We start from the raw sequence: 55,793 nt of genomic DNA on the forward strand, positions 1-55,793 counted from the left end.
TTAAAAGAGGCGGGCGGGAGCGTCGTCAACGTCGCCAGCGTGGCGGGTGTCGTCGGCCTCCCGAAACAGCACCCGTACGTCGCCTCGAAACACGGCCTCGTCGGGCTGACGAAGAGCGCGGCGATCGACTGGGCGCCGGACGTGCGGGTGAACGCGGTCGCGCCGGGCTACGTCGCCACCGACCTGACGGAGCCCCTCCAGGAGAACGAGCGGCTCAGGGAGTCGATCCTCGACCGGACGCCGCTCGACCGGTTCGCCGACCCGATGGAGATCGCGGGCCCCGCGGTCTTTCTCGCCAGCGACGCGGCGAGTTTCGTCACCGGGGAGACGCTGGCGGCCGACGGCGGCTGGACGGCGCGGTAGTCACAGCCGGTCGGTCTCGCCCCCGACGTACGCGAGCGTCCGCGCCGCGAGCGCGGGCACCTGCGTCCGCATCTTCGGGTACAGCGGGTCGTCGCTGTCGTCGTTCAGGTACCGCGCGAGGAACATCTCCCCTAAGGCGGCCATCTTGTAGGCCGCGAGGACCCGGTAGAAGCGCTCGTGGGCGAACTCGCGTCCCGTCGCCGCCTCGTAGCGGTCGACGAGCGCCGCGCGGGTCGGATACCCCTCCCGCGCGGTGAACGTCGACATCAGCTCGGGCATGGCCGGGTCCGGGTCGCCCCCGTCGTACCAGAACAGCAGCAGCCACCCGAGGTCGGCGAGCGGGTCCCCGAGCGTCGACAGCTCCCAGTCGAAGACGGCGACGACCTCCGGGGGCGTCCCGGGACCGTACATGACGTTGTCGAGCTTGAAGTCGCCGTGGACGAGCGTCTCGGCGTGGTCGTCGGGGACGTTGTCGGCGAGCCACTCCCCGACGGCGATCAGGTCGGGGATGTCCCTGACCGCCGTCGTCGTCTCGAACGCCCAGTCGAGTTGTGCCGTCCAGCGCTCGACCTGTCTGGCCGTGTACCCGTCCGGTCGGCCGAACTCGCCGAGCCCGACCGCCTCGTAGTCGACCGCGTGGATCGCCGCCAGCGTGTCGACGAGCTCGGTTCCGATCCGGTCGCGGGCGACCGGATTCTGGAAGCGCTCCGGCTCCGCCTCCCGAAGCACGTCGCCGTCGGCGCGCTCCATGAGGTAGAAGTCGCTTCCGAGGACCGCGTGGTCGTCGCAGGCGCGGAGCGTTCGCGGGAGGGGAACGTCGGTGTCGCCGAGCGCGTCGACGACGCGGTGCTCCCGGAGCACGTCGTGAGCCGTGTCGGCCGTCTCGCCGGGGGGCGGTCGCCGAACCACCAGCTCGCGGTCGCCCCACGTGACGAACAGCGTCTCGTTGGAGTGGCCTTCGGCGTGCCGCTCGACGGCGAACGTCTCCGCCGGCCCGAACTCGTCGGTCAGGTAGTCCGCGAGCGCGTCGTCGTCGACCAGCCGATCGAGGTAATCGGGGTCGCTCACCCTCGATCAGCCTCCGGTCGACTCGGTCCAGATCGATTCGTCTCCGGTCGACTCGGTCCAGATCGATTCGTCTCCGATCGACCCCTTCCAGATCGATTCGTCTCCGATCGACCCCTTCCAGATCGATCCGTTTCAGACCGCTCCGGTACCGGTCGATCGATTCCCGAACGGAGTTCACCGTCTACGGCATCTTTGACTAACATTGTAAATCTATTCTTGATACGTGGGTGGTTGGACTGGGAATTAATAGCCTTTTGGGCGCGGCTGGCCGGAACTTCTATTTACATTGCTAAGCAATCGTGGCCATGGAGTACGACGACATCGGACGCGGGCCGGAAATCGCCGAGGCCGTCAGGGAGTTCGTCGACGAGACGGTCCTTCCGGTCGAGCGCGAGTGGCTCGGCCGCGGACCGATCCCGCCGACGGAGATCGAGACGCTTCGCGACGCCGCGCGCGACGAGGGGATCTACGCCCCCCAAGTCGACGAGGAGTACGGCGGGCTCGGACTCGGGTTCCGCGAGATGCTGCCGGTGTTCGAGGAGGCGGGCCGAAGCCTGCTCGGGCCGACCGCACTCCGGTGTGCGGCGCCAGACGAAGGGAACATGCACACCCTCCAGATCGCGGCCACCGACGCCCAGAAGGAGCGGTGGCTCCGCCCGCTGGCGGCCGGCGAGATCGATTCGGGCTTCGCGATGACGGAGCCCATGCAGGGCGGGGGATCGGACCCGAAGATGCTGGCGACGACCGCCGAGAAAGACGGCGGCGAGTGGGTCATCGACGGGCACAAGTGGTGGACGACCGGCGGCGTCAAGGCGGACGTGCTGTTGACGTTCGCGCGCACCGATCGGGAGGCGCACCCGTACGCCGGCTGTTCGGTCATTCTCGTCCCCGCCGACGCCGACGGCGTCGAGGTCGTTCGGAACATCCCGCACCTCGGCGAGGGGCTGGTCGGGACGACGCACGCCGAGATCCGGTTCGACGACGTCCGCGTGCCGGTCGAGAACACGCTCGGCGAGGAGAACGAGGGGTTCACGCTCGTCCAGCAGCGACTCGGTCCGGCCCGACTTACGCACTGCATGCGGTACGCCGGGATGGCCGACCGCGCGCTCGACATCGCGACCGCGTACCTCTCCGAGCGGGAGGGGTTCGGCGAGCCGCTCTCGGAGAAGCAGGGGCCGCGCTTCCGGATCGCAGACCGGCGCACCGAGCTCCACGCCGCCCGGACGATGGTCCGGCACGCCGCCGGGCGGATCGCCGACGGGCACGAGGCGCGCATCGAGGTGGCGATGGCGAAGACGTTCGCGGCGAACGTGGCCCAGGAGGCGATCGACGACGCGCTGCAGTTCTGCGGCGGCAACGGGATCGCGTACGACCTGCCGATCGCGCGCTTCCACGAGAACGTCAGGCAGTTCCGGCTGGTCGACGGCGCCGACGAGGTCCACCGCCGGTCGATCGCCCGCGACGCCTTCGCGGACCCGCCGACCGAGGAGCTGGAGCCCGTCACGCGGTTCGGCGAGTTCGACTGAGCCGGGCCGCCCCGCCGGCCACTCCCTCGTTTCGCCCGCCGGTCAGTCCCTCGTTTCGTCCCGCCAGTTACTCCTCCGCGTCGTCCTCCTGAAACACTTCGAACAGCTCGGGATCGGTCCCGAACTTGAGGACGTTCGTCACGACGGAGTTCCGGAGGTTGTTGATGAGCTCGCCGTACTCCTTATAGAACTCGTGGATCCACTTCGACTCCTGTTCGCGGTCCTCGAACATCATGATCGTCTTCCACTGGTAGTCGCCGTCGGAGAGGAAGTACATGAACGTGTGACGGCTCGACCGGACGTGTTCGAGCGCGTCCCGCCAGTTCTCGTCGAACCCCTCGGGGTTGAACTGGAACTCGAACAGCGAGAAGAAGAGGTGCTCCTCGTTCGGGACCAGCGCCTCGCGGAACACGCCGTCCTCGCGCATTCGACGGATCGACTCGTTGACGGTGACGTGGGAGACGTCGATGCCGTGTTCCTCGTCGAGGAGGTCGCGGAGCCTGCGTGACGTGAGCTGGGGGTCGCGCGCGAGCTCTTGCAGGATGATCGCGTCCCGCTCGGAGAGGTTCCAGTCGGAGATGGGTTGCTTCTCGGGCATTCCTCCGGTGGAGGTGGACGCGTCACCGTAATCAGTATTTGGACCGGGCGCCCGCCGTCGGCGGAGAGCGACGGCGCCGGAAACTCAGGGGCCGAGCGCGGCGATGTCGGCGGCGACGGCCGCCCGCGAGTCGGCCGGGTTCGGCTCGTGATCGGCGAGATGCGTCCACTCGCACGCCGGCAGCGTCGACAGGTGGTTCAGAATCGGCGATCGGTATGAGGTCGCGGCGGCGACGCCGTCACCGTCGCCCCAGATGTCGTCGATCACGGTCATCGAATCGATGCGGACCTCCACCGCGACCGGCGCACACCGCGAGACGACCGCGTCGAGCCCGAGATGCAGCGCGGCGTACTCCGCGGTGTTGTTCTCCGCGTGCGACCCGACCGGCCGCCCGAGCCGCGCGAACGGTTCACCGCCCGTCTGGAGCACCGCGCCCGCGCCGGCCGGACCGGGATTCCCGCGGGAGCTCCCGTCGACGTACAGCACGACGTCGGCGTCCCCGTCCTCGGGACCGCGGTCCCGCGCGGGCGGCGGCTCGCCCGCGAGGATCTCCTCGACCGCCGCGCGGATCTCGGCGTCGGTCGTCTCCGGGTCGAACAACCCTCCGAATCCGGCGACGGCCGCGTCGATCGCGTCGATGGCGGGACGGATCTCGTACTCGTGTAACGCGAGCACCTCGTCCACTCGGCCGGCAAGCGGCGAGAGCGTCGCCGTGGGGAAGCGATCCATCTACGTCCTGGCGTCCAGCCGCGGTTCTCGCCGGTCTCTCACGCCCGGTGGTACCGGCAGCATAGACAAAAGTGCGTGGGTCCCGACCGCGCCGCGGCGCTGGTTCACGGCCTGTGACAGCTCGGCGCCCGCTTCGAGCCGCCGAACGAGCCGAGCGTTTTCACCGGCACGGACTCCTCCTCCTTCAGGGCCTTCGCGATCGCGGCGACGATCCCGTCGAGCACCTCCCGCGCGTCACCGAGACGGTCGGTGCCCGCCGTCGGGTACTCGGAACCGGTCGGACGGGTCCCGAGGCGTTCAAAACGAGGTCTCGTCCCACTCGGTGGCGGCGCTCCCTCGGTCGTCGTATCCCTTTCGTCCCACCGCGTCCTCCGGGAGCAGCGAGGTGACGAACTCCGCCAGTTCGTCCTCGGACCGGAAGGGCTCGGGCTCGTCGTCGACTACCGCCAGGATCTCCGGGAGCGGCATCCGCTCCCCGTTCGCGAACTCGACGACGCCCTCGTCACACTCCTCGACGACGGTGGCGAAGGCCACGGGGTACTGGTGGTCACAGACGTCTGTCAGTGCCGTTTCGACATCCATACATTATATTCGTGAAGAATACTAAAAAGGCTGATCCCAAACAGGCTCGGTGGAGAGGGCGTTCGCCGGTCGTCGCGACCGTCGTCGATCGCGGTCCCGTCGGGCCGGGTCGGGACCGCCCCCGCGGCCGGAGGGTATACCTGACCGGGCGTCGCAGTACCTCCCATGTCTCCCGCGTTGCGGTGTTACCGGTGTGGGGAACGATACGAGGACGCCGCCCGCGTCCGCTGCGGGTGCGGGGAGCCGCTCTGGTTTGAGACCGACGCGGCGGCGTTCACCTGGGCGGACCGTCGAGACGCCGACGGCATGTGGCGCTACGAGCCGCTGTTGCCGATCGACCGGCCCGACGGGATCGCTCGCGCCGCGGGCGGCACCCCGCTGGTCAGGAGCGAGCGCCTCGACGCCGCCGCGGGCTGTCGAGTGCACGTCAAAGACGAGGGCGAACACCCGACCGGCGCGTACAAGGACCGAGGCAGCGCCGTGGCCGTCCCGCACGCGATCGCGACGAGCGGCGGCGCCGTCGGCACCGTCTCGTACGGGAACATGGCGATGAGCACCGCCGCGCACGCAGCCAGCCTGGGCCGCGAGTGCGTCGTGCTCGTCCCCGACGAGATACCGACGGTCCGGCTGGCGCTCATCGGCCAGTACGACCCGACGATCGTGCGGGTCGACGGCGACTACGGGGCCCTCTACGGCGACGCGCTCCGCCTGTCCGGGGAGCTCCCGATCTCGCTCCTGGTCAGCGACGCCCCGGCGCGGATCAGCGGGTACAAGACCGCCCTGTTCGAGATCTGCGAGGCGTTCGCGCCGGAGGCGCCCGACGCGCTCGTGTTGCCGACGAGCTCCGGGGGGTTCGCCTCGGGGCTCTGGCGCGGGATCCGCGACCTCGAGGCCGCCGGGCTGCTCGACGATCCCCCCCGCCTCTACCTCGTCCAGACCGTCGCCGGCGACCCGATAACGCGGGCGTTCGACGCGGGCGAGACCGATCCGACGCCGCTCTCGCCCGACGAGACCGGCGAGACGATCGCTCACTCGATCGGGAACCCGGACCCGCCGAGCGGCGGGCGCGCGCTCGCGGCGGTCCGCGACACCGGCGGCGCCGTCCTCTCCGTCGACGACGACGAGATCCGGAGGGCGCAGCGGCGGTTCGCCGTCGACGGCGGCTTCTGCGTCGAGCCGGCCTCTGCGGCGTCGCTCGCGGGCGCCACCCGCCTGTCGGAGCGGGGCGAGCTCGCTCCGGACGACGACGTCGTCCTCCTGCCGACCGGAACGGGGTTCAAAGAGCTGGGCACCGGCGACGCGCCGGTGGCGACCGAGCGAACGAGCCGCACGGCCCTTCCGGAGCGGCTCGCCTCGCTGCTCGACGCTCCCCGACAGCGATGACGACCGACAGCGCCCCACGAGTTCGGGCGGGAGCGACGTCCGAAGCCCGAACTCGTTAGGACCGTCGGAGGAGCCGCGCCGCCGTCGCCGGGGCGTCGGGGTCGAACGGCCCGACCGTGGTGACCGCCGCCGCGCCGGCCGCGTTGCCGATCGCCGCGAGCGCTCCGACGTCCGCGGTGCCGTGGTCGCGTGCCGCGAGGACCGCACCGGCGAACGCGTCGCCCGCGCCGGCGGCGGTCGCGACCGTGACCGCCGGCGGAGAAGCCGTCACGCGCTCGGTCACCTCACCGTCGACCACGGTCATCGCGGTGGTCTCCGCCGCGCCGTCGGTGACGAACGCCGTCGCCGTCGCGTCCGGGGGAAGGAGTTCGAGCAGCCCCGCCGGGGTCGGGTCGACGCCCGCCACCGCGAGGTCCTCGGCCCCCGCGAAAACCAGGTCGCAGTGCGGGAGGACCTCCCCCAGCGCCGAGCGGTACGACTCGGCGCCCGCCCATTGGTTCGGCCGCCCGTTCAGGTCGAACGAGACGCGGACGTCGCTCTCGACGGCCGCCTCGACGAGTCGGTGGACCCCCGTTCGGTTCACTTCGGCCGGGAGCGTCACCCCTTCCACGTGGACTCGCTCGTACGGGGCCACGAACGACGCCGGGTCGTCGGGCGGGGTGAACCCGTAGCAGCTTCCGGCCACCCAGGCCTCCCACCGAACGCCGTCCGCCGTCGGGACGTACATCGTGAGCGGCGACGTCGCGTCGACGCGCGTGACGTGCTCGGTGTCGACCGGCCCCGCGGCCAGGTGGCGCGCGGCCGCCCGCCCGACGGTGTCGTCGCCGACGTTCGTCAGGAGGCCGACGTCGCCGCCCAGCGCGGCCATCCACCGCGCGGCGTTCGTCGCCGTGCCGCCGACGTGCCACTCGAGCCGACTCCCGACCGCGAGCGCGCCGCCGTTCGTCGGATACAGGTCGACCGTCGTGTCGCCCGCGACCAGCGTCTTCCGACCTCCCTGGGTCATCGCCTCAGCCCCCCCGTGACCGACCGTCGCCGCGAGTCGATCGGCGGGGTCGGACGTCCGAGACGGACCGGCGACTCGGCCCGAGTCGACTCCGGTGGGACCTCCTCGACAGCCGGCGCGGACGCGGGACGCGCGGGTGTGCCTTCCCCTCTCATCCGCCCGTCACTCGAACTCCAGCGGGTCGAACGGGGTCGCCCGCTCCCAGTAGCGGTCGAATCGGTCGGTCGCCCACTCCCGGACGGGTGTCGACCCCGTGCTCAACGACGCCCGGAGGACGCCGTGGTCGTCTCGGACCAGCAGGTACACCGTCTCGTCGGCGACGAGCGCGGCGACCGGAATCTCGCCCCGTGCGACCCGGATCGTCGCGTTCGAGTGGCGACTCAGCGCTCGGATCTGGCTCCACAGGTGCGCGTCGGCCGCGAGCGCGTCAAGCGCGCTCCGCGAAAGGACGGCCTCGAAGGCGTAGCCGCCCGCGGTGACTTGGTCGTGTACCGTCGACAGCGTCTGCTCGTTGAGCGTGTGCGAGAACGCCCGCAGGGTGTCGGCCCCCTCGATCGCGTCGCGGACGTGTCGGAGCGGGGCGCTCGGTCGCGTCCGCGTCGGCACCGTCACCGTCGCGTCGGCGAGGTGGCGCAGGTCGAACCCGAACTCCTCGGTCGGCAGGAACGCGACCAAGGGGCGGAGCTTCCCCTCGGTCTCGAGCACCGCGATCAGTTCACCGATCCCGTCGGCCACCAGCTCGCCCGTGGCCGTGGCGGCGTACCGCCGGCCGTCCCGACGCACCCACGATCGATCGGCGAAGTCCTCGAGAATCCTCCCCAGCGTCGCCTGTGACGCCCCCGTCGCGGTCGCGAGCTCCTGCCGCGTGTGCGGTTCGGCCGCCACGAGGCGTAACACCTCGACGCGGTTCTGCGATCGAGCGAGAAACTCGATTTCCTCCAGCGGCGCCTCCATACACGCCCCTGGCGACGCTGCGGGAAACCCGCTTCGCTCGCCGGCGCCCTCCTGTTACCTCGACCAGTGGTCGTCGGCTGCGGCACCGTGAAAGAATTGCACGTCGTTCACGACTGTCGCTTCGAGCGCGTGTTTCTCAGCGTCGAATTTTTCACGACTTTCGTTATACGGCGCCGGTTCGTATCCGACAATATGACCGGAAATGCGAGGCGAATCGCCCACACGCACAGTTCACCGCCGGGGAGGACCGAGTAGCGTGTTCTCACGCCGGACCGCCCTCCTGTTCGCCGTCTCGGCCGTCCTGTTCGGCGGGACGTTCATCGCCGCGAAGGCCGGGCTGGCGTACTTCCCCCCGCTGTTCTTCGTCGCGGTCCGGTTCGACATCGGCGCCGTCGTCCTCGCGGTCTTCGCGGCGACGACGCTCTCCAAGGCGGAGCTCCGGCCCCGCACGGCGGGCGACGCGCTCGGCATCTTCGCCACCGGCGTGCTCGTCGTCGGCCTGACGAACGCGCTGTTGTTCCTCGGCCAGCAGCACGTCACCAGCGGCGTCGCGGCCGTCGTCTTCAGCCTCAACCCGATCCTCACGCCGGTGTTCGCGGCCGTCCTCCTGTCCGACGGTCGGCTGTCGGTCCGCGGCGCGGTCGGGATGGGACTGGGGCTGCTCGGCGTGGTCCTCGTGGCGAACCCCGACCCCTCGGCGCTGTTGGGCGGCGGGCTCGGCGTGCCGCTGCTGTTCGGGGCCGCCGTGACGAGCGCGCTCGGCGCCGTGGTGATCCGCCGCGCCGACGCGACGCTCTCGAGCACGGCCCGCACCGTCTGGGGCGTCCCGCTGGCGGCCCTCCTCTCGCACGCGCTGAGCCTCGGTGCCGGCGAGTCCGTCGCCGGCCTGTCGGCGCCGCCCGTCGCGCTCGCGGCCCTGCTGTACGTGGGCGTGTTCTCCGGTGCGATCGCCTACCTCGCGTACTTCGCGCTCATCGACGAGACCGACGCGACGCGGGCGAACCTGCTGTTCTACTTCGTTCCCGTCGTCTCCGCCGTCGGCGGGTGGGCGCTGCTCGGGGAGACCGTCTCGACGCTGTCGCTGATCGGTTTCGGCGTCATCTTCGCCGGCTTCCTGCTCGTCAGCGGGCTCTCGCCGACCACGCCCGGGGTCCTCCGCCGGGCGATTCCGGACCGGTTCGCCGACGACGGCTCGGTGTGAGCGCGAACGAGAGGTCACCTCTCGCTCGCAGTCCGTTCGCCAAACCGCCTCATCTTTCGCGGACGCTGACTGAGCCTGTCGAAAACATCGCGGGTTCTACGCACCGCATCGGGCGATCCCGGCGAACTGGGGCGTCAGCGACACGACACCTCGGTGCGACGTGTCATCCGCACCGCGTTCACTCCGCGAGGAGCTCGCGGACGGCGATCGCGGCCTCCTCGAAGGCCCGCACGTCCATCTCGTCGGCCGTGAGGAGGACGCCGCCGTCGCCCTCGAGGACGCGGACGACGAACCCGTCGTCGTGGAACCGCACGGTGAAGCGGTACGGGCCGATCGACGTCCGTTCGAGCGACCCCTCGCCGAGCGCGGTCCGGAGGGGCTTCTCGGCGAATCCCGACCGCTCGATCGCGACCAGTCGCGACTTCGCGTCACGGGCGGCCTCGGGAGTGTCGTACAGGTCCCGCCTGACGTACAACACGTCGAACGACGCGGGTGTGAAGTGGAGCACGCTTCGGAGCGTGTCTCCGACTCCCGTCCGCGCCGCGCTGACGATCCCGTCCGCCGTCGCCGGGTCGATACCGGTCCGGTACTGTCTGTCGGCCATACCCGTACTAGGCGCTGTGAGGTCTTGAGGATCGCTCACAGCGCTTATTTCGAGACGCCGGTTCCCGCGTTTCCGCCGCGGGAGCCCCGCCGTGAGAGTCGGTGACGAGGGCGAGCTACGTCCCTTCCGTCGTCGCTCTCGCCGCTGCTCGCGGGCGCTCCCACCGTACGTGTCGCCCCCTCCGGCGGCTTCAGGCGGTCGCGCCGAACGTGTACGCGGGACCGAGTACCTGATTGGTTCGGGGAGACGGCTTTGTGTTTCCCCGCCGTAGCGAGCGGTGCCGGTGGTCGGGAGCGCCACCGGTGTTGTGCGTGCGGAACCCGTTCCGTGAGCTCCCTCCTGTGAGAACGACCCACCCCACGCCATTCGGAGCCCGTGACCGACTACCGTTCGCGGTAGTCGTTTTCGCGGCCGTGCTTTCGCGGCGATCCGATACCGCCGCCCGCTGTCCTCGACGACGAGACGCGTCGGACGGCTTCGCTCTCGACGACGAGACGCGTCAGGCGACTCCGTCCTCGCGGACGACCCACGGCTTCTCGTCGGGGTCGTACTCGCGTATCGCCCCGCTGTGGCTCCGCGTCTCCGGCGCGAGCACGCCGACGTGTTTGAGCTGCTGGACGAAGTTGAAGAGGACGTTGTTGCGTATCACGTCCGTCCAGACCGCTCAGTCCCGGTAGAGCCGCTCCGTCTCGCCGCGCTCGATCAGCTCTCGCGCTCGCGTGGCCCCCCGCGTCGTGCAGAAGGCGCTCAGGAAGACGTTCGGGTACTCGCGGACCAGCCGCTCGACCAGGTCGAGGAAGTGAACGCGCGGCCCCTCCTTGCGGAGCGCGTCGAGCAGCAGGCCGAACTCGGGGTGTCTGGCGAACGCGTTCCGCAGCAACACCGCGAGCGGCGGGTGGACCTCGGCGACCGTGCGACGCGAGACGTCCGCCTTCGTCAGGCGGAGGTCGTCGAGGGTCTCGACCCCGTAGCCGCGGAGCACCGTCGCGGCCAGCTCCCCCTGCGAGGTCAGCTCGCGCGGCGACCCGAGCGCGAGGAGGCCGAGCGTCCGCGCGCTCGCGACGGTCTCGTCGCCGGCGCCGAACCCGTACTCGTCGGCGATGGCGTCGACGAGCTCGTCGCGCGCGAGGGGCCCGTACCGGTCGACGGCGACGACCGGCGCGAGGTAGTTCAGCGGCTGCGCGAGGCTCAGCGTCGTGACGTCGCCGCCGAACTCGCTCCCGCGGAGCCTGACGGACAGCTGCCCTTCGATGTCGGCGACCTCCGCCGTCGATTCGGCGCTCGGCGGGTCGTCCCACGACCGCACCCCGTCTCTCTCGACACCGATGACGCCGACCCCCTTCGACCGGAGCAGGTTCGCGTGGGGCGCGACGGCGTCGCCGTCGCCCGCGAGGTACGAGACGTGCGCGCCCTGCTGATACGTCATCGCCTGTCCGATACCGCGGAGCAGGTTCGTCGACCCCTTCACCTCGATTGCGAACCCGCGGTCCGCGTCGGTGAAGCCGAGCACGTCGGGGTACCGCCCCCGGATCGTGATCTCGTGGCGGCGGCACCGCGAGAGCACGTCCGCGTACGTCTCGCTGTGCGCCTCGGGCACGTGCACCAGCGGCTCGTAGTTCCGCTCGTCGAGCGCGGTCACCACGCGATCGAACACCGCCGCCTCGTTCATAGGCTGTCCTCTCTCCCGCGGCAGATAAGCGGTTCTCTCGGCGAGGCGCTGCGAGCCGATCCGACGAGCGCGCTCGCGTCTCGCTCAGCCCTCGCGGCGGTTGTTTATTAGCATCGGGAGGACTGCCGCCACGATCACCAACACGCTCGAGACGGCGATCGGCGGTGCGCCCGCGTCCGCGACGAACGCGGAGAGCGTCACTCCTCCGATCAAACACGCGATGACGATCTCGTTTTCGCGGGAGACCATGTCGGGTTAGGTTGTCGTATCGACGGGGTATTACTTTCGGAACGCCCGTAGTCGCGCCGCCGAACGAGTGCGACCGCGTCGCAATCGGGGGCACGACGACCGACAGCATCGGACGAACACCCGCCTCCGCCGCGTTCAAATCTTACTTAAATATTTCTGAATAAAGATACTAAATCGGTCGTAACGCATCTCTAATACGTATATTCCGACGTCTCGGAGAGGTGATCGACCGCCGAATTCGTGCACGTGCCCCCACGTGACTCCTCGGTCCGACAGACGTGATGTCACTGCACAATTCTAACAGCGCGCAGAGGCCGATATAAATTGAAGTCTGGAACAAAACTGGCGATATATCGGCATAAAACACGCATTTGTGACTCAGTGGACTCGGGTCCCGCCCTCGCTACCTGCGGGAGGGCGTTACCGCGTCCGTGGCTGTTCCGCACCCGAGCGCGAATCACGACCCAGACTCCCGAAAACGTATATGAAATGGGGGTATTATTTATATATGATAGTAACTGCGTCTGCTTCGCGGGTCACACCGATCCCGCAGCCAACGCGGCCGCGGTGAATCGCCCGCAGCCAACGCGGCCGCGGGGGATCGGGTCGCGACGACGATTGCGGCCGGCGCCCGGGTCAGTTCTTGCCCGTCGACGCGTCCTCCGCCGTGCAGCCGCAGCCCCCCCGACGGATCACTTCGCCAACCGGCGCGTCCGTCCCGCAGTTCGGACAGACGGCCCGCACGTCGACGAGGACGTCGTAGTCGCCCCGGTCGAGCTCGTCGGCGTTCGCGAGCGACGCGATCGCGGACTCGGTGACCGCGGAGAGCCGCCCCTGTAGCTTCTCGATCGTCTCGATCTTCCGTTCGCCGCGGTCCGCCTCGTCGGTCGGGAGGCTCGCCCCGCGGTCCTCGGTGAGATACGTGTGGACCGCTTGGTGCGTGACGAAGTCCGCCGTCAGCTCGTCGACGTCCACGCCCTCGCGTTCGAGCCGGCGTCGCGCCCGGGTCACCTCTGACCCGGTCCCGTCCTCCAGCGCCTCGTACGTGCTCGAGGCCTCGACGTCGAGCGACGAGCCCGCGGTCTCGCGGACCGCCGCCGCCAACACCGCCTCGTTGAACTCGTCGGCGAGGTCCCGCAGGCTCGTGCGCTCGCCCGCCTCGCCGGTCCACGCGGCCTCGAGCGTCGCTCCCATCCCGTCGAGGCCGTACGCCTCGATCACTCGTCCGACCTTCGTGTTCGGTCCGTCCTCGTCGGTCATACTCATCGATAGCGAGGCGACGTTACAAGCGTGTCGGTGGCCCGCCGCGTCTCCGAGCCGCACGGCGGCGTTCGGCGGGTCAGTCGATCCGCTCGACGTACGCGTACTCGTCCGAGAGCGCGGCGGCGTCCTCGGGCAGCAACGCGGCCACCAGGAAGTCGGCGTGGTCGCGGAAGTAGTCGACGACGCGCGCGATGCGGTCCGAGTCGATGGCCTCCAGCGAGTCGAGGACGATGAACGGCACCGTCTCGTGGACGTCGTGGACCAGGTATCCCGCCAGCGCGAACACCAGTCCGGTCACCTCACGCTCGCTCTCGGAGAGGTGGTCGATGGTGTCCTCGTAGACCGCCCCGTCGGAGGACGTGCGGACGATGTGCAGGTCGAACCGCGTCCGCGACACCTTCCGACGCCCCTCGCGTACGTCCGTCTCACGGCGTTCGATCCAGACGCGGTCGAGGTTCTCGTACTCGAGGATATCGAGGACCGTCTCCATGTGCTCGTTGAACTCCTCGACGGCGCTCTCCTCCAACCGATCGACCCGCGTCCGCAGTTCCGTCAACCGGTCAGCGATCTCCTCCCGCTCTGCCTCGAGCTCCTCGCGCCGTTCGAGCGCCGCCTCCCGCTCGTCGATCTCGGCGTCGAGCTCCGCGAGCTCCGATTCGAGCCGGTCGACCCGGAGCTCGATCTCGTTGACCTCGCGGTGGCGCTCCAGCGCCTCGTCGTGGCCGTCCACGTCGATCGACTCGGCCTCGGCCTCCAGTTCCTCGATCGCCGACCGCTTCGCATCGATGTCCGACTCGAGCGCCGCGATCCGCGACTCGGTCGACTCGATCTCGGTCTCGACGGTGTCGAGCCGCTCTTCGGCGCGCTCGACCTCGCGCTGCGCCTCGCGGAGCGCCGACTGCTCGTCGGTGAGCTCCTGGATCTCCGCGCGGAGCTCGCTGCGCTCGTCGAGCCGCTCCGAACGGAGCTCCCGGAGGCGGTCGAGCGTCGTCTCGATCTGCTCGGTCTCGACCGCGGAGCCGCAGGTCCAACACACCGTCCGGTCGTCGCCGGTCAGCATGTCGGTCGGGCTGCCGCCGCCCCGTGACGCGAGGCTCGCCTCGCCCGCGTCGGCGTCGGTCCGCTCCACGTCGATGGCGGGCGCCGCGCCGTTCAGCATGTCCTCGTTGAAGCTGATGACGCTGCCGAGCTCGTTGATCGCCTCGTCGAGCGCGCGCTGGCGACGGCGCAGCTCGTCGATACGGCCGGCGAGCCGGTCGGGGCTCTTCTCGGGCTTCTGGGCCGACTCGACCGTCTCTCGAAGCTCGTCGCGCTCCGACTTGAGCTCCGCCAGCGTCGACCGCTCCGTTTCGAGGTCGAACTCGAGGTCGTCGAGCTCCGAGCGCGCGTCGCGAACGCGCTGGAACGCCTCTTCGAGCTCCCGCTTGCGGGTGCGGCTCTCCTCGACGCCGGCGTCGAGGTCCTCCAGCTCCTCCCGGGCCGCCTCGAGCGCCGCCTCGGCCTCCTCGAGCTCCGTCTGCTTCGTCCGGCGGTCGGCCTCGAGGTCGGGCAGCTCCTGTTCAAGCCCGTTCAGCTCGTCGATCTCGGCCTCGAGGTCGGCCCGCTCCTGCTTGCACTCCCGTATCTCGGCGTCGATCGAGTCGGTGTCGATCGGTCGCATGATGACCTCCTGGAGGTCGTCGCCGCGCGCGACGGCGCGGCGCGCTTCGTTGCTCTCCAGCAGGAAGGCGAACAGGTCCGCGAGCTCCGGGTCGTCGAGATACGGGTCGCCCCCGAACGCGACCGAGTCGCCGCGTCGCGTCAGCGTTCGGGTGTACGTCTCGCCGCCGAGTTCGAGGGTCACCGCGCCCTCGTCGGCGTCGCGCTTGAGCGAGGTCCGCTGGCTCCCGAGCCCGGCCATCAGTGCCCGCAAGAATGAGGTTCGGTTCGTCGCGTTCCGCCCGGCCAACACCGAGACGCCCTCGGGCAGGGCCACGGACGCCTCGTCGATGCCGCCGATGTTCCGGACGTCGACACGCGCGACTGATTGAGAGGTTTGATCCATCGATTTATCCTACAAAATTCATTCATTGTCTTAAATCTATCTCTCACGTGTCGCGCCGTCCATTCGGTCTCCCCGGTGCGCCTCGCCGCGCGCCGACCGTTACGACTCGCGGTCCCCCGTCTCGTGCGGGGTCGGCGCGGCGAACTGTCCGTCGTCGAACCCGATCGGGCTCGGCTCCGCGACGACCCGGAGATCGTCGCGCTCGCGCGCCGCCTCGACGAGCGCGGTGGAGGCGTACAGCCGGTCGAGCCGCATCGTGTCCGTCGCCCGGAGCACGCGGACCGCGTCCGGGTCGACGACGCCGACGGTCGAGAGCGACGCGACGAGGCCGGCGCGGTCCGTCTCGACGACCGGCGGCAGTCGGACCCCTCGCGTCGTGCTCGCGGTGATCGCGTTGATGAGCGTGGTCGAGCTGTCGAGTTCGGCGGCCAGATCCCGGTGGACGAAGTCCGCGGATCCCATCCCCATGGCGTTGCCGTGGGTCGTGTCCGTCAGCCCTCGCACGAAGATCCGCTTGACGTCCGGAAGTTCCGGCTCCGGCTCGTTGATCGCGAACGGGCGGCGACCGATCACGTTCGTGTCCATCCCCTGTCCGCTGACGTCTTTCCCCTGCCGATCGAGGACCAACACGTCGACGTCGTCGAAGGGGATCGTCGGCAGGCGGTCGTAGGCGAGCTCCAGCAGCTCCGCCTCGCGGTCGAGGAAGCCGGACGCGGGGACGCCCTCGATCACGGTCGTGTCGTCGAACTGGTCCTCGACGATCGCGACGCCGCCCGCGACTGGGAGCTCGGCCAGCAGCTTCCCCGCGATCTCCGGGATCATGTTCCGGAAGCTCCAGTCGACCGCCCACTCGTGGGCCGTCTTCGCCCCGCGCTGTTTCCCCATGCCGATGACGAGCATCTTCGAGAGCCCGCTCTCGACGGGACCGTCGTAGTCGGTGTGCGGCTTCACCCGATTGACCGGAACGATCGCGTCGGCGTCGGCGGCGTGGGCGTCCGCGTAGACGGGGACTCCCCGATCCCGGGTCTCGCCAATTTGCACGACCTCCATGCTCGATCGGATCTCGCAGCCGATCGCCTCCGGGGTCACTCCGAGGGATTCGAGCATCTCCCGCTGGCCCTCCGCGGTGGCCCCGCCGTGGCTCCCCATCGCCGGAAACACGAAGGGGTCGTATCCGGCGTCCCGAATCGCACCGACGACGCCGGCCACGATCGCCGGGAGGTTGGCGATACCGCGGCTGCCGGCGCCGACGGCGACCTCGCCGCCGTCGGGCACGCCGTCGAAGTCGAGCGACGCCACAGCCTCCGCGGCCGCGGCCTCGACGTGCTCGCTCGGGATCGGGTCCGTGTCCCAGTTCCGCTCGATGAGTCCCAGCTCCGGGAGCGGCGGGTCGCCGCACGCGTCGACCACCGTCGCCTCGGGCACGACGAGGTCGTCGAGAGTGTCCATACAAACGCGTCCCGCTCGACCGAGATAAACGTGGGGGCCGACGCGGTTCGTCTCAGGATCGAGCCGAGGCTGACGGAGCGTCGAACGCCTGCGTCCGCCTCTGAGTTTCGTTACATCCATACGTCTGTAATGGAGGCTGCTGGAACAGCCGCGACATCCGAAAAATCCGGATCGGCATTTCTCGACGGGATCGCTCGTTCCGTTGCCGATTCGACGAAATTAGCCGTCTGGATACCGTAAGAGGTGTTTCACACGCATATATCGCGGCTCAGATAGACGAACTCACAACGTTCTTTCGGTGACCGAGAGCGCATAAAATATTCTTTAGTATCCGAGTACTCGGGAACTTAAGTAGTCAGGCGCGAACAGACACGCATGGAGAAAGAGCTCAAATCGGTCGCAAAGACGACCGAAACGTCGTTACGGCTGGTCGATACCCTCCGAGGAACAGACGGGATGAGTATCGACGAACTCTCCGAGCATCTCGGATTGGCTCCCAGCACGGTTCACCGGCACCTCGCGACGCTGAAGAAGCACGGGTACGTCGTCCGCGACGGTGACGCGTACGCGCTCGGCCTCCAGTTCCTCACGATCGGCGGTCAGATTCAGCGCCGGGTGACGGCTTACCCCATGATCAAGGAGAAGGTCGACGCCCTCGCCGCCGAGACGGGCGAGCGCGCGCAGTTCATCGTCGAGGAGAACGGCGAGCGGGTGTACCTCTACACCGAGGTCGGTCAGAGCGCCGTCCAGACCGGCGCCCACGTCGGGAAGCGCGGCGCGATCCACACGAGCGCGGCGGGGAAGGCGATCCTCGCGGCCTACGACCGGGACCGGGTCGAGGAGATCCTCGACGCTCGCGGACTCGACGCCGGCCACGACGCCATCACGACCCGCGAGGAGCTGTTCGAGGAGCTGGATCGGATCAGCGACCGCGGCTACGCGTTCAACCGACAGGAGACGACCGCGGGCGTCCACGCGGTCGGCGCGGCCGTGCTCGCCGGCGGCGAGGTGGTCGGCGCGCTCAGCGTCTCCGGGCCCGCCAACCGGATCACCGGCGACCGCTTCACCGAGGCGCTCCCGGAGCGCATCCTCGGCGCGGTCAACGAGCTGGAGCTCCACATCGAACACTCGGTGTGACCCCCGCTGTCGGCCGACCGCGGCGCCGCTCCCGAGAGTTTATTACCGCTCTCGGCGCTGGTTAAAGCGATGAACGCGAACGACCGGGCGCTCGTGCGTTTTACCTCTCTCGCCCACGCGATGTTTCACACGTACGAACTCTCGATACCGCTGTTCGTCGGGCTTTGGATGGTGGAGTTCGACGTCTCCGCGGCCGTCATCGGCACCGTCATCGGCGCCGGCTACGCGTTCATCGGCCTCGGCGCGCCGGTGAGCGGCGTCCTCTCGGACCGGTTCAGCTCGCGGCGCCTGATCCTGGCCTCGATCGGGGGGATGGGGATCGGGTTCGGGATCGTGGCGCTCGCGCGCGGCGTGGTCTCCCTCGGGGCCGCCGTGCTGCTGTGGGGCTGTTTCGCGAGCGTTTACCACCCCGCGGGGCTCTCGCTCATCAGCCGCACCGCGGACGCCCGCGGCACGGTGTTCGCGTACCACGGCGCGGGCGGCAACGTCGGCACGGCCCTCGGTCCGCTTCTCACGGCGCTGCTGCTCATCTTCGTCGACTGGCGGATCGCGGCCGGCGTGCTGTCGGCCGTCGCTCTGCTCGTCGGCGTGGCCGGCACGCGGATCGAGTTCGACCTCGGCGAGGCCGAGGAACCCGGCGAGCGGGGGTCGATCGGCGACGAGCTCCGTCAAACCGCTCGGGACTCTCGTACCCTGTTCGCCACGGCGTTCACGGTCGCGCTCGTCGCGGTGCTGTTGTACGGGACGTACTACCGCGGCCTGCTGACGTTCCTCCCGGACGTCCTCGCCGAGTCCCCGACGCTCCGGCCCTTCGAGCTGCTCGATCAGACCGTCCAGCCGGCGCAGTACGTGTACACCGCTCTCCTGACCGTCGGCATCGGCGGCCAGTACGTGGGCGGACGGTTGACCGACCGCGTCTCCAGCACGACCGCCTTCTTCGGCTTCTTCGCGGTGCTCGCCGGCCTCGCCGCGGCGTTCCCGTTCGTCCGAGGGCTCGGTACCGTCGCGCTCGTCGGGATCTGTCTCCTGCTCGGCTTCTTCGTGTACGGCACGGCGCCGATCTATCAGGTCGTCATCGCCGAGAACGCCGGCGAAGCCGTTCAGGGGCTCTCGTACGGGTTCACCTATCTCGCGATGTTCGGAGTCGGAGCCCTCGGCGCGTCGCTCGCGGGATTCGTGCTCACGAGCTCGACGAGCGCCGTGTTGTTCTTTGTCCTCGCAGGGATCGCCGGACTCGGCGGCGTCGCGGTGTTGCTGTTGACGCGGCTCTAAGGCCCCCGGCTCGGATCCGAGGCTCCGATCCGGGTCGTCGCCCACCCGCACTCTCCCAAGTTTTATGCTGTCGTCGTTGGAGTGATCGGTATGAGCGCAGACGAAAAGCGACAGCGACTCTTAGAGGAGATCGTCGTGGTCGACCTGACGACGTTCGTCACCGGGGGGTTCGCCACGCTGATGTTGGCGAACCAGGGAGCGGAAGTGATCAAGGTCGAGCGTCCGGGCGTCGGCGACGACAGCCGGTACTCGGGGCCGCCGTTCGTCGACGTCGAGGGGTACGAGGGCCCCGGGCGGCCGGCGTCCGAGGAGGGCGAGTCGCCGTACTTCTGGACGGTGAACTACGGGAAACAGAGCGTCGAACTGAACCTGAAGACGGAGGCGGGGCTGGCGGCGCTGTACGACGTCGTCGCCGAGGCGGACGTCGTCGTCGAGAACTTCCGACCGGGCACCGCCGAGCGGCTCGGCGTCGGCTACGAGACGCTCCGAGAGCACAACGACGAGCTGATCTACTGCTCGATCTCGGCGTTCGGCGAGACGGGCCCGTGGAGCGACCGACCGGGGTACGACCTGCTCGTGCAGGGGATGAGCGGCATCATGAGCGTCACGGGCTACCCCGACGCGCCGCCGGCGAAGGTCGGGCTCCCGCAGACGGACCTCATCACCGCGATGTGGTCCGCGTTCGGGATCGTCACGTCGCTGTACAACCGCGAGCGGACCGGCGAGGGCGAGCGCGTCGAGCTCGGCATGCTCGACGCCGCGCTCCCCTGGCTCACGAAGCAGGCCGGCAAGAGCTTCGTCGGCGAGGAGACCTCGCGGATGGGGACGAAAGACCCGGTGCTCGCGCCGTATCAAATGTACCCGACGGCCGACGGTCACCTCAACGTCGCCTGCGGGAACCAGAAGCTCTGGGAGGAGTTCTGCGAGGCGACCGGCCGCGAGGAGCTCTCGACGGACGAGCGCTTCGCCACGAACTCGGCGCGGGTGAACAACATGGACGCGCTCGAGGCGGAGCTCTCTGAGGTCCTGCAAACCAAGACGACCGACGAGTGGGTCGAGCTGCTGGCGGACGAGCGCGGCCTCCCCGTGGGCCCGGTGTTCGACGTCGACGAGGCGCTCGACAACGAGCAGGTGCGCGCCCGCGGCGTCGTCGGCTCGATCGACCACCCCGCCGCGGGGGAGATCCCCGTCATCGAGCACCCGCTCAACTACGAGCGCGCCGACTCGGGGTTCGAGAAGGCCCCGCCGCTGCTGGGTGAGGACACCGTGCGAGTGTTGGAGGCGGTCGGCTACGACGACGCCCGGATCGAGGAGCTGATCGAGGCGGGCGCGATTCCTGAGCCCTGATCAGCGGCTCGTGTCGAGGACGACCTTCCCGAGCGTCCCCGAGGATCGCAGTTCGGCCAACGCCTCTGGCACCGAGTCCAGCCCGAACACCGAGTCGATCTCCGCCGTGAACGCCCCGTCTGCGAGGCGTTCGCCGACGCGTTCGAGGATCGCCGCCTGATCACCCCGCGAGGCCACGATCGACATGAACCGCAGGTCCGCGTCCGCCTGCTTCGCCGCCATCGACGTGCCGCCGTCGACGGTGATGGGTCCCTGCTCCCCGATAACGACGATCCGGCCGCCGCGCGTCAGACACGCCAGGTTCGCCGCGAGGTGCGCGTCCGCCTGCGGCTCGAACACCACGTCGACCCCGCGCCCGTCGGCCGCCGCCGCGACGTCGTCGGCGAGGGTCTCGCTCCGGTAGTCGACGACGGCGTCAGCGCCGAGCCTCCGCGCGAACGCGGCCGGCTCGCCCTCCCGGGCGGTGCCGACGACGGTCGCCCCCGCCGCCGCGGCGACCTGCACCGCCGCGTGGCCCACCCCGCCGGACGCGCCGTGGACCAGCGCCACCTCGCCCACCCGCAGGTCGCCGCGGGTCACGAGCGCGCGCCAGGCGGTCGCGAACGCCATCGCGGCCGCCGCTCCCTCTCGAAACGGGACCGACGCCGGGAGCGCTGCCAGCTGTTCGACCGGCGCGACCGTGTACTCAGCGTACGTCCCCGGAGAGAACAGGCCGAGCCCGGTCGCGAACACGCGGTCGCCCGGCTCGACTCCCGTCACGCCCTCGCCCACGGCCTCGACGACGCCGGCGAGGTCGGAGCCGCCGACGTGCGGGAGCCCGGACGGAGGGCTCACGTTCCCCTCGCGGACGTACTCGTCGATCGGATTCACGCTCGCCGCCTCGATCCGCACGAGGGCCTCCCCCGGACCGGGGTCGGGGCGGTCGACGGTCTCCAGGGTCAGTACGCTCTCGTCTCCGTGTTCGTGGAATCGGACGGCACGCATACCGGCCCCTACGACGGAGCGGGCTATAGTGTTGTGCCCGCGGTCGGCGCGGAGACGCCCGTCGAAGTCGCGACCCGCGGAGCGCTTTTGTACCCGCCGCACGGAGCGGTCGCATGCACGTTACCGGTCTCGATCACGTCGTGTTGACCGTCGCCGACGTCGACCGCGCCGTCGAGTTCTACGCGACTGCCCTCGGCGGCACGGCCGAGACGTTCGACGGCGGCCGACGGGCCGTCTCCTTCGGCGACCAGAAGGTCAATTTTCACCCGGCCGACGACGTGTACACGCCGCACGCCGACCGGCCGACGCCGGGCAGCGGGGACCTCTGTCTCGTCGTCGAGGACCCCCTCGACGGGCTCCGTCGAGACCTCCGCGACCGCGGCATCGCGATCGTTCACGGCCCCGTCGAGAAGGTGGGTGCGCGCGGCCCGACGGAGTCGGTGTACGTCCGCGACCCCGACGGCAATCTGGTCGAGTTGGCGCGGTACGACGCGTAACCGACCGCCGACGGAGCCGTCTCGCGCTCACTCGGCGGCGGCGATGCGAACGCCCCGCAGCGGCCCGTCCTCGGTGACTCGGAGCTCGCGGTCTCCGACCAGCCGCACGGCGTCCCCGACCGAGAGCTCTCCGTCGAGCTGGGCGATGACGCTCGCGCCGCCGGGGAACGAGGCGAGCCCCAGCGCGTTCGGCTCGCGGACCCCGTCCGGCGTGACGTGGACGGTCGTCACGGCGATCAGCTCGCCGGTCCCGGCCGGGACGCCGTCGAACGCACTCCCGTCGCACTCCGGACAGCGGTGCTTCTCGTAGTACGTCCGGCGCCCACAGTCGCGGCATTCGAGCAGTTCGGTCACGCGTCGGCCTCCAGGAGGGTGCAGACGGCGTTGTTCCCGAACCCGGCGACGTTGACGGCGAGCCCGCGGGACGCGCCGTCGACCGCCCGCTCGTCGGGCAGGTCGCCGCGGAGCTGCCACACGAGCTCGATCACCTGCGAGATCCCCGTCGCGCCGAGCGGGTGCCCGCGGGCCTTCAGTCCGCCGCCGGGGTTAACGGGGAGGTCCCCGTCGAGATCCGTCCGACCGTCGCGGGTGAGCTCCCACGCTCGTCCCGTCGGCGCGAGCCCCAGCTCCTCCATCTCCAGCCACTCGAGGATCGTGAACGCGTCGTGGATGCACGCGAGGTCGATCACGTCCGCCCCGAAGCCGGCCGCGTCGTACGCGCGCTCGCCGGCGGTCCGCACGCTCTCGATATCGAGCGGGTCCGCCCGGTCGGCGACCGCGTGCGTCCCGGTGGCGCTCTCGCAGGCGGCGACCGTCACCGCGTCGCCGGTCGCCGACGGACCCGCCTCGATCACGACCGCCGCGGCCCCGTCGCTGGTCGGACAGCAGTCGTAGAGGCGCAGCGGCTCGGCGACAGGCGGCGACGCGAGCACGTCCTCGACGTCGATCCGCTTGCCGAACTGGGCATACTCGTTCGAGACCGCGTTTCCGTGGTTCTTTACGGCGACCCGCGCCAGGTCGCGTCGGTCCGCGTCGGTCTCGCGCAGGTAGGCGGCCGCCGCCAGACCGCCGAAGGACGGAAGCGTGATCCCCTGTTCGTACTCCCGGTCGTGGGTGATCCGACTGATGATCTCCGTGGCCGTCGCCGTGTCCGCGGCGGACATCTTCTCGCCGCCCACGGCCAGCGCTCGCTCGTGCCGGCCGCTCGCGACCGCCGCGACCGCGTCTTCAAACGCGCTGGCGCCGCTCGCGCTGGTGTTTTCGATCCGGCGAGCCGCGACGCCGGTCATGCCGAGCCCGCCGACGAGCGCGTTCGCCAGCCCGGACCGGCCGTTGAACGCCTCGGCGGCCATGTTCCCGACGTGGACCGAGTCCACGCCGCCCGGTTCGCGGTCGGCGTCGTCGAGCGCGCGTTCCGCCGCGACGAGGAGGAGCTCGGGGAGCGGTCGCTCGTCGGCCCCGGCGAACGCCGTCATGCCCACGCCCGCTATCGCCGGAGAAACGCCGTGAGCCGGTGATGCGTCTGCTGCCCGCGCTTCTCGCTTCTGGGCGGTCATCGTACGCCAGGACACAGACGCTAGACCGGTATATAGGTACGGTTCCGGGCACTCGTCACGCGCGAACGCGGCCGCCGCGAACGGCACCGTCACCGACCGAGCGCGAGCTCGTCGGCGGTCGAATCGAGGACGTATTAAAAGAGTCGAGCCGGATACCGCAGTGAGAAGCGCGTCAGTCGGTCGCCGTCCGTCGACGCCCGACCGAGTGCCGAAGCGATCCGCCGTGCCGGAGAGGCCGGCGACGTGCTACCGGCGGCTATCCACCACCTCCCGTATATACGGCCCGAGGAACGGTCCGACCAGCGCCAGGATGATCAGGATGGAAATCCCGAGCGACAGCGGCCGGCTCGGCGACACGAAGATGCCGTACCCACCGCCCGAAAGCTGGAGCGCGCGGAAGAAGTTCTCCTCGGCTATCGGCCCCAGAACGATTCCGAGGACGAACGCTATCACCGAGTAGTTGTACTTCACCATGTAGTACCCGAGGATGCCGAGCGCCAGCACGCCGAAGGCGTCGAACCAGCTCCGCCTGAGGCTGAACGCTCCGATAAAGGAGAGGACGATGACCATCGGGATGATGACGTCCGTGTCCAGCTTCGTGATCGCGCTCGCGTACGGGATGATCGTGTACCCGACGCCGAGGATGATGATGTTCCCGAGGAACACCGAGACGAACAGCGCGTACGTGATGTGGAGCTGATCGCCGAACAGCCCCGGGCCGGGCTGGAGCCCGTGCATCAGGATCCCGCCGAGGAACACCGCCGTCGAACCGCTGCCCGGAATCCCGAACGAGAGCGTCGGGACCAGCGACCCGCTGACGGTCGGGTTGTTCGCCCCCTCCGGGGCGATGATCCCCCGCGGGTCGCCCTCGCCGAAGATCCCGTCGGCGGCCGACGAGCGCGCCTCCTCCGCGTACGCGACGAACGTCGACGTCGTCGCGCCGGACCCGGGGACGGCGCCGATCAGCATGCCGATCACGCCCGCCTTGAACATCGCCTTCGGGTACTTGAACACCGTCTTGATCCCGTCGACGATGCTGCCCGTGATGCCGACCGCGTCCTCGGCGATCTGCGTCTGGACCGCGAGCTTCATCATCTCCGCGAAGGCGAACATCCCGATCAGGGCGGCGACGAAGTTGAGCCCGTCGTACAGCGCGAGCTGACCGAACGCGTACCGCGGCGTCGGCGCCATGATGGCGATGCCCATCGTCGAGACCATGAAGCCGAACGCGCCCGCCACGATCCCCTTCAGGATGGACCCGTCCGCGACGATCGTGATGAGCGAGATGCCGAGGATCGCGAGGAGGAAGTACTCAACCGATCCGAACAGGAGGACGACCTCGATGAGGACCGGCGAGATGAGGATCAACAGGATCGCGGCGACGAATCCGTTCAACGCGGAGGACGTCGTCGCGATCGCGAGCGCGTTCTTCGCGAGCCCCTTCTTCGCCATCGGATAGCCGTCGAGCGTCGTCGCGGCCGCCGACTCGGTCCCGGGCGCGTTCAACAGGATCGCCGAGATGCTCCCGCCGAACATCGCGCCGCTGTAGATGGAGATCAGGAGGATGAGCGCGGGCGTCGGGTCGAGCGGGACGGTGAGCGGGAGGACGATCGCCATGCCGACTGGCGATCCGATCCCGGGCAGCGCCCCGAGGACGATCCCGGCGAGGAGGCCGGCGGCCATCCAGCCGATGACCGGCCAGCTCACCGCGATCTGTATGCCCTCGACGAGGCTTCCGACCGCCATTCAGAGCCCCCCCGTGAACACCAACGCTCCCTGATCGAACGGCATGAGCAGGAAGACGACGAACCCGTACACGATGACCGTCGCGAGCGCGGCGAGGAACGCTCCCTTGAGGAGGTTCACTCTGAACCACGTGGTGTACACGAAGACGAAAAACGGGGTCACGTAGAGGAAGCCGACCGCCCACCCGAGCGCGAAGTAGACGCTCGAGAAGACGATCATTATCACCGTGTTGTTGATGTCGATGCCCCACTTCTGATGCAGCGGGAGGTCTTTCACAGCGACATCGTCGGTGTCGTCGTCGTCGGTATCGACGTACCTCTCGTCGATGTCGGTGTCCTCGACGTCCGTGGAGTCTTCCTCCTCTTTGGCGCCCTCGATGGCGCCGATGCCCTCGGTGCGGCTCTCTTCGAAGCTCCCCGTCATACTCACTTCCTCGGCGACGAACTTCCGAAGCGGTCCCGGGAGGTAGTTCTGTATGAGAAGGAGGAACGATCCGATCCCGACGACCTGTGCCATCAGCTGCGGGAAGATCGCCGCGTTCTCCGGGTAGTCTTTGAGTATCGGGTCGACGTAGAACACTATCGACAGCCCGAGCAGCGTTACGAGCAGCACGTGTTCCGCTGTGATTGCTTCAACTCGTTTTGAGTAATTTACCATGACAGTCTTGTCTCATGCGGCGCACTCCAAGTATAAATAAATTAAGTACGACGGACCGATCGGGTCGCGATCGGTTCAGGGCTGGTTTTCGTTGACGAGTTCGAGGATCTCGAGTTCTTCGAACTGCGTGAAGGCGTCCTCGAAGTTCTCCTCGGCGACCTCTGGTCCTTCCCACACGACCGGGTTCCCCGTCTCGTCGCTCCACTCCTGCACGGACTCGTTCTCGGTGGTGCGTTCCAGCACGTCGGCGTAGAAGTCGACGATCTCTTGATCCGCGTCTGGCGGGGCGTAGATGCCACGCCAGACGCCGCCGACGAAGTCGATCTCCGGGTAGTCGAGGTCCGTGACCGAATCGATGTCCGGGTAGACTCCGGTACCGGGCCCGAAGAACGTCACCACGGGGTAGATCCGGCCGGTGTCGACGACGGACTGCGTTCCCGCGTCGGTCCCGATACCACACGGGACCTCGCCGCTGGCGACCGCCTGCGCCACCGGGCCCGTCCCGGTGTACTGCACGCGGCTCTGCCAGTTCCAGCCGACCTCGTCCTCGTACTCGTACTTGTACAGCAGGACGATGATGTCTTGGGAGCTTCCGGACGACTGGACGCCGATGTTCTCCCACTCGCCGCTATCGTACTTCTCGAGGACGTCGTCGAACGTCTCGACCTCGCCTTCGTACTCCTCGTTGACGACGAGACACCACGTCGACTGTCCGACCACGCCGAGCCCGGTGAGGTCTCGGATGTCGAAGTCCGGCTCGTTGAGCAGCTGCGGGGCGACTTCGAGCGGCCCGGCGTTGCCCGCGATGGTCTGCCCGTCGGGCTCCGAGCGATACAGCTCCCCGAGACCGTTCAGACCGCCGGAGCCGGGAATGTTGTCGATCTGCAGCGATTCGCCGAGCTCTTCCTGGAATCCCTCTTGGATCCCGCGTGCGTACGTGTCGGTTCCGCCGCCCTCGTCGTACGGGACGATGTACCGGACCGTTCCCTCGGGAGACCATCCGTCGCCGCCGTCGTCACCGTCGCCGCCGTCGTCACCGTCGCCGCCGTCGCCGGCACAACCGGCCAGCGAAATGGCGGAGGTTGCGCCGATGGCCTGCAGCAAGCGCCGTCGCTTGGTGTTCGATATCGATTCGACCGAATCGGTTGGTGTTTCGTCAGTCATGTTGTCACGTTGGTCGGCTCAGCTGGATTTTTCGCCCGGATCGGCGTTCTGGGGTTGGCCTTTACCGTGTCCGTCCGTGATATTAAGTGGCAATATCATAAATGTTTCTATCAAACTCCTCGTCCTCCGACGCGGAGTCGGGGTTCTCCGTCGGTGAGGGCCTCACCGGGGGGACGGCGACTGCTCGGCCACTGGCGGTTTTCGCGTCGTTCGCCCGACGTGCCGAACCCCCCTCTCTCGGGTGTACATCCCCCTTCAGTGGCCGGGAGGGATCTTTTATATGCCGGGGTCGACTACGAACGGTATGGTAATTGTGGCAGCCGTCGACCGGTCGGAGAGAGCGCGGGATATCATCGAAGAAGCGAGCGAGCTCGGAGAGGCGTTCGACGAGCCAGTTCACGTCGTCCACGTGTTGAGCCGCTCGGAGTTCGTCGACCTCGAGCGAACCAGCGTGAGCGACACCGGCAAGTCGATCCCGACCGCCGACATCCTGCAGATCGCGGAGGACATCGCGCAGGAAGTGATCGACGAGTCGGACGTCGACGACGCGATCCCGGTGGGGCTGCTCGGCGAACCGGCCGACGAGATCAGCGACTACGCCGAGTCCAACGACGCGAGGTACCTCGTCATCGCCGGCCGAAAGCGGTCGCCGGTCGGGAAGGCGCTGTTCGGGAGCGTCGTTCAGTCGGTGATGCTCTACTCCGACGTGCCGGTCGTCGGGCTTCGAACCGAGTAAACTACCCCACCCTACTCCCTCGGCGCTACGTGCCTCGGTCCTTGAGGCCGGAGGCTCCACCTCGATAATGCTGAATACGCCGATCAGAGCCGTTCCTCGATCGCCGCGACGACCTCCCCCGTCGACGCCGATCCGCCGAGGTCCGGTGTCACCGAGTCGTCGTCGGCGTCGGCGAGCACCGCTCGGACCGCGCTCCAGAGGGTGTCGGAGACGGCCGACTCCCCGAGATCGTCGAACAGCATCGCGCCCGAGAGCACGGTGGCCATCGGGTTCGCGACGCCCCGCCCGACGATGTCCGGGGCGCTCCCGTGTACGGGCTCGAACATCGACGGGTACTCGCCGTCGACGTTGATATTGCCCGACGGCGCGAGCCCCATGCTGCCGCTGACGATGGCGCCGATGTCGGTGAGGATGTCGCCGAACAGGTTCGACGCGACCAGCACGTCGAACTCCTCCGGCCTGCGGACGAGGTCCATGCTCCCGGCGTCGATGAGCAGCGACTCGACCTCGACGCCCGGGTACTCGGTCGCGACGTCCTCGACGACGTCGTCCCAGAACGTCATGCTGAACGCCTGCGCGTTGGACTTCGTGATGCTCGTCAGGTGCCCCTCGCGCTCCGTCGCCGCCTCGAACGCCGCCCGCACGATCGTCTCCGTCCCCTCTCGGGTGAACACCGCGCTCTGGATCGCCACCTCGTGGTCGAACCCCTCGTGCACGCGGCCCCCGGCGTCGGAGTACTCCCCCTCCGTGTTCTCTCGGTACACGACGAAGTCGATGTCCCCGCCTTCGTATCCCCGGAGCGGGCTCTCGACGCCCTCGAAGAGTATCGACGGGCGCTTGCACACCTGCTGGTTGAACCCCTTCCGGATCGGCAACAGGAGCCCGTGGAGCGTGATGTGGTCCGGGACGTCGGGATGACCGACCGCGCCGAGGAGGATCGAGTCCGCGTCGACGATCTGATCGAGCGCGTCGTCCGGCATCATCTCGCCCGTCTCCAGGTACCGCTCCGTTCCCCAGCCGTACTCCGTGAACTCGACGTCGACGCCGTGGCGGGACGCCGCCTCGTGAAGCAGCGGGAGCGTTTCGTCGACGACTTCCGGGCCGATACCGTCGCCCGGTATGGTCGCTATCTCGTAGGACATGGTTTCGGAATTCACTCACGCTAAGTAAACTCTTTGGTACGTGGCACCCCTTGCCTCTCCACGGGTGACGCGCTCGCTCCCGCGTATCGGCGCGCTTCCAGTCGGACGCCTCCCCCACTCACAATACTTTTGAGACCTGCACGCGAGGTTGAGCCATGGTAGGTGAGACAGCGTACGACAGTATCTCCGTCGACGTCACAGACGGCGTCGCGGTCATCGAGTTCCACAGGCCCGAGGTGTACAACGCGCTCAACGACACGGTGATGCTCGACATCCTCCGGGCGTTCGACGAGATCCAGCTCGACCGCTCCGTCGACGCGGTCGTGATCACGGGCGAGGGCGACGACGCCTTCTCGGCGGGCGCCGACATCTCGCAGTACGCGGGCGCCGCCGAGGACCACGACCCGCGACAGAAGGACCGCCAGGAGCTGTTCTACGAGATGTACCGCAAGCCCTTCGAGTGCCACGCGCCCGTCATCGCGAAGATCAACGGGTACTGCGTGGGCGGCGGCCTCATCTTCGCGATGTTTTGCGACATGCGGATCGCGGTGGACGACGCGAAGTTCGGCGTTCCCGTGACGGACATCGGCCAGATCCCGACCGGGAACTCCACGTGGCGGGCGATCGAACTCGTCGGCGAGGCGAAGGCGAAGGAGCTCGTCTACACCGCCGGAATGATCGAGGCGGACGAGGCGGAACGGATCGGGCTCGTCAACCACGCCGTCCCGCGCGACGAGCTCGACGAGACGGTCGATGAGATCGTCGAGGCGATCCAAGCGACGGGCCGGTCCGCGGTGAAGAACTCCAAGCGCGCGCTCAACCACGCGGTCGACGCGCAGAGCGCCGAGGAGAACCGCTCGTTCGAGGCCGAACTCTGGTGGGAACAGTTCGCGACCGACGAACGCGAGCGGCTCGTCGACAAGTTCAACGACGCATGACCGGAGGACCGCTCGCCGGACTGACCGTCGTGGAGATGACCGGCCACCGGGCGGGACCGTTCTGCGGCGCGCTCCTCGCCGACATGGGCGCCGACGTCGTGAAGATCGAGCGGCCCGGCGCCGGTGACCCCGCTCGCCACCAGGGGATCGGTCCGGACGGGAAGTCCGGCTACTTCATGGCGAACAACCGGAACAAACGCTCCGTCACGCTCGATCTCAAGTCCGACGCCGGTACCGAGGCGGCGCTGTCGCTGCTGGAGGCGGCCGACGTGTTCGTCGAGAACTTCGGCTACGGCGTCACCGACAAGCTGGGCGTCGGCTACGAGGCCGTCCGCGACCGGAACCCGGCGATCGTCTACGCCAGCATCAAGGGGTACGGCGAGACCGGCCCCCGGAAGAAACAGGCCGGCCTCGACCTCATCCTCCAGGCGGAGGGCGGGATCATGAGCGTCACCGGGCCCGAGGGCGGCGAGCCGGTGAAGGTCGGGCAGGCCATCGGCGACCTCACGACCGGCATGTTCGCCGCGATCGGGATCCTCGCCCGGCTCTACGAGCGGGAGGGCCCGGAGGCCGGCGACGGCGAGTCGTTCAACGGGAAGTTCGACGTCGGGCTGTTCGACTCCATCGTGACACTGCTGAACGAGTACCTCACCTCGTACTCGATGGACGGATCGGTGCCGGGGCCGCAGGGGACGTCCCACCAGACGCTCGTTCCGTACCAGCGGTTCGAGACCGCCGACGGCGCCCTCGTCACCGGCGTCCCGAGCGACGACCGGTGGGACGACTTCGTCGAGCTGGTCGGCCGCGAGGAGCTGGCGGAGTACCCGACGAACGACGACCGGTACGAGCACGCCGACACCGTCGTCGGGATCATCGAGGAGGAGTTCGCGACGGAGCCGACGGAGTACTGGCTCGACCGCCTCATCGACTACGGCTTCCCCTGCGGGCCGATAAACGACGTCGAGGATGTCGTCAACTACGACCAGACGCGAGCCCGCGACCTCGTCGTCGAACACGACGACCCCGATTGGGGCGAGTGCCTGCTCCCGGGCCACCCGATCAACTTCCCCGAGCACGACGACGTCGTCCGGTCGCCCGCGCCCCGGCTGGGCGAGCACACGGAGTCCGTGTTCGGCGAGCTCGTCGGCGATCAGACGACGCTCGACGAGTGGCGCGAGGACGGCGCGTTCGGCGACTAGGACGAAACGTCGATTTCTCGTCGCGTTTGTTTATAAGTGGTTGATCGGGTATCGACGGTGAACTCCTCCAAAGCCGCAGTCGCCGCCGGCTGCCAGAGGCGCTTCGCGCCTCGCTGCCGCTCGGCTGTACGTCGTTGTCTGCAGTAACACGGAGGGGACCCACAAAGCCCCAGCCGCGAGGACTCGCGCGACTCGCTGCGCGCTTCGGTCGCTCACTCCGTTCGCTCCCTGCAGTGCTTGCGTCGTCGTGCTTCGCCCTCGCGGCTGCCCCTTTGAGCCCCACCCCGCACCGCAACCTCACACCTCCCCAGCCTCGCGGCTCCCTACGGTCGCCGCGTCCCTCGCGCGTGCTCCTCGCGGCCGACCGGCCGCTCGGAGGCACGCGCCACCGCCTCGTTCATTTATAAAAGGTCGCCGTCGCTCGCTGCTATTTAAATAGCGAACGACACCTGTAGGCCGCCGCGCCCTACGCCAGCGCGTCGGCGATCTTCTCGATCGGGTGCGGCGGCTTCTCGTCGTACTCGTCGCCGATCTGGGTCCGGCAGGACGCACCGGGTGCGACGACCGCGTCGCCGTCGCTGTCGTCGATCCGGTCGAACAGCATCGAGCCGATGGCCTGGCTCATCGAGTAGTGCTCCGACTCGTAGCCGAACGTCCCCGCCATCCCGCAGCAGCTGGTGTCGAGCGGGTCGACCCGGAACCCCGTCCGCCGGAGCACGCCGACAGCGTGGTGGTCCTTCTTCACGGACTTCTGGTGACAGTGCCCGTGGTACGTGAGCCGCTCCGCGCCGCCGTCGGCGTCGAGCGCCTCGTCGAGCCGGTAGGTGTCGAGGTACTCCAACACGCCGTAGGCGTTCTCGGACACGCGGACCGCGGCGTCCGACGACAGCAGGTCGAGGTAGTCGGACTGGTACATGACCGCGTCGGACGGCTCGACGACGACGAGGTCGCGCCCGTCGTCCACGTGGGGTGCCAGCGCCGCGACGTTGGACTCGGCCGTCTCGCGGGCCTTCCCGAGGAGCCCCTTCGAGTGCGCCGGACGCCCGCTGTCGGTGATCTCCTCCGCGACGGTCACGTGGACCCCCGCCGCTTCGAGCACCCTGACCGCCGCCTTCCCGGCGTCCGGGTTGTTGTAGTTCGTGACCGTGTCGGGCACCAGCACGACGCGGCGGTCCGCGGCCGCCTCGCTCACCGCCGACCCGCCGCGGTCCCCCCACCAGTCCACGAACGTCTCGCGGTGGAACGTCGGGAGCGAGCGCTCGCGGGCGATGCCGAGCGTCTTCTCCATGGCGAGGCGCGCGCCGGGGACCTTGGTGCCGAGGTTCGACAGCGGCGCCGTCGCGCTCCCCACCTTCGAGAGCGCGTCGACGTTCGCGAACAGCTTCGACCGGAGGTCCGCGCCGTGCTCCTCGTGGTGGGCGTGTTCGACCTCCACCTTCATCTTCGCCATGTCGACCTCGCTGGGGCAGTCGATCGCACAGCCCTTACAGCCGATACACAGGTCGAGCACCTCGCGCATGAACTCCGTGTCGAACTGCTCGCCCTCGGGGAGGTCACCGCTCATCGCCTGCCTGAGCAGGTTCGCCCGGCCCCGCGTGCTGGTGATCTCTTCCTGTGACGCCCGGTAGGTCGGGCACATCACGCCGCCCGTCCCCTCCTGGCTGGTGCGACACCCGCCGCAGCCGTGACAGAGCTCGGCCATCCCCTGGAACCCGTTCTCGTTCTCCCACTCCAGGGCCGGTTCGAAGCCCGCGTCGAACTCGTACTCCTCTCCGAACCGGAGGTGCTCGCTCATGTCGAAGTCCCCGCAGACGCTGCCGGGGTTGAGCAGCCAGTCCGGGTCGAAGGCGGTCTTCAGGTCCTGGAAGACGTTCCAGAGGCGATCGCCGTACAGCTTCCGGTTCCACTGGGTCCGGGCGCGCCCGTCGCCGTGCTCGCCGGAGACCGACCCGCCGTACTTCACCGCGAGGTCCGTGGCGGCGTCCGAGATGGACACCATCGTCTCGGTCCCCTCGGCGGTCTTCGTGTTGATGAGTGGCCTGACGTGCATGCAGCCGGGGCCGGCGTGCGCGTAGAAGCTCCCGAAGGTGTCGTGGTCCTCGAAGATCTGTTTGAACTCCTTGGTGTACTCCGGCAGGTGCTCCGGCGGGATCGCGAGGTCCTCGATGAAGGCGATGTGCTTCTCGTCGCCCGTCCGCGACAGCAGGATCGGCGTCGACGCCTTCCGCATCTTCCAGAACTTCTTCTGGGTCTCCTCGTCGTACGCCGCCATTCCGTCGAACGCCAGGTCGCCGACCCGGTCCTCGAGGAGGTCGTCGACCCGCCGCTTGGCCGACTCCTCGTCGTCGGCGTAGAACTCGATCAGCAGGAACGAGTCCGTCTCGTCGGGCAACAGCCCGATGACGTCCTTGAAATCCTCGAGGTCGCGCGCCAGTTCGACGAGGACGCCGTCGAGCACCTCGACCGCCGCCGCGTCGTGTTCGAGGATCGGGCCGACGTCCTCCATCGCGTCGAGCAGGTCGTGGTACGTGAGCAGCGCGACTCCCTTCGTCTCCGGGATCGGTTCGAGGCTCACCTCCGCCTCGGTGACGATGGCGAGGGTCCCCTCGCTTCCCACGAGCAGGCGCGCGAGGTTGACCGTCCCCGTCTCGGCCTCCTCGACCAGCACGTCGAGGTTGTACCCCGACACGTTCCGTTTCAGGTCGGGGAACCGCTCTTCGACCTCGTCGGCCTCCTCGTCGATGATCCGGACGACCTCCGCGTAGATCCGCTCGAGGAGATCCCCGTCGGGGTCGGCCGCCGCGCGCAGCTCGGCGACCGCGATCTCGCCGAACGTCTCGACGCTCCCGTCGGCCAGCACCGCCTCGACCTCCTCCACGTACGCGTCCGTCTTCCCGTACTTCAGGGAGTGCGCCCCGGTCGTGTTGTTTCCGATGGCGCCGCCGAGCGCGCTCCGGTCGGCGGTCGACGGATCGGGCGCGAACTTCAGGCCGTGCGGTTCCAGGACGCGGTTGAGCTCGCCGAGGGTGATCCCGGTCCGGGCCCGGACCCGCTCGCTCTCGGGGTCGACGTCGACGATGTCGGTCATGTACCGCGTGAAATCCAAGACGACCGCCTCGTTCACCGCCTGGCCGGCGAGGCTCGTCCCCCCGCCGCGGGGCAGCGCCGGAATTCCCTCCTCGGCGCAGTACGCCATCGCCGCGGCGACGTCGGCGGTCGACGTCGGGTAGACGACCCCGATCGGCGTCACCTCGTACGCGCTGGCGTCGGTCGCGTACATCTGCTTGGAGTACTCGTCGAAGCGCACGTCGCCGTCGACGAGCGCGTCGAGGTCGGCCACGAGCGCCGAGTCCTGCGACGGTTCGCTCTGGTAGTCGTAGTTCGCCCTCGGATCGGTGGACGGGTCGGGTGCTGTGTTCTTGGATCCCATCTGTATTCGGCTGGTTGGAATGATTCAGCGTGGCGTACTGATGAATGTTACGCGTCCACACGGTAGGGCGGTCGCGACGGAACGCGTTGACGGGTCGCGACGGAACGCGTTGACGGGTCGCGACGGAACGCGTCGGAGACCCAACCGCGCGAGCGGACCCCGCCGGGCGGGTTAGTCGCGCTCCTGGGCGTCGACGACGGCGACGCTCGCGAGGTTCACGATGTCTTTCACCTCGTCGCCCCGCTGCAGCACGTGGACCGGCTTGTCCATGCCGACGAGCATCGGCCCGATGGCGTCGGCGTCGCCCAGCCGCTGGAGAAGCTTGTACCCGATGTTCCCCGACTCCAAGTTCGGAAACACGAGGACGTTGGCGGCCTCGTCGAGCTCGGAGAACTCGTAGGTGTCCGTGAGCATCTCCTCGACGAGCGCGGTGTCGGCCTGCATCTCCCCGTCGACGGGGAAGTCGACGTCCGGGTCGTCGCGGAGCATGGCGGCCGCCTCTCGCGGCGCGCGCGTCGTCTCGGCGTCGACGCTCCCGAAGTTGGAGTACGACAGCAGCGCCGCCCGCGGATCCACGTTGAATTGCCGCGCTAACTCCGCGGTGTGCCGCGTCGTCTCCGCGAGGACGTCGGCGTCGGTCTCGCGGTTGACCGTGACGTCGGCGAAGAACACGACCCGGTTCCCGATCGTCAGCATGTAGACGCCGGAGACGTACTCGGCGTCGTCCGCGGTCCCGATGACCTGCAGCGGCGGTCGGAGCGCCGAGGGATAGTGGTGGGTCAGCCCCGTCAGCATGGCGTCGGCGTCGCCCTGGTCGACCATCACGCTGCCGAGGTAGTCCGTACTGTTGCGGATCAGGTCGCCCGCCTCGTTGCGCGTGATACCCTTCCGCTTGCGGAGCTCGTGGAGGCGATCCGCGTACTCGTCGTACTCCCCCGTCGTCGGGTCGACGACGGTCGCTTCGAAGTCGAGACCGAGGTCGTCGACGGTCCCCGCGATCGCGTCGGCGTTACCGAGCAGCACTGGCTCGGCGATCCCCTCCTCGGCGAGCTGGTACGCCGCGCGGATCATCTTCTCGTCTTCCCCTTCGGCGAGCGCGATGCGCTTGGGCTCCTGTTTCGCCTTGTTGACGACGATCCGCATCATCTCACGGGACTTCCCGACGCGTGCCTCCAAGTCGTTCCGGTACTCCTCGAGGTCGACGTCGTCGCGCGCCGCGCCGGACTCCATGGCCGCCTTCGCGACCGCCGGAGCGACCTCGAACAGCACGCGCGGGTCGACCGGCTTCGGGAGGATGTACTCCGGCCCGAACTGCAGCGGCTGATCGCCGTACGCCTTCACGACGGCGTCCGGGACGTCCTTCCGCGCCAGCTCGGCGAGCGCCTCCGCGCAGGCGACCTTCATCTCCTCGTTGATCTCCGAGGCCCGCACGTCGAGCGCGCCGCGGAAGATGAACGGGAAGCCGAGCACGTTGTTCACCTGATTCGGGTAGTCAGACCGGCCCGTCGCCATGATTACCGTGTCGTCGCGGGCGTTCTTCCCCTCCTCGTAGCCGATCTCCGGGGTCGGGTTCGCCATCGCGAAGATGATCGGGTTGTTGGCCATCGACCGCACCATCTCCGGCGAGACAATTCCGCCGGCCGAGAGGCCGACGAGCACGTCCGCTCCCTCCATCGCGTCCGCGAGGTCGCCGTCCGCGACGTCTCGGGCGAACTCCTGTTTGTACTCGTTGATGTCGCCCGCCTCGGCGCGCTCCCGCGTGATGATCCCCGTCGAGTCACAGAGCGTGATGTTGTCCCGCTCGACTCCCAGCGAGACGTAGAAGTGCGCGGTCGCGAGCGCCGACGCGCCGGCCCCCGAGAACACGACTTTCATGTCGCCGAGGTCCTTGTCGACGATGTCGGCGGCGTTGATGAGTCCGGAGCCGTTGATGATGGCGGTGCCGTGTTGGTCGTCGTGGAACACGGGGATGTCCATCTCGTCCTGGAGTCGGTTCTCGATCTCGAAGCACTCCGGCGCTTTGATGTCTTCGAGGTTGATCCCGCCGAAGGTCGGCTCCATCGCGGCGACCGCCTCACAGAAGGGGTCGACCTCCGAGATGTCGAGCTCGACGTCGAACACGTCGACGTCCGCGAACCGCTTGAACAGCACGCCCTTCCCCTCCATGACCGGTTTCGATGCCGTGGCGCCGATGTTGCCCAGCCCGAGGACCGCCGAGCCGTTCGAGACCACCCCGACGAGGTTCCCCTTCGCCGTGTAGTCGTACGCCTTCTCGGGGTCCTCGGCGATCTCGCGGCACGGTCCCGCCACGCCGGGCGAGTAGGCCAGCGAGAGGTCGCGCTGCGTGTTCGTCGGCTTCGTCGTCGCGATCTCGATCTTCCCGGGCGGATCGGCCCGGTGATACTCCAAGGAGTCGTCTTCCAGTGTCATACCGAACGATCACGCGAACCGCATAAATACTTATGGGCAGCGCCTCGTCTCGCCCGACTTCCCGCGTCGGTGAAACCGCCTGGCCGCAGCGACGGGACCCGATACGAGCGTCCGGGATCGGGCGGTGCGGCGGCGTCGTGGGACCTCGCCGTGCGACGCCTCCGATGAGCACTCGCTCGGGCGATCCGAGTCGCGGAGCCGTTCGGTGGACGGAGCGCCGCCTCGCCCGCCCGGAACGCGGCCGACGGCCGACCCGTCCGAGCATCTCGGACGGCCCCGACAGACGCGTTCTCCGGCCCGCTTCCGCTCAGTCGAGGTCGGGCCGGGAGAGCTCGGTCTCCTTGGCAGTGATGATCTCCAGCAGGGCCGGCGTCCCCTCCTCGGTCTTCTCGACGGCGCGTTCGAGCGCGGGCGCGACCTCCTCGGGGTCCTCGACGCGCTCCCCGTAGCCGCCGAGGGCCTCGCCGACGTCCGCGAAGTCGCCGCCGAACGGCGTGTCGTACGACGCCATCTCGTAGTTGTTCAGGTGGATGGTGAGGATCGGGGCGTCCTCGCGGGCCGCCGTCTCGAAGTCGAGCCCCGTCATCCCGATGGCGCCGTCGCCCATGATGTTGATACAGAGCTTCTCCGGGAAGCGGACCTTCGCGCCGATCGCGAGGCCGAGCCCGTAGCCGAGCTGCGTCGTCTTCCCCCAGCCGATGTACGAGAGGGGTTCGTCCGTCTCGTAGAACGGGGCGAGGAAGTCCCGCGGGTTTCCGGCGTCGGCCGTGATGATCGTCTCGTCGGGGTCGACGACGTTCGTGATCTCGTGGATCACCCGGTAGGGGTTGATCGGCGTCTCGTCTGACGTGAGCTTCGGCTCCCACTCGTCGAGCCAGTCGGATTTGACCGCCGCGATCTCCTCGGCCACCTCGTCGAAGCGGCCGCGGTCCTCCTCGACGCGCTCGTCGACGGCGTCGACCACCGCGTCGAGAACGATCTGCGCGTCGCCGACGAGCGTGAGCTCCGAGTCGACGTCCTTGTCGATGTCGGTGGGATCGAGCGTCGAGTGGATGACGGTCTTCCCCTCGGGGACCGTGATCCCGTACGCGGTCTCGGTGAAGCTGCAGCCGACGCCGAAGAGGACGTCGCACTCGTCGAGGAAGTGCGCGAGCTGTCCGGGTTCGCTCTTGCTCCCGGCGCCGAGCGAGAGCGGGTGGCTCTCGGGGAAGGCGCTCTTTGCGTTCAGGCTCGTGGCGACGGGCGCTTCGAGCGTCTCAGCGAGCTCCGTCAGCTCGTCCCACGCCTTCGCGTAGTGAACCCCCTGCCCGGCGAAGATGACCGGGTTGTCCGCGTCGACGAGGGCGTCCGCGACCGCCGGGACCGCATCGGGGTCCACGCCGGCGCGGTTGGCGCTCGAGGGGGTGTACTCAAAGTCGTCGGGCGCGTCCTCCCAGAAGACGTCTTTCGGGACCTCGACGACGGCGGGACGGGGACGGCCGTTGCGCGCCGCGGTGAACGCCCGGCGGAACGTCTCCCCGACCGCGTCCGGGTCCGTGAGCTGCTCGCAGGTCTTGCTCACGCTCTGGTAGGCGATCAGGGAGTTGAATTTCGGATCGACGTCCGTCTTGGCGCGGTCGTAGCCCGCCGGGATCGCCACCAGCGGCGCCGACTCGCCGTACGCCTGTGCGACGGCGCCGATGGAGTTCTCCGTCCCCGGCCCGTGCTGACAGGCGAACGCGACGACCTCGTCGCCGGACGTGAGCCGACCGATCGCGTCCGCCATGTGAACCGCCGTCCGCTCCTGGCGGGTAATGATCGTTCGGAGCCCGGCGTCCTCGGCGGCGCCCGTGTCGAACAGCGGATTGCTGGGGAATCCAAACAGGTACTCTACACCCTCCTCTTTCAGTGCGTGCGCAATGGCTTCTGTAACGTTCATCTTTTATTTAGTCGGATACCTCAGCGTCTGGTCCGGGGTTAAATAAAAGTATCTGTCAGAGCCGGTCTCGTCGTCACCGGCCTCGCCGAAATTCGCGTCGCCGCGACCGCTCCCCTATCTTGCCGGGTCCCGAAGGACTGATATTCCGTTGCGACGACGGTCCGCGTATGTCCCACCGAGCGCAGCTCGATACGCTGTCCGTCCACGAGTCCGTCGAGAACGTTATCCCGCCCGAGGCCTTCGCCGCGGCGTTCGAGGATCTCGACCTCGACGTCGAACTGGTCGGCGACGGCGGGACCTACGACGAGACCGACGCCGTCGCCACGTACGTACCGCGGCCGGAGTTCCTCGACGCGGGCTGGGTCCACTGCATCCGCGCCGGCTACGACGAGTTCGACACGGCGGCCTACGAGGCGGCGGACGTCCCGCTCACGAACAGTACGGGGATCCACGACACCACCGTCAGCGAGGTCGCGCTCGGCTACATGCTGTCGCTCGCACGGCTCCACCACGTGTACCGCGACCACCAGAACGAGCGCCACTGGTACACGCCGGAGTACGAGCGGCCGTTCACCGTGGAGAACGAACGGCTCTGCGTCGTCGGGCTCGGCACGATCGGCCGCGGTATCGCGGAGCGCGCCGACGCGCTCGGGATGGACGTGGTCGGGATCCGGCGATCCGACGAGCCGGTCCCGGGCGTGTCGGAACTCTTCGACCCGTCCGATCTCCGCGACGCCATCGGCGACGCGCGCTTCGTCGCGCTCGCGCTGCCGCACACCCCCGAAACCGACGGACTGATCAGCGAGGCGGAGTTCGAGGCGATGCGCGACGACGCCTACCTGATAAACGTCGCCCGGGGCCAGCTGGTCGACGAGGCAGCGCTCGTCGACGCGCTGGAGCGCGAGGCGATCGCCGGCGCGGGCCTGGACGTGTTCGAGACCGAACCGCTCCCAGAGGACTCACCGCTCTGGGGCTTCGAGGACGTCATCATCTCGCCGCACAAGGGGTCCGCGACCAACCGGTATCACCTCGATATCGCCGATCTCGTAACGGAGAACGTCGAGCGGTATCGGGCGGCCGAGCCGCTGCGGAACCGCGTCGCGTGACGGTCCGCGCCGAGACCGATCCGTGGCGAACCGGTCCGATTACGGACTTGTTTCCTCATTCCGAACGCCGTATTTTCGGTGTTACGCAACACGGTACACCGAGCTCTTTGCAAAATCGGTTGTTTCTCGCGAGTATCGGTGGTCGTCCGATAGAGTTCAAGTGAGATGATCAGGTGATTCGGTCGATTACAGCGAGTTTCCAAGTCGAAACCTGATCGCGACACGGCCGCAGGCCACGCGATCGAGGAAACGAACGGTTTCGTATACTCGAACCTCGAGCCGTCTCGTTCGACGGACGGGCCCTCGACCGGCGAAAAACGCGGATATACATTACATTACTACTATTGTAATGATATTCTGTCCCAGCTCGTCCCGAAACTCCGGTCGGGGTCACGCCTACACCGCGCGCGTGCTCACGGTCGCCCGTGGGCGAGGTTGACTTCGATGACGTTCGCCGTCTGATTGAGGCTCTCGGTGTACTCGCGACGCCGGTCATCGGACTTCAGTCGACTGATCGGGGTCATGATGCTGATCGCGGCGTTCCGACGCTTCCCGGTCTCGAGCGGTGTTCCCACGCATCCGAGTCCGCCCAGTCGCTCCTCCTCGTTGTACGCGAACCCCTCCTCGCGGATCCGACCGATCTCCTCGAACAGCTCGTCCCGGCTCGTGATCGTCTCGTCGGTTTGAGCCGGGAGCCCGTGTCGGTCGAGGATCTCGTCGACCCGCTCGTCGGCGAGGCTCGCGAGTAGCGCCTTCCCCAGCGCCGTCGTGTGGAGGTAGACGCGCCGTCCGAGGTGGACGTCGAAGTCGACGGCCTGTTCGCCGCGGGCGGTGTACACGTAGATACCGAGCCCCCGCTCCTCGAACAGCAGGTTGGCCAGTTCGCCCGTCTCCTCGGCGAGCCTGCGAACCTCCGGCTTCGCGACGTCGTAGACGCCGTCGTACTGCCGGGCGATCCCGCCGAATTCCAGACACCGGAGGCCGAGTCGGTAGCCGTCTTCGTGCTTGACGACGAGGCCGTGCTCCTCGAGCGTGATCAGGTGCTTGTACACCGTGCTCTTGGCCAGGCCCAACTCGTCGACTAGTTCGGCGATCGAGACCCCCTCGCCGCGATTCGCGACGGCCGACAGGATCCGCATCGAGGTTCCGGTCGCGTGCACCGACTCTGTCTTTGGCCTCTCCATAGGTATACCTCACCGAAGACGGGTAATAAGAATTTTGGGGAGGTGAACCGGCGTTCGCGGGGCCGTGCCTGCCGGTCGACACCGACGGGACTCGCGAGAGCGGACCGCGACGTGACCCGGTTCGACAGTCCTTTCCCTAGCATATAGGAATTCTGTTATATACTAATAAATATAGGATGAGATAATTGTCTCTCCCCGGATCACATATTCGAATCTGACCCGGCGTCGCAGTCGAGGCTGCCTCGGCGCGAACCGGCCAGTGATCGGTTGAAACGGTAGCAGAGGCGTTCTCTCCGTCTCGACGCGATCGACGCCTGTCTAGTTGTCGGCCTCGATCTCCGAACGGTCCGCTGTGACCGGAGTATCGAGTTCGAGGAACCCGGTATTCACGCGACTACGGCCTCAGCGATGTCGAATTTGGGAGACGATACGCGTAATCTACGCTTCGGACTGGCTCGGGCGTCGTCTATAACGTGTCTGTTTTCGATTATAGTATGTTTTATTATATTACGAGCAACAGGTGTGGTCTCGACGCTCCGCCGGGACCGCCGCGTCGGGTGCCCCTCGTTCCGGGTGCCCTGTGCTCTGGGTGCAGACCGCGCCGCTAGGCGTCCTCCGCGAGCGACGCCTCCGTCGCGTCGCCGACGACCGCGGTGAAGCCGACGTCGCGGAGCCGCTCCACGAGCGGGAGGCCGATGCCGGAGGCGGGCGTCAGCACGCCGCCGTCGAGCGGGGAGTCGGTCTCGCGGCGAACGAGGCACACCGCGGCCTCGCCGAGCATTCGCGCGGTCGCGCCGTACCCGGGATCCCTGTCGGCGCCGACCGTCGCGTCGACGGTGAAGCGACCGCCCGGAGCGGTGCCGCGCCCGAGTATCCGAACCGTGAAGTGCCCGTTCTCGACCTGCTCGTCGGTCGGTCCCTCGCCGGGTTCGGGAAACGCGTACCGCCGGAGCGCGTTCCGGGTCGGCCCGAGCGACATCGCGGCCGCGAACAGCCCGAGCCCGCCGGTGACGAGCGTCGCGCCGGCCGCGCCCCTCACGCCGCGTCCCGTGGGAATCGCCTCCGAGCAGCGGAACTCGCGCCCCCACGGGTACCCGAGGAGCGCGTTGCTGCGTCGGACGATCCGCTCGTTGGTCGCGGCCATCGGCGACGGCGCCGTCCACTCGCCGCGGAGGGAGTCCTTCCGCGGGAACCGCTGCATCCCCTCGTCGACGCCGGTCCGTTCCCCGCGCGGCGCCAGCGAGTACGGGTTCCGAAGCGCCTGCCTCGCGAGCGGATCGGTCGACGCGGCCTCGAACAGCTCGGCCGCGCTGGCGAGGGTCCCCCCGCTGACGCCGCCGCTGCCCTCCTCGAGGTAGATTCGGACCGCGTCGCAGGGAACGCCGTGTTCTTCGAGCGCGAACGTCTGAACGAGGAGCGTGCCGAGGTCGGCCGGGACGGAGTCGAAGCCGCAGCTGTGGACGACTCTCGTCTCGGCCGCGACCGCGGCGTCGTGACACCGATCGACCGTCTCGCGCACCCAGTTGACCTCCCCGGTCAGGTCGCAGTAATCGGTTCCGACGTCGATGCAGGCCTCGACGAGCGGGGTCCCGTACGTCGTGTACGGGCCGACGGTGGTACAGACGACGCGGGTGTCGCGGGCGATCTCTCGGAGGCTCGCCGGGTCCGTCGCGTCGCCGAGCGCCACCGGGAGCTCGTCCCACGCCTCGCGGCGGTCGACGAGGTCGTTCGAGAGGGCGTCGAGGCGGGACTCGTCTCGCCCGCCGAGCGCGACCGAGAGGTCCGTCGGCGCGTATCGCTCGGTCAGGTACTCGGCGACGAAGCGTCCCGCGACGCCGGTCGCGCCCCATACGACGATGTCGTGTGATCGGTCGTCGTCTGTCACGTGTTCTCGTCTCCCACCTCGCGCCCGAGCGGGTAAAATCCGCGGTCGTCACGAGCTCCGGTCCACCGGCGGCGCTCTCGGCGTCCGTGGCGGCCGCGCCGCATGACAAGGAGTCTGCTCGGTCGGCCGGTTAGCTCTCCACGGCCGCCGTCGAGGCCTCGGAGCGCTCGTACTTGTCCTCGAACTCCTGAATGAGCTGTCCCATCTTCGCGTACCAGTCGTTGAGCATCCGTTGCATGTCGTCGGCGATGGTCGAGGGATCGGTCGGCTTGTACACGTGGTAGTAGCCGCCCTGATCGTAGTTCACCTGCTCCTTCTGGATGAAGCCGGCCTGGAGGAGCCGCTGGACGGATCGGTACGCGGTCGACCGCTCGCGGTCGACCTCCGCCGCGATCTCGTCGATGGTCAGGGGCGTCTCGGTCTCCACCAGCTCCCGGAACACTTGCTTGTCGAGCTGCTTGAGCCCGTGGAAACACTCGAGGAGGCCCTCGCACACCATATCCCGCTGCAGTTGTTCGGACATCGAATCGGGCATCGTATTAGGAGAATCTATGTGTCGTGTATATAAAAGATTTGTGTATGGTTCACACAATTTTGTGAGACCCGGTCCGGACCGGCGACCGCAGAAGCGGCGGGACAGCGCCCCGCGAGCCGCGCGTCGGCGAGCTACGACCGGGGCGGTTCAACCGTCGAGCGGAGGCGGTCAGTCCGTCGTCGCCGTCTGCCGGCTCTGCGTCGAGCGGAGCGAGGCGACCGACGTGTAGAGGATCGCGGCGGCGACGACGACCGCCGCGCCGATGACGAGTACCAGCCCCGCCGTCTCCAAGGTAGGGCTCCCGACGTAGGAGCCGATCTCGCCGATACCGACCGCGATTGCCCCGACGAGCAGCATGCCGCCGAAGTAGACCTTGATGCCGTCGGCGTCGACGACGGCGGTCGCGGCGGAGCCGACGCGGGCGCCGAGCGCGCTCCCGAACAGCAGCGGGACGACGATACCGAGGTCGACGCCGCCGCCCTGGCCGTAGAGGTAGCTGCCGAGACCGCCGGAGAAGACGATCTCGAAGAGGTCCGTACCGACGGCGACGGGCACCGGGACGCCGATCGCGTAGATCATCGCGGGCATGCGGATGAACCCGCCCCCCACGCCGAGGAAGCCGGACAGGAGCCCGGTCGCGAAGGCGACCGCGGTGATGACCCACGCGGAGACGCGGACGTCGCCGCGGAGGCTGACCATCGGTGGGATCCGAACCGTCCGCTGGATCTTCTTCGCGGTCTCGGGGATCTCGTACTCGTCGAGGCTCTTGTCCGCGGCCTCGTGGTCGATGCCGCCGCCGTCGCCTCTCAGGGCGTCGCGGGTAACCATCGCGCCGACGCCGCCGAGGAGGACGACGTACGCGACGCTGATGAGCGCGCCGGCGAGGCCGATCGATTCGAGGTAGTACACGCTCGCGCGTCCGGCTTCGATCCCGATCGTCGTGCCCGTGATCATGATCGCGCCGAGCTTGTAGTCGACCTGGCCGAGGTCGTGGTGTTTCAGGGTCGCGATGACGGCCGTTCCGAAGACGAACGCCATCCCGCTCCCGACCGCGACCGACGGGTCGTAGTCGAGCATCAACAGCGCCGGCGTGACGAGGAACGACCCGCCCATGCCGAAGAACCCGAACAACACCCCGACGACGAGGCCGAACCCGACGAACAGCGCCAGCATCTCCGGGCTCATGTCGAGGACTCCGAACCCGCTGCCGACCAGTCCGAGCGCGCTACTGACCACTCCCGTCACCTCCGACTATCAGGCGCATCAGCCGCGGGCCGAGGATCCGCTCGAGGCCGCCGTACCCCGCGTACAGCACGATCGCCTCCAACAGGATCACCCCGATGAGCAGGGCCGTCTGCGGGTCCCACGACGGAATTTCGAGTCCGGGCATCAGTTCTCCCCCCCGCGTCGCGCCGCGCTAATTCGCGTTTTGCACATTTCTGCTCAGTTACTCCTGTCCGACGGGTGCATATAACGGTTTTGAACAATGTGCACAATATTATATTCCGGTGGCCTCTCCGGAACGATCGATAACGTATGCGTGGGTTACGGTCGTCGCCGCGGGTGCTGGTCCTCACTGAGACAGAATACCAGAACTCGCGGAAAAGGTGACCGCGGTTCAGTCGGCGCTCGACGGCGCGGCGCTGCGAGCGGCGCTCCGGCTCCGCCAGTACCCCTGGATGTACGCGCCGACGAACATGCCGCCGAGCGCCCAGAGGATGGTGACGTTGCCGACGCCGAGGCTGGCGTAGGCCGCGCCGGGGCAGATGCCCGACAGGCCCCAGCCGACGCCGAAAACGGCGCCGCCGATCAGGACGTTCCGGTCGAAGGACTTCAGCCGCCGTTCGTACCGGTCACCGGTCAGCGGCGCGGTGTCACGTATCCGCGGCATCACCGCGAAGGCGACGCCGGAGACGACGGCCGCGCCGAACATCACGAACAGCAGCCCGAAGTCCTCGAACGTGAGGAAGTTCAACACGACCTCCGGCCGCGCCATCTGGCTGAATCCGAGTCCGAACCCGAAGATCAGGCCGCCGACGAGGATCAGCGGCATGAACAGGGGGTGTCGATCCGCCATCTACGGACTCACCCCTAGCGCCGCGACGAGCTGCGCCGTCCCGATCGCGACCGCGAGGAACGTCGCCACGCCGACGAGCGACGTCTTCGACGCCGACCCGACGCCGCAGACGCCGTGCCCCGAGGTACACCCCTTTCCGATCCGGGTCCCGACGCCGACGAGGACGCCGCCGACGAACAGCCGCCAGGGTTGGACGTCGGTCAGCCACAGCGTCACGCCGGCGAGCTCGTAGGTCTGCCCGGTGGTTCCCGGCTCGTAGAGCGACGTCGTGACGACGCCCGACTGGACCGTCGCCGCGAACGCCGCGGCGCCGAGGACGATCCCGAGCGTGAACACGACGCGCCAGTCGCGAGAGCCCACGTACCGCTGGAACCGCGACTGGTCCGACACGTACGACAGCGTCGACTCGAGGAACGTGCTCGCGCCGGCCGCGATCCCCGTCCCGACGTATATCACGACCGCGCCGAGGCCGACGAGCAGTCCGCCGACGGCGTACCGACTGATCCCGTTGGGGAACAGCTCGGCGGCGGCCTGCGCGACGAGTGGATCAGGCATCACTGACGGTCTCAGTCACCCGCGAGCGATTCCTGACTCGCGGCGCAGTTGTTCGGTCCGAGTTCGAGGGTGAACGCCTCGTCGTCGTCGACGGCGTTCTGCCCGAGGTTCGTCGCGATGATCTCCTCGTAGTTGGCCGGCCGCGGCGGCATGTCCGAGAGGACGAGCTCGACGAACGCGTCTTCGTCCATCGTGAGCGCGTCCATCTCCTCGACGAGGTCGCCGACGGGAGCGGTGTAGGTGCCGTCGGCGGCGGGCTCCGCGGCGTCGCTGAAGTGGGCGCCCCCGATCAGCGTGTCGTCGGGCAGCGTCAGGACGCGTTCCTGGAGCGACTCGTAGAGCATCCGGGCCGCGTCCGGCGCGCCGTCGTCGCCCTCCTCGAGGTCGGGGCGCGCGACGCTCTCGATGAACAGGCCGTCACCGGTCGCGAGCAGACTGTCACCGAGCAGGTAGGAGGTCATCCCGGTCGTGTGTCCGGGCGTGAACACCGTCTCGACGGTCGCGTCGCCGACGGCGAACGTGTCGCCGTCCTCGACCAGTGTCACGTCGTCGACGTAGGTGACGCCGCGGTCGGCGGCGGCCGCGGGGAGCATCGCCTCGACGCCCTCGGCGGCGAGGTTGCGGAGCCCAGAGATGTGGTCCGCGTGCACGTGCGTGTCGAACGCGTACGCGAGCTCCACGCCAAGCTCGTCGGCGTCGTCGAGGTAGCGGTCGGCGAACGCGCGCAGCGGGTCGATGATCGCGGCCTCGCCGTCGTCGTAGATCAGGTATCCGAGACACCCTGACGACGGGCGCTGGTACTGCAGCAGCGTGCCGGCACCGTCGTAGTCGGTGACCTCGACGGCTTCGTAGATGCTCGCCCAGCCGTTCATGCCGTCTTCGAGGTGGTCGACGTCGTAGCCGCGGTCGGCGAGCGCGCCCGCAACGTACTCGCTGGCGCCGCCCTTCGCGCAGAGCACGGTCACGTGCTCGTCGGCAGGGATCCGATCGAGGACGTCCTCGCTGATCTCCTCGTCGAGGAACTTGAAGTACGGCACGTTGATCGAGGTGACGTTCTCGCCGTCGATGCGCCACTCCTCGTAGTCGCTCGACATCCGGGTGTCGAGCAGCGTTACCTCCTCGCCGTCGTCGATGCGAGCTTTGAGCGATTCGGGTTCGATCGAGTCGACGTCCGAGTCCGGCGTCGGAAAGTCCATCTCGTCTGCGTCCATGTACGTTCCCACGTAACGGGTGGAGGGACTTAAGAGTTCGTATAGTATTTCACTATATACACAATATAGATACGGACAGAACAGTCGGTAAAGACGCGATACACGCGTTTGAAACCTTGACCGCCGTCGTAGATGATCTTGATAATCCAGTTGTTCAAGCAAACCCCAACTATCGACACACTTATATCTCGGAGTCCAGTATTGTGTGTTAGCCCCAACACGGGGGATCAACCAATGAGTACGGAAACCGCAGCCGAGACGCTGGACGTGAAAGGACAGAACTGCCCGATGCCGGTCGTGAAGACCCGCGGCGCCTTCGACGACCTCGCCGCCGGCGAGGTGCTCGAAGTGATCGCCACGGACTCCGGCAGCATGAGCGACATCGCCGGCTGGGCGGAGTCGACCGACAACGCCGAGCTCGTCGACCAGAAAGAGGGGACCGAGGGCGGCGAGGACGTGTACAAGCACTACGTGCGGAAGACCGAGTGAAATGAGCGCGGACACACCGGCGTCGTCGGACGCCGCTCCCGAGGCCGTCGCCGACCTCCAGACGCGGATCGAGGAGCTCGAGGCCGAAGTGTCTGACCTCAGGACCGAGGTCGACGACGACGGCCCCCAGAAGATGGTGATCATCGCGACGAAGGGGACGCTCGACATGGCGTATCCGCCCCTCATTCTCGCGAGCACCGCGGCCGCGTTCGGTTACGAGGTGACCGTCTTCCACACGTTCTGGGGGCTGGAGATCCTCCACGAGGAGAACTCCAAGAACCTCCAGCTCAGCTCCGTGGGGAACCCGAACATGCCCGTCCCGAACGTGATCGGCGCGCTGCCGGGCATGGACCGCGTGACCACGCGCATGATGCGCAACAGGATCGCCGACAACGAGGTCGCCTCCGTCGAGGAGCTGATCGAGACCGCCATCGCCAGCGGGGTGGACCTGCAGGCGTGCCAGATGACGATCGACCTCCTCGACTACGACGAGGAGGACTTCTACGACGGCGTCACCACCGGCGTCGGCGCCGCCTCGGCGTTCCAGGACATGGTCGAGGCCGACATCCAGCTGCTGGTGTGACTCGGCCGGGACGCCGCCCGAACGCGCTTTCCTCACGTTTCTATCCGCCTTCACGGCGAGCGACCGCACCGGACGCGGTGCCGCCGGCGTCGTCCGCCGGCGACCGACCGCGCCGCCGCCTGCCCGGATCTCGAACCGGTCGGCGTCACTCCCCGTCCGCGATGGCCGCCCGCGACCGACCGATCGCCTTCGAGATAGCGAGCAGGTAGCCGAGCCCGTACCGGACCTCGGGATCGCGCACGCTCCGTACCAGCCCGAGCGCGCCGACCGGCTCCGGGTCGCTCCGGTGGGCGGCGCCGACCCCTTCGAGCATCGTTTTCACCCCGTCGCGGGCGTCGTCGTCCGCCGCGGTGTCGGCGACCTCGCCGAGCGCGGAGCCGGTGCCGGCGAGCGACCGCACCATCTCGTCGTCGAGGGCGGCCGTCGCGAGCGACCCGACCTGCGCCAGCTCCGCGAGCTCGTCCAGCGCGCCGCTCCGCTGTAGCTCGGTCAGGGTTACCATCGCCTCGCGGAGCTCGTCGCCGTTCTCGCCGACCGCCGCGGCCAGTGCGACCGTCTCGTCGGTCGCGATCCCGTCCGCGGACTCGGCGAGCGTCGACCCCGTCGCCGAGAGCTCGCGGACCATCTCGTCGTCGAGCGCGTTCTCGCCGAGCGAGAGCACGTCGAGCAGCTCGTTGACGGCGTCGAGCCGCTCGACGAACGCGGCGACCGCCTCCGGGTTCCGCTCGATCGCCGCCTCGAGGTCGCTCCGCTCGGAGAAGCGTTCCTCCGACATGGTCAGAGCAACCCCCGCGCGGTGAGCCAGTACGACTCGTTGTACGCCAGCTTCGACCAGTGCAGCTTCTGCGACGGCGGCGCGGGCGACGGCGGGTTCTCGTAGTCGAACTCGACGAACGACGCCGCGTCCATCCCCGTCTCGATGAAGCAGAGCGTCTTCCCGTCGTAGGTCGCCGTCGCCGGCCGCCCGCGGATGTCGCTGGCGAGCCGCTGCCCGACGACCCCGGCCTGGTAGTGCGCCACGCTGCCCGCCTTCGGGACGCCGGTGGTCGCGACGTCGCCGAGCGCGTACACGTCGTCGGCCGCCTCGGCCTCGAGCGTGTGCTTGTCGACGTCGACCCAGCCGTCGTCGCCGAGTCCCGCCTCCTCGACCAGGTCGACGCCGGCGTGCGGCGGGATCGTCACGAGGAGGTCGTAGTCGAGCTCCGTCCCCTCCATCGAGGCGATCCTCCCCGCGTCGGGGTCGACCGACTCGGCGTTGAAGAACGTCTCGACGTTGATGTCGCGTTCGTCCATGATCGGCTTCGCCCACTCGGCGATGTGGGGGTTACCGTGGACGCGCTGGATCGGGTACGTGTAGGTGATCTCGACGTCCTCGCGGAGCCCGCGCTGCCGGAACCAGTCGTCGGCCATGAAGACGAACTCGAGGGGCGCCGCGGGGCACATGTGGGGCGTGCCGATAACGCTCAACACGAGTTCCCCCTCGGTGAACGCCAACAGCTCCTCCCGGAGCGCCACCGCGCCCGACTCGCTGTAGTAGTCGTGCCCGCCCGCCGCGAGGCCGGGGATCTGCTCGGGATCCAGCGTCGACCCGGTCGCTAACACGAGGTGGTCGTACTCCATCGACGAGCCGTCGCGGAACCGGAGCCGCTTGGCCTCGGTGTCGATGTCGGTCACCCGGTCGATCCGGACGTCGACCGCGTCGTCGACGAGCTCGTCGAGGCGGCGCCGCCCGTCGGCCGGTTCGCGCTGGCCGAACGGGACGTACAGCCACACCGGCTTGTAGACGTGGTCCGGGCCGTCGTTGACGAGGGTGACCTCGACGTCACCGGCGTCGAGTTCGGGTTCGAGCCGGTCGGCGAGGTCGTTCGCGAGCACCGATCCGCCGGTTCCACCGCCGACGATGACGACGCGGTCCGTCATGCTTTCTCCACGTAGAACGCGGTGTGGTCGTCGTGCTCTTCGACCTCGAGCAGTTCGTTCCCCGCCTCCTCGGCCCACTCCGGCACGTCGGTGCGGGACCCCTCGCTGTCGCTCAGGAGCCGGACCACCGCCCCGGACTCCGCGCTCCGGATCGCACCGATCAGGTCCATCAGGGGACCGGGACAGGCGGCGCCTCTGGCGTCGACGGTCTCGTCTGGTTCTATCGCTACCATAGGTGTCAGTTGCGCCCGCTCGACATTAGTATTGCGCCGAGTTTCCAACATCGTGAAAAACGGTCTCTGAGGACTGAGCGGCCGCACATCCGACGAAAACGGCGGCGCTGTCACCCCCATCGCCCGCAAGGCGGGTACAGCGAGCGACTCGTTACCGGTCCGACGCGCCCGCCCACGCCGACGGGAGTCGGGCGTAGACCAGCGCGTTGCCTTCGAGCGCGTCGATCGGCACGTACTCGTCGACGGCGTGGACGGTGTCGGTCCCGAGCGCGAACTCGACGGTCGGAACGCCCGCGTTCCGGAGCGTCTTCGCGTCGCCGCCGCCCGTCGCGCTCCGCCTGAAGACGCGGTCGCCCGTGACCTCGGCCGCGGTCGACGCCACGGCCTCGACCAGCGGGCTGTCGGGCCGCTCCGCGGTGCCGACGCTCCAGGAGACGTCGGTGATCGCGATGCCCTCGCAGTCGGCGACGCAGGCCCGGATCCGCGAGAGCACGTCGGGCGTCCGGACGCCCGCGGTCAGGCGCACGTCGACCTCGGCGCGGGCCGACTGCGGGACGCTGTTTATGACGTCGCCGCCCGCGAAGACGCCGAGGTTGATCGACGGGTATCGGAACAGGTCCCGGGCGACCCCCTCGCCCATCGTCGGAGCGTAGTACTCGACCGACTCCTCGACGATCGGCTCCATCTCGGCGTCGATGTCCAGCCGTTCCGATCCGAAGCGGTCGCGCATCGTCTCGACGGCGTCGTAGAGGCGGTCGATCGCGTTCACGCCGAGCGCCGGACGCGAGCCGTGGGCCCCCTCGCCGGTGGCCTCGAGGGTCAGCCAGATGCTGCCGCGGTCGGCGATCGTGACGGAGTGGCGGCCCGCCTCGCAGGTGGGCTCGCCGATCACGCAGGCGTCCGCGTCGAGCCGCCCGGCCTCCAAGAGCGCCGGGAGGCCGGCGTCGCCGCCGACCTCCTCGTCGCTCACCAGCGCGAACAGGAGGTCGACCGGCGGGTCGGCGTCGGTCGCCGCGAACGCCCGAACCGCGAACAGCATCGACGCCACGGCGCCCTTCATGTCGGTCGCGCCGCGCCCGTAGACGCGGTCGTCGACCCGTTCCCCGAGCGGGTCGCGCGTCCACGCGTCGGCGTCGAACGGCACGGTGTCGAGGTGCCCGTTGTACAGCAGGGTCCGGTCGGACTCCCCGGCGACCCGAACGAGGAGGTTCGGCTTCGCCGGGTCGACCGCGACGCGCTCGACCGCGACCGGGAGCGGGTCGAGGACCCGCTCGATCGCGTCGGCGATCTCGCGCGTGTCGCCCGGCGGGTTCGACGTGTCGATCGCGAGGAGATCGAGGGCGAGGTCGGTCAGCTCCTCGCGGTTGTCTCGGACGTACGCCTCCGGCGTCGCGTCGCTCATGCCCGCCCCGTCCCCGGCGTCGACTCGGCTCGGTTCATCGCGTTTGACGGATCAGGTATGCTCTCCGATCACCGAGCGGAGGCGCGTCTCGTCTTGCATGCCGACGAGGCGCTCGACCGACTGGCCGTCGGCGAACACGAGCAGGGTCGGCACGCCGCGGACGCCGTACTCGGCGGCGAGCTGCTGGTTCGCGTCGACGTCGACCGTCGCCACGGTCGCGTCCGTCTCGGCGGCGATCGTCTCCACGACCGGCTCGAGCATCTGACACGGGCCGCACCAGTCAGCGTGGAAGTCGACCAACACGACGTCGTGCTCGGAGACGGTCTCGGTCAGCTCCGCCGCCCCCTCGACGGGGACGGGTTCGGACGGGCTCCGCGGGGCCGCTCCGTCGCTCTCTCCGGTCGTGTCTCGGCTCCGAAGCTCCTCGAGCTTCCGCCGTCGGATCTCCTCGATTTCCTCTGCCATCGACGCGACGTACGGCCCGCGTCGACTTATGTGTTTGTGTGTTCTCTGCAATATTGCGTCTCGCAGCCCGTCGACCGCGCGCCACCTCCTCCCTTTCGCCGACGCGCCCGCCGTCGGTCGCGGAACGAACGGATCGGGCTCCCGCCGTCGGTCGGCGGAGGGAACGAGTCAGTCCTCCGGCACGGTCGGCAGGGTGACCCGGATGGTGGTCCCGGTCGGCTCGTTCTCCAGCAGCTCGAACGTCCCCTCCGACATCTCGACGGTCCAGTAGATTATCCAGAGCCCGAGCCCCTGCGTGTGGACGAGCGGCGTCTCCTCCGGGCTCTCGATCGCGTCGATATCGAACTTCGGGATCCCCGCCCCCGTGTCGCTCACCTCCACGACCGCCGACCCCGCCTCGTCCGTGTCAAGGCTGACGGTCACCGCGGCGTCGGTCGGCGTGTGCTCGGCCGCGTTGCGGAGCGCCTCCTCGAACGCCATCGGGAGCGCCGGGTGCGACTCCACGCGGGAGTCGCCGTCGAACCGCGTCGCGATCGGGACGTCCGGATGCGACGACCCGACCGCCGCGATCTGCTCTCGCAGGAGCGCTCGGAGGCGGAACGTCTCGCACCGATCGGTGTTCCAGATCGAGACGATCTCCCGCGTGCGGTCGGTCGTCTCGAGGAGCGTCTGCAGGTGAGTCCGCGCGGTCCGCACGTCCGCGACCGTCTCCTCGTCGCGAGCGCGTCGCTCGATGTTGTCCAGGTTTCCGAGCGCGACGGAGAGGTCGTTTCGGAGGTTGTGTCGGAGGACGCGCTGGTTGATCGTCAACAGCTTGGTCAGGTCCCCGGCCTCGCTGAGCCGCTCGTCCGCCTCGACCGCGTAGAGCCCGCCGCGGATCCCGACCGCCGATCCGAGCGTGGTCGCGAACGCGACGAGGAAGCCGAGCTTCGTCTGGTCGCCCTCGAGGTACCAGATGAGCCAGATGGCGAGCGCGAGCAGCGCGAACGACCCCGCCACCGTGACCGCGATCCGCACGGCCCGCCACCGTCCCGACAGCGAGATCGGCCGGTCCGGAAGCTCGTACCCGGTCGCGACGACGAGGAGCGCGACCGCGCAGATCACGAACGCCTCCAGGACCGTCCCCACGCCCTCCCCCTCCGTCAGGAGGTGAGCGGTCCCGAGTCCGACACAGAGGGCGCCGAGCGCGTAGACCCCGTGTTGCGGACGGACCTGTGAGAACGACACGAGTGGTCATACGAACTGCAGTATAAGTGATTTGGGCTATTCATGGGCCCGGCGCGGTCGCTCGCCTACCGCTCGCCCTCGAAGGCGTCGAACCACTCCGTCGCGGCCGCCTCGAGCGCCCCGGTCGTGCTCCCGAGGTTCAGCAGCTGGTAGCCGTCCGCCGCCTTCCCGTTCACGTCGTCCATCCCGAAGCCGAGTCCGCCGACCGGCACGTCCGCGGCGACGGCCTTCGACCGGACCGTCTCGACCGCCTCCTCCACCGCCGGGTGGTCGATCTCGCCCGGGTGCCCCAGCGACACGGACAGGTCGAACGGACCGATGAAGACGAACCCGAGCTCCGGGACGGCGAGGATCTCGTCGAGGTGCTCGACGGCGGCCTCGGTCTCGATCGTCACGCCGACGAGCGTCTCCTCGTCCTCGGTGGCGACGTAGTCCTCGGCGAGTCCCCAGCGGCTGGCGCGCGGCGACGCCAGGCCGCGGTCTCCGGGGTCGCCGTCGTAGCTGAACCGCGCCGACCTGACCGCTTCACGCACCTCGTCCGGGCCCTCCACGCGGGGGAGGAACACGTTCCGCACGCCCAGGTCCAGCGCCTTCCGGACGAGCGTCGGGTCCGTGTCGGGGAGCCGGACGAGCAGCTCCGTGTCGGTCCCGTCGGCCGCGCGGAGGAGGTCCTCGATCCGGCCCGCGTCCCACGGGTCCGGTCCGCCGTGTTCGAGGTCCAGCCAGACCGCGTCGAGACCGAGGTCGCCGAGGAACTCCACGAGCGTCGGGCTGTACGTGTTCTCGAGCACGCAGAGCGCGATCTCGTCGTCGTCGAAGGTCGCCGCGAGGTCGTTGCTTGACCGGAGATCTGTCATAGCGTCATCATTCGGCCCCCCGAGGCATACGTCTGCCGACCGCGCCGAGGCCGCCGCGACCGGGCCGCCCGAAGACTCAACCCGCCTTCGACACACGATGGAGTATGAGCGCCGACGAACGCGACCCGACGCGAAGCCGACGATGAACGCCGACGCGATCGACCCGCAGGCGAAGGCGGCGGTCGAACGCGACGCGCGGTTTCCGCTGCCGCACAGCAGGTGGGGGGTGAAGCTCGCCCGCCTCCTCACCGGACCGATCATGCGGGTTCGCAACCGGAACCCCCCGGCGGTCGGGCGGACGGTCGACGGGACGGTCCCCGGTCCCGACGGCGCCCTCGACGCGCGGCTCTACCTCCCGGACGCCGACGGCCCGTTCCCCACGGTCGTGTTCTTCCACGGCGGCGGGTTCGTGTTCGGGAGCGTCGCCACCCACGACTGGCTCTGTCGACAGCTCACGCGGGAGAGCGGTTGCGCCGTCCTCTCGGTCGACTACCGGCTCGCCCCCGAACACCCCTTCCCCGCGGCGGTCGCCGACGCGTACGCCGCCGTCGAGTGGGCCGCGGACAACCCGGACGCGCTCGCCGGGACCGGGCGCGTGGCGGTCGCGGGCGACTCGGCGGGCGGCGCGCTCGCCGCGGTCGCCGCGCTGATGGCCGCCGAGCGCGACGGCCCGGCGCTCGCGTATCAGGCGCTTCTGTATCCCGGCGTCGGCGTCGACCCGGAGCAGCCGTCGGTCCGGGACCACGCCGGGATCGTCCTCGACGAGGCGGATCTCGACTGGTTCGCCGAGTGCTACTACGACGACGAGATCCACCGGCGGAACCCGTACGCGGACCCGACGAACGCCGGCGACGTCTCCGGCGTCGCTCCCGCGACGGTGGTCACCGCCGGGTTCGACCCGCTCCGCGACGGCGGCCGGGCGTACGCCGAGCAGCTGGTCCGGGACGGCGTCCCGATGCGCTACGTGAACTACGAGGCAATGGTCCACGGCTTCATGACGCTCCGCGAGGTCGACCGCGCGCTGGAGGCCGTCGCGGACGTCGCCGACGACCTCGCGGACGCGCTCGCGGGGGACTAGACTTCACGGACGACCGGTTTGGTCGGCGCGCTCGGACACGTCAACCGGCTGAAATCCGTGACTGTCCGGCCGGTCACCAGAGCGAGGAGCGTCGCTCGGGAAACCCGACCGAGCGCCGACCGAGCGCGACGGCTTCGGGCCGCTC

The 55,793-nt window shown here is 68.7% G+C and carries 54 protein-coding genes (1 of these 54 running past the window's edge); 15 read left to right on the forward strand and 39 right to left on the reverse strand.

Annotated elements, in window-relative coordinates; genetic code table 11:
* Positions 1 to 363 (forward strand): SDR family NAD(P)-dependent oxidoreductase (locus tag R6U01_RS05270; protein WP_410285411.1); only part of this gene is annotated, 363 nt, incomplete at its 5' end.
* Here R6U01_RS05270 and R6U01_RS05275 read toward each other — a convergent pair.
* Positions 364 to 1,431, reverse strand: coding sequence for a phosphotransferase family protein (locus R6U01_RS05275; protein WP_410285412.1), 1,068 nt, complete (start codon positions 1,429 to 1,431; stop codon positions 364 to 366).
* A gap of 305 nt (positions 1,432 to 1,736) precedes the next feature.
* Between R6U01_RS05275 and R6U01_RS05280 the strand changes: the two genes are divergently transcribed.
* Positions 1,737 to 2,957, forward strand: coding sequence for an acyl-CoA dehydrogenase family protein (locus tag R6U01_RS05280; protein ID WP_410285413.1), 1,221 nt, complete (start codon positions 1,737 to 1,739; stop codon positions 2,955 to 2,957).
* 67 nt (positions 2,958 to 3,024) lie between these two features.
* On the opposite strand, the gene R6U01_RS05285 is transcribed toward R6U01_RS05280, so the two are convergent.
* The 3 genes from R6U01_RS05285 to R6U01_RS05295 form a co-directional block, all read right to left on the reverse strand.
* Entirely contained in the window at positions 3,025 to 3,555 is a 531-nt protein-coding gene (locus R6U01_RS05285; RefSeq protein WP_410285414.1) for a winged helix-turn-helix domain-containing protein, read from the reverse strand.
* 84 nt (positions 3,556 to 3,639) lie between these two features.
* On the reverse strand, positions 3,640 to 4,284 hold the full coding sequence (locus R6U01_RS05290; RefSeq protein ID WP_410285415.1) for a ribonuclease HI family protein: 645 nt from the start codon (positions 4,282 to 4,284) through the stop codon (positions 3,640 to 3,642).
* Between the two features lie 297 nt (positions 4,285 to 4,581).
* Positions 4,582 to 4,866, reverse strand: coding sequence for a hypothetical protein (locus R6U01_RS05295; protein WP_410285416.1), 285 nt, complete (start codon positions 4,864 to 4,866; stop codon positions 4,582 to 4,584).
* Between the two features lie 165 nt (positions 4,867 to 5,031).
* Between R6U01_RS05295 and R6U01_RS05300 the strand changes: the two genes are divergently transcribed.
* Positions 5,032 to 6,249 (forward strand): pyridoxal-phosphate dependent enzyme, encoded by a 1,218-nt coding sequence (locus R6U01_RS05300; RefSeq protein ID WP_410285417.1) that lies wholly within the window; start codon positions 5,032 to 5,034, stop codon positions 6,247 to 6,249.
* A 55-nt stretch (positions 6,250 to 6,304) separates the two neighbouring features.
* On the opposite strand, the gene R6U01_RS05305 is transcribed toward R6U01_RS05300, so the two are convergent.
* Positions 6,305 to 7,255: a carbohydrate kinase family protein gene (locus R6U01_RS05305; RefSeq protein WP_410285418.1), complete on the reverse strand. Its 951-nt coding sequence runs from the start codon at positions 7,253 to 7,255 to the stop codon at positions 6,305 to 6,307.
* A gap of 162 nt (positions 7,256 to 7,417) precedes the next feature.
* Positions 7,418 to 8,209, reverse strand: a complete 792-nt coding sequence (locus tag R6U01_RS05310) for a helix-turn-helix transcriptional regulator (RefSeq protein WP_410285419.1) — start codon at positions 8,207 to 8,209, stop codon at positions 7,418 to 7,420.
* A 256-nt stretch (positions 8,210 to 8,465) separates the two neighbouring features.
* Here R6U01_RS05310 and R6U01_RS05315 point away from each other — a divergent pair, with 256 nt between their 5' ends.
* Positions 8,466 to 9,410 (forward strand): DMT family transporter, encoded by a 945-nt coding sequence (locus R6U01_RS05315; RefSeq protein WP_410285420.1) that lies wholly within the window; start codon positions 8,466 to 8,468, stop codon positions 9,408 to 9,410.
* 178 nt (positions 9,411 to 9,588) lie between these two features.
* Here R6U01_RS05315 and R6U01_RS05320 read toward each other — a convergent pair whose 3' ends face one another.
* From R6U01_RS05320 to R6U01_RS05350, 7 genes are all read right to left on the reverse strand, one after another.
* Entirely contained in the window at positions 9,589 to 10,014 is a 426-nt protein-coding gene (locus R6U01_RS05320) for a hypothetical protein (RefSeq protein WP_410285421.1), read from the reverse strand.
* A gap of 499 nt (positions 10,015 to 10,513) precedes the next feature.
* Entirely contained in the window at positions 10,514 to 10,663 is a 150-nt protein-coding gene (locus R6U01_RS05325) for a hypothetical protein (protein WP_410285422.1), read from the reverse strand.
* A 15-nt stretch (positions 10,664 to 10,678) separates the two neighbouring features.
* A complete protein-coding gene (locus R6U01_RS05330) occupies positions 10,679 to 11,683 on the reverse strand; it encodes a hypothetical protein (RefSeq protein ID WP_410285423.1) in 1,005 nt (334 codons plus the stop codon).
* Between the two features lie 84 nt (positions 11,684 to 11,767).
* Positions 11,768 to 11,932, reverse strand: coding sequence for a hypothetical protein (locus R6U01_RS05335; protein WP_410285424.1), 165 nt, complete (start codon positions 11,930 to 11,932; stop codon positions 11,768 to 11,770).
* Between the two features lie 636 nt (positions 11,933 to 12,568).
* Entirely contained in the window at positions 12,569 to 13,192 is a 624-nt protein-coding gene (gene rdfA / locus R6U01_RS05340) for a rod-determining factor RdfA (protein WP_410285425.1), read from the reverse strand.
* A gap of 79 nt (positions 13,193 to 13,271) precedes the next feature.
* Positions 13,272 to 15,239, reverse strand: a complete 1,968-nt coding sequence (locus R6U01_RS05345) for an archaea-specific SMC-related protein (RefSeq protein WP_410285426.1) — start codon at positions 15,237 to 15,239, stop codon at positions 13,272 to 13,274.
* A gap of 99 nt (positions 15,240 to 15,338) precedes the next feature.
* The gene (locus R6U01_RS05350; protein ID WP_410285427.1) at positions 15,339 to 16,688 is read right to left on the reverse strand and encodes a DUF362 domain-containing protein; all 1,350 of its coding nucleotides are present in this window, start codon (positions 16,686 to 16,688) and stop codon (positions 15,339 to 15,341) included.
* Between the two features lie 375 nt (positions 16,689 to 17,063).
* Here R6U01_RS05350 and R6U01_RS05355 point away from each other — a divergent pair, with 375 nt between their 5' ends.
* From R6U01_RS05355 to R6U01_RS05365, 3 genes are all read left to right on the forward strand, one after another.
* Entirely contained in the window at positions 17,064 to 17,825 is a 762-nt protein-coding gene (locus R6U01_RS05355; RefSeq protein ID WP_410285428.1) for an IclR family transcriptional regulator, read from the forward strand.
* A gap of 69 nt (positions 17,826 to 17,894) precedes the next feature.
* Positions 17,895 to 19,097 (forward strand): MFS transporter, encoded by a 1,203-nt coding sequence (locus tag R6U01_RS05360; protein WP_410285429.1) that lies wholly within the window; start codon positions 17,895 to 17,897, stop codon positions 19,095 to 19,097.
* Between the two features lie 90 nt (positions 19,098 to 19,187).
* Positions 19,188 to 20,444, forward strand: a complete 1,257-nt coding sequence (locus tag R6U01_RS05365; protein ID WP_410285430.1) for a CaiB/BaiF CoA transferase family protein — start codon at positions 19,188 to 19,190, stop codon at positions 20,442 to 20,444.
* On the opposite strand, the gene R6U01_RS05370 is transcribed toward R6U01_RS05365, so the two are convergent.
* Positions 20,445 to 21,428 (reverse strand): NADPH:quinone reductase, encoded by a 984-nt coding sequence (locus tag R6U01_RS05370; protein WP_410285431.1) that lies wholly within the window; start codon positions 21,426 to 21,428, stop codon positions 20,445 to 20,447. It lies immediately after the preceding gene.
* A 113-nt stretch (positions 21,429 to 21,541) separates the two neighbouring features.
* Between R6U01_RS05370 and R6U01_RS05375 the strand changes: the two genes are divergently transcribed.
* Positions 21,542 to 21,925: a VOC family protein gene (locus R6U01_RS05375; RefSeq protein ID WP_410285432.1), complete on the forward strand. Its 384-nt coding sequence runs from the start codon at positions 21,542 to 21,544 to the stop codon at positions 21,923 to 21,925.
* A 27-nt stretch (positions 21,926 to 21,952) separates the two neighbouring features.
* On the opposite strand, the gene R6U01_RS05380 is transcribed toward R6U01_RS05375, so the two are convergent.
* The 5 genes from R6U01_RS05380 to R6U01_RS05400 form a co-directional block, all read right to left on the reverse strand.
* Positions 21,953 to 22,279 carry a Zn-ribbon domain-containing OB-fold protein gene (locus R6U01_RS05380; RefSeq protein ID WP_410285433.1) on the reverse strand — a complete coding sequence of 109 codons (327 nt, stop codon included), beginning with the start codon at positions 22,277 to 22,279 and terminating at the stop codon, positions 21,953 to 21,955.
* On the reverse strand, positions 22,276 to 23,400 hold the full coding sequence (locus tag R6U01_RS05385; RefSeq protein ID WP_410285496.1) for a thiolase C-terminal domain-containing protein: 1,125 nt from the start codon (positions 23,398 to 23,400) through the stop codon (positions 22,276 to 22,278). The genes R6U01_RS05380 and R6U01_RS05385 overlap by 4 nt, the downstream gene beginning before the upstream one ends.
* A 327-nt stretch (positions 23,401 to 23,727) precedes the next feature.
* A complete protein-coding gene (locus R6U01_RS05390) occupies positions 23,728 to 25,227 on the reverse strand; it encodes a tripartite tricarboxylate transporter permease (protein WP_410285434.1) in 1,500 nt (499 codons plus the stop codon).
* Complete coding sequence (locus R6U01_RS05395; RefSeq protein WP_410285435.1) at positions 25,228 to 25,839, reverse strand: hypothetical protein; 612 nt, start codon at positions 25,837 to 25,839, stop codon at positions 25,228 to 25,230.
* A gap of 120 nt (positions 25,840 to 25,959) precedes the next feature.
* Positions 25,960 to 27,048: a Bug family tripartite tricarboxylate transporter substrate binding protein gene (locus tag R6U01_RS05400; RefSeq protein ID WP_410285436.1), complete on the reverse strand. Its 1,089-nt coding sequence runs from the start codon at positions 27,046 to 27,048 to the stop codon at positions 25,960 to 25,962.
* A 304-nt stretch (positions 27,049 to 27,352) separates the two neighbouring features.
* Here R6U01_RS05400 and R6U01_RS05405 point away from each other — a divergent pair, with 304 nt between their 5' ends.
* Positions 27,353 to 27,784: a universal stress protein gene (locus tag R6U01_RS05405; RefSeq protein WP_410285437.1), complete on the forward strand. Its 432-nt coding sequence runs from the start codon at positions 27,353 to 27,355 to the stop codon at positions 27,782 to 27,784.
* An 83-nt stretch (positions 27,785 to 27,867) separates the two neighbouring features.
* Here the strand turns inward: R6U01_RS05405 and R6U01_RS05410 are convergent, their stop codons facing one another.
* Positions 27,868 to 28,926, reverse strand: a complete 1,059-nt coding sequence (locus R6U01_RS05410; protein WP_410285438.1) for an isocitrate/isopropylmalate dehydrogenase family protein — start codon at positions 28,924 to 28,926, stop codon at positions 27,868 to 27,870.
* A gap of 155 nt (positions 28,927 to 29,081) precedes the next feature.
* Between R6U01_RS05410 and R6U01_RS05415 the strand changes: the two genes are divergently transcribed.
* The gene (locus tag R6U01_RS05415) at positions 29,082 to 29,864 is read left to right on the forward strand and encodes an enoyl-CoA hydratase/isomerase family protein (protein ID WP_410285439.1); all 783 of its coding nucleotides are present in this window, start codon (positions 29,082 to 29,084) and stop codon (positions 29,862 to 29,864) included.
* Positions 29,861 to 31,063 carry a CaiB/BaiF CoA transferase family protein gene (locus tag R6U01_RS05420; RefSeq protein ID WP_410285440.1) on the forward strand — a complete coding sequence of 401 codons (1,203 nt, stop codon included), beginning with the start codon at positions 29,861 to 29,863 and terminating at the stop codon, positions 31,061 to 31,063. Before R6U01_RS05415 ends, R6U01_RS05420 begins: the two co-directional genes overlap by 4 nt.
* Before the next feature lie 466 nt (positions 31,064 to 31,529).
* Here the strand turns inward: R6U01_RS05420 and R6U01_RS05425 are convergent, their stop codons facing one another.
* The 3 genes from R6U01_RS05425 to R6U01_RS05435 form a co-directional block, all read right to left on the reverse strand.
* On the reverse strand, positions 31,530 to 34,493 hold the full coding sequence (locus R6U01_RS05425) for an FAD-binding and (Fe-S)-binding domain-containing protein (RefSeq protein WP_410285441.1): 2,964 nt from the start codon (positions 34,491 to 34,493) through the stop codon (positions 31,530 to 31,532).
* A 171-nt stretch (positions 34,494 to 34,664) separates the two neighbouring features.
* Positions 34,665 to 36,923: an NADP-dependent malic enzyme gene (locus tag R6U01_RS05430; RefSeq protein ID WP_410285442.1), complete on the reverse strand. Its 2,259-nt coding sequence runs from the start codon at positions 36,921 to 36,923 to the stop codon at positions 34,665 to 34,667.
* Positions 36,924 to 37,230: 307 nt separating this feature from the next.
* Positions 37,231 to 38,841, reverse strand: coding sequence for a thiamine pyrophosphate-requiring protein (locus R6U01_RS05435; protein ID WP_410285443.1), 1,611 nt, complete (start codon positions 38,839 to 38,841; stop codon positions 37,231 to 37,233).
* 167 nt (positions 38,842 to 39,008) lie between these two features.
* Between R6U01_RS05435 and ddh the strand changes: the two genes are divergently transcribed.
* On the forward strand, positions 39,009 to 39,947 hold the full coding sequence (ddh, locus tag R6U01_RS05440) for a D-2-hydroxyacid dehydrogenase (RefSeq protein WP_410285444.1): 939 nt from the start codon (positions 39,009 to 39,011) through the stop codon (positions 39,945 to 39,947).
* A gap of 413 nt (positions 39,948 to 40,360) precedes the next feature.
* Here the strand turns inward: ddh and R6U01_RS05445 are convergent, their stop codons facing one another.
* The 8 genes from R6U01_RS05445 to R6U01_RS05480 all read right to left on the reverse strand — a co-directional run bounded on the left by R6U01_RS05445 (position 40,361) and on the right by R6U01_RS05480 (position 47,394).
* Positions 40,361 to 41,131 (reverse strand): IclR family transcriptional regulator, encoded by a 771-nt coding sequence (locus R6U01_RS05445; protein WP_410285445.1) that lies wholly within the window; start codon positions 41,129 to 41,131, stop codon positions 40,361 to 40,363.
* Positions 41,132 to 41,735: 604 nt separating this feature from the next.
* Positions 41,736 to 43,016 carry a saccharopine dehydrogenase family protein gene (locus R6U01_RS05450; RefSeq protein WP_410285446.1) on the reverse strand — a complete coding sequence of 427 codons (1,281 nt, stop codon included), beginning with the start codon at positions 43,014 to 43,016 and terminating at the stop codon, positions 41,736 to 41,738.
* Positions 43,017 to 43,146: 130 nt separating this feature from the next.
* Positions 43,147 to 43,551, reverse strand: a complete 405-nt coding sequence (locus tag R6U01_RS05455) for a helix-turn-helix domain-containing protein (protein ID WP_410285447.1) — start codon at positions 43,549 to 43,551, stop codon at positions 43,147 to 43,149.
* Positions 43,552 to 43,719: 168 nt separating this feature from the next.
* Positions 43,720 to 44,724, reverse strand: coding sequence for a sulfite exporter TauE/SafE family protein (locus R6U01_RS05460; protein ID WP_410285497.1), 1,005 nt, complete (start codon positions 44,722 to 44,724; stop codon positions 43,720 to 43,722).
* A gap of 52 nt (positions 44,725 to 44,776) precedes the next feature.
* Positions 44,777 to 44,941: a hypothetical protein gene (locus tag R6U01_RS05465; RefSeq protein WP_410285448.1), complete on the reverse strand. Its 165-nt coding sequence runs from the start codon at positions 44,939 to 44,941 to the stop codon at positions 44,777 to 44,779.
* A 228-nt stretch (positions 44,942 to 45,169) separates the two neighbouring features.
* Entirely contained in the window at positions 45,170 to 45,628 is a 459-nt protein-coding gene (locus R6U01_RS05470; protein WP_410285449.1) for a YeeE/YedE family protein, read from the reverse strand.
* Entirely contained in the window at positions 45,629 to 46,183 is a 555-nt protein-coding gene (locus tag R6U01_RS05475) for a YeeE/YedE family protein (protein WP_410285450.1), read from the reverse strand.
* A gap of 11 nt (positions 46,184 to 46,194) precedes the next feature.
* Positions 46,195 to 47,394, reverse strand: a complete 1,200-nt coding sequence (locus R6U01_RS05480; protein ID WP_410285451.1) for an MBL fold metallo-hydrolase — start codon at positions 47,392 to 47,394, stop codon at positions 46,195 to 46,197.
* Between the two features lie 234 nt (positions 47,395 to 47,628).
* Here R6U01_RS05480 and R6U01_RS05485 point away from each other — a divergent pair, with 234 nt between their 5' ends.
* The gene (locus tag R6U01_RS05485) at positions 47,629 to 47,883 is read left to right on the forward strand and encodes a sulfurtransferase TusA family protein (protein ID WP_410285452.1); all 255 of its coding nucleotides are present in this window, start codon (positions 47,629 to 47,631) and stop codon (positions 47,881 to 47,883) included.
* Between the two features lies 1 nt (position 47,884).
* On the forward strand, positions 47,885 to 48,466 hold the full coding sequence (locus R6U01_RS05490) for a DsrE/DsrF/DrsH-like family protein (RefSeq protein ID WP_410285453.1): 582 nt from the start codon (positions 47,885 to 47,887) through the stop codon (positions 48,464 to 48,466).
* A 145-nt stretch (positions 48,467 to 48,611) separates the two neighbouring features.
* On the opposite strand, the gene R6U01_RS05495 is transcribed toward R6U01_RS05490, so the two are convergent.
* The 7 genes from R6U01_RS05495 to R6U01_RS05525 all read right to left on the reverse strand — a co-directional run bounded on the left by R6U01_RS05495 (position 48,612) and on the right by R6U01_RS05525 (position 54,570).
* Positions 48,612 to 49,241: a DUF1641 domain-containing protein gene (locus R6U01_RS05495; protein ID WP_410285454.1), complete on the reverse strand. Its 630-nt coding sequence runs from the start codon at positions 49,239 to 49,241 to the stop codon at positions 48,612 to 48,614.
* Between the two features lie 2 nt (positions 49,242 to 49,243).
* The gene (locus R6U01_RS05500) at positions 49,244 to 50,386 is read right to left on the reverse strand and encodes an NAD(P)/FAD-dependent oxidoreductase (protein ID WP_410285455.1); all 1,143 of its coding nucleotides are present in this window, start codon (positions 50,384 to 50,386) and stop codon (positions 49,244 to 49,246) included.
* Positions 50,383 to 50,619, reverse strand: a complete 237-nt coding sequence (locus R6U01_RS05505) for a sulfurtransferase TusA family protein (protein WP_410285456.1) — start codon at positions 50,617 to 50,619, stop codon at positions 50,383 to 50,385. The genes R6U01_RS05500 and R6U01_RS05505 overlap by 4 nt, the downstream gene beginning before the upstream one ends.
* Before the next feature lie 151 nt (positions 50,620 to 50,770).
* Positions 50,771 to 52,021: a M20 family metallopeptidase gene (locus tag R6U01_RS05510; RefSeq protein WP_410285457.1), complete on the reverse strand. Its 1,251-nt coding sequence runs from the start codon at positions 52,019 to 52,021 to the stop codon at positions 50,771 to 50,773.
* 51 nt (positions 52,022 to 52,072) lie between these two features.
* Positions 52,073 to 52,486, reverse strand: a complete 414-nt coding sequence (gene trxA / locus R6U01_RS05515; protein ID WP_410285458.1) for a thioredoxin — start codon at positions 52,484 to 52,486, stop codon at positions 52,073 to 52,075.
* Between the two features lie 168 nt (positions 52,487 to 52,654).
* Entirely contained in the window at positions 52,655 to 53,713 is a 1,059-nt protein-coding gene (locus R6U01_RS05520) for a sensor histidine kinase (RefSeq protein WP_410285459.1), read from the reverse strand.
* A gap of 65 nt (positions 53,714 to 53,778) precedes the next feature.
* Positions 53,779 to 54,570 (reverse strand): HpcH/HpaI aldolase family protein, encoded by a 792-nt coding sequence (locus R6U01_RS05525; RefSeq protein ID WP_410285460.1) that lies wholly within the window; start codon positions 54,568 to 54,570, stop codon positions 53,779 to 53,781.
* 142 nt (positions 54,571 to 54,712) lie between these two features.
* Here R6U01_RS05525 and R6U01_RS05530 point away from each other — a divergent pair, with 142 nt between their 5' ends.
* Complete coding sequence (locus R6U01_RS05530; RefSeq protein WP_410285498.1) at positions 54,713 to 55,648, forward strand: alpha/beta hydrolase; 936 nt, start codon at positions 54,713 to 54,715, stop codon at positions 55,646 to 55,648.
* 143 nt (positions 55,649 to 55,791) lie between these two features.
* Here R6U01_RS05530 and R6U01_RS05535 read toward each other — a convergent pair whose 3' ends face one another.
* Positions 55,792 to 55,793, reverse strand: partial view of an ArsR/SmtB family transcription factor gene (locus tag R6U01_RS05535; RefSeq protein WP_410285461.1) — a 2-nt sliver only. Its footprint extends 370 nt past the window's final position; a 2-nt sliver of its 372-nt coding sequence is all that appears in the window; its start codon lies off the right edge, out of view; the stop codon is cut by the window's right edge — 2 of its three bases fall inside, at positions 55,792 to 55,793.

The sequence above is a fragment of the Halorubrum sp. genome (assembly GCF_046498025.1).
GTDB lineage: Archaea > Halobacteriota > Halobacteria > Halobacteriales > Haloferacaceae > Halorubrum.

Excerpts from the sequence above, each read along its gene's own strand:
- R6U01_RS05280 (WP_410285413.1), top strand. The coding sequence starts at position 1,737 with ATGGAGTACGACGACATCGGACGCGGGCCGGAAATCGCCGAGGCCGTC.
- R6U01_RS05285 (WP_410285414.1), bottom strand. The coding sequence starts at position 3,555 with ATGCCCGAGAAGCAACCCATCTCCGACTGGAACCTCTCCGAGCGGGAC.
- R6U01_RS05290 (WP_410285415.1), bottom strand. The coding sequence starts at position 4,284 with ATGGATCGCTTCCCCACGGCGACGCTCTCGCCGCTTGCCGGCCGAGTG.
- R6U01_RS05295 (WP_410285416.1), bottom strand. The coding sequence starts at position 4,866 with ATGGATGTCGAAACGGCACTGACAGACGTCTGTGACCACCAGTACCCC.
- R6U01_RS05300 (WP_410285417.1), top strand. The coding sequence starts at position 5,032 with ATGTCTCCCGCGTTGCGGTGTTACCGGTGTGGGGAACGATACGAGGAC.
- R6U01_RS05305 (WP_410285418.1), bottom strand. The coding sequence starts at position 7,255 with ATGACCCAGGGAGGTCGGAAGACGCTGGTCGCGGGCGACACGACGGTC.
- R6U01_RS05310 (WP_410285419.1), bottom strand. The coding sequence starts at position 8,209 with ATGGAGGCGCCGCTGGAGGAAATCGAGTTTCTCGCTCGATCGCAGAAC.
- R6U01_RS05320 (WP_410285421.1), bottom strand. The coding sequence starts at position 10,014 with ATGGCCGACAGACAGTACCGGACCGGTATCGACCCGGCGACGGCGGAC.
- R6U01_RS05330 (WP_410285423.1), bottom strand. The coding sequence starts at position 11,683 with ATGAACGAGGCGGCGGTGTTCGATCGCGTGGTGACCGCGCTCGACGAG.
- R6U01_RS05335 (WP_410285424.1), bottom strand. The coding sequence starts at position 11,932 with ATGGTCTCCCGCGAAAACGAGATCGTCATCGCGTGTTTGATCGGAGGA.
- rdfA (WP_410285425.1), bottom strand. The coding sequence starts at position 13,192 with ATGACCGACGAGGACGGACCGAACACGAAGGTCGGACGAGTGATCGAG.
- R6U01_RS05345 (WP_410285426.1), bottom strand. The coding sequence starts at position 15,239 with ATGGATCAAACCTCTCAATCAGTCGCGCGTGTCGACGTCCGGAACATC.
- R6U01_RS05350 (WP_410285427.1), bottom strand. The coding sequence starts at position 16,688 with ATGGACACTCTCGACGACCTCGTCGTGCCCGAGGCGACGGTGGTCGAC.
- R6U01_RS05355 (WP_410285428.1), top strand. The coding sequence starts at position 17,064 with ATGGAGAAAGAGCTCAAATCGGTCGCAAAGACGACCGAAACGTCGTTA.
- R6U01_RS05360 (WP_410285429.1), top strand. The coding sequence starts at position 17,895 with ATGAACGCGAACGACCGGGCGCTCGTGCGTTTTACCTCTCTCGCCCAC.
- R6U01_RS05365 (WP_410285430.1), top strand. The coding sequence starts at position 19,188 with ATGAGCGCAGACGAAAAGCGACAGCGACTCTTAGAGGAGATCGTCGTG.
- R6U01_RS05370 (WP_410285431.1), bottom strand. The coding sequence starts at position 21,428 with ATGCGTGCCGTCCGATTCCACGAACACGGAGACGAGAGCGTACTGACC.
- R6U01_RS05375 (WP_410285432.1), top strand. The coding sequence starts at position 21,542 with ATGCACGTTACCGGTCTCGATCACGTCGTGTTGACCGTCGCCGACGTC.
- R6U01_RS05385 (WP_410285496.1), bottom strand. The coding sequence starts at position 23,400 with ATGACGGCGTTCGCCGGGGCCGACGAGCGACCGCTCCCCGAGCTCCTC.
- R6U01_RS05390 (WP_410285434.1), bottom strand. The coding sequence starts at position 25,227 with ATGGCGGTCGGAAGCCTCGTCGAGGGCATACAGATCGCGGTGAGCTGG.
- R6U01_RS05400 (WP_410285436.1), bottom strand. The coding sequence starts at position 27,048 with ATGACTGACGAAACACCAACCGATTCGGTCGAATCGATATCGAACACC.
- R6U01_RS05405 (WP_410285437.1), top strand. The coding sequence starts at position 27,353 with ATGGTAATTGTGGCAGCCGTCGACCGGTCGGAGAGAGCGCGGGATATC.
- R6U01_RS05410 (WP_410285438.1), bottom strand. The coding sequence starts at position 28,926 with ATGTCCTACGAGATAGCGACCATACCGGGCGACGGTATCGGCCCGGAA.
- R6U01_RS05415 (WP_410285439.1), top strand. The coding sequence starts at position 29,082 with ATGGTAGGTGAGACAGCGTACGACAGTATCTCCGTCGACGTCACAGAC.
- R6U01_RS05420 (WP_410285440.1), top strand. The coding sequence starts at position 29,861 with ATGACCGGAGGACCGCTCGCCGGACTGACCGTCGTGGAGATGACCGGC.
- R6U01_RS05425 (WP_410285441.1), bottom strand. The coding sequence starts at position 34,493 with ATGGGATCCAAGAACACAGCACCCGACCCGTCCACCGATCCGAGGGCG.
- R6U01_RS05430 (WP_410285442.1), bottom strand. The coding sequence starts at position 36,923 with ATGACACTGGAAGACGACTCCTTGGAGTATCACCGGGCCGATCCGCCC.
- R6U01_RS05435 (WP_410285443.1), bottom strand. The coding sequence starts at position 38,841 with ATGAACGTTACAGAAGCCATTGCGCACGCACTGAAAGAGGAGGGTGTA.
- ddh (WP_410285444.1), top strand. The coding sequence starts at position 39,009 with ATGTCCCACCGAGCGCAGCTCGATACGCTGTCCGTCCACGAGTCCGTC.
- R6U01_RS05445 (WP_410285445.1), bottom strand. The coding sequence starts at position 41,131 with ATGGAGAGGCCAAAGACAGAGTCGGTGCACGCGACCGGAACCTCGATG.
- R6U01_RS05455 (WP_410285447.1), bottom strand. The coding sequence starts at position 43,551 with ATGCCCGATTCGATGTCCGAACAACTGCAGCGGGATATGGTGTGCGAG.
- R6U01_RS05460 (WP_410285497.1), bottom strand. The coding sequence starts at position 44,724 with ATGCTGGCGCTGTTCGTCGGGTTCGGCCTCGTCGTCGGGGTGTTGTTC.
- R6U01_RS05465 (WP_410285448.1), bottom strand. The coding sequence starts at position 44,941 with ATGCCCGGACTCGAAATTCCGTCGTGGGACCCGCAGACGGCCCTGCTC.
- R6U01_RS05470 (WP_410285449.1), bottom strand. The coding sequence starts at position 45,628 with ATGGCGGATCGACACCCCCTGTTCATGCCGCTGATCCTCGTCGGCGGC.
- R6U01_RS05475 (WP_410285450.1), bottom strand. The coding sequence starts at position 46,183 with ATGCCTGATCCACTCGTCGCGCAGGCCGCCGCCGAGCTGTTCCCCAAC.
- R6U01_RS05480 (WP_410285451.1), bottom strand. The coding sequence starts at position 47,394 with ATGGACGCAGACGAGATGGACTTTCCGACGCCGGACTCGGACGTCGAC.
- R6U01_RS05485 (WP_410285452.1), top strand. The coding sequence starts at position 47,629 with ATGAGTACGGAAACCGCAGCCGAGACGCTGGACGTGAAAGGACAGAAC.
- R6U01_RS05490 (WP_410285453.1), top strand. The coding sequence starts at position 47,885 with ATGAGCGCGGACACACCGGCGTCGTCGGACGCCGCTCCCGAGGCCGTC.
- R6U01_RS05495 (WP_410285454.1), bottom strand. The coding sequence starts at position 49,241 with ATGTCGGAGGAACGCTTCTCCGAGCGGAGCGACCTCGAGGCGGCGATC.
- R6U01_RS05500 (WP_410285455.1), bottom strand. The coding sequence starts at position 50,386 with ATGACGGACCGCGTCGTCATCGTCGGCGGTGGAACCGGCGGATCGGTG.
- R6U01_RS05505 (WP_410285456.1), bottom strand. The coding sequence starts at position 50,619 with ATGGTAGCGATAGAACCAGACGAGACCGTCGACGCCAGAGGCGCCGCC.
- R6U01_RS05510 (WP_410285457.1), bottom strand. The coding sequence starts at position 52,021 with ATGAGCGACGCGACGCCGGAGGCGTACGTCCGAGACAACCGCGAGGAG.
- trxA (WP_410285458.1), bottom strand. The coding sequence starts at position 52,486 with ATGGCAGAGGAAATCGAGGAGATCCGACGGCGGAAGCTCGAGGAGCTT.
- R6U01_RS05525 (WP_410285460.1), bottom strand. The coding sequence starts at position 54,570 with ATGACAGATCTCCGGTCAAGCAACGACCTCGCGGCGACCTTCGACGAC.
- R6U01_RS05530 (WP_410285498.1), top strand. The coding sequence starts at position 54,713 with ATGAACGCCGACGCGATCGACCCGCAGGCGAAGGCGGCGGTCGAACGC.